Genomic DNA, 46764 nt, shown 5'->3' on the forward strand with positions numbered 1-46764 from the left:
CGTGCGTGGACGACGGCGTAGGCGAAGGAGGCGACTGAGCGGACCAGGCCGCGGGTGCTGCCGCCCTCCCCGAGGAGCCGGGTGCCGACGGCGTCGCGGACGCGGTCGGCGGCGCGCCGCGACGGGGCGAGGAAGAGGGCGGGGCTGCTCAGCGGGTGGCTGCCCAGCGCGGCGGAGGACCCGGCGCGGGCGAGGAAGGTCTCCACCGCCGTCGTCGTCTTCCCGCTGCCGGGGGCGCCGACGACGAGGAGGTGCCCGGCACCGGCCGGCCGCGTGACGACGCGCATCTGGTCGGCATCCAGGTCCACTGCGGCGCGCGCCGCCGGGACGCTGAGCCGGACCGCCATCTGTGTCACGCGTCGATGGAACCACGGGCCACCGACATCGGCGGTCACGCCGTCGGCGAACCCGGTCGGCCGGCCCGGTCCGGCGCGCCTACGATGGGTCGACATCCTGTCAGCCGCGGCCCCGGCCGCCCCAGCAAGGAGCGGAACACCTTGGAGATCACCATCGGCGTGCGTGACGTCGCCCGCGAGATCACGATCGATTCCCCGCTGTCCGCGGAGGAGCTGCGAGGGGTCGTCAAGGCGGCGCTGGACGCGGGCACCACCCTCGAGCTCACCGACGAGAACGGTGCCCAGGTGCTCGTCCCCGGTGGCGCGCTCGGCTACGTCCGCTTCGGCTCGGAGACCCCCCGCCGCGTCGGCTTCGGGGTCTGACCTACGCGGCCAGGCCCAGCCGCTCCATGCGGCGGGCGTGGCCCGCGGAGATCGTCCCCACCGCGGGGGCGGCCAGGGCGCCGAGGTCCGCCGCTCCCGCCGACTCGACGACGTCGAGCACCGGCTGGACGGCGCCCAGCGCCTCCCCCGCCACCCGGCGGCCCCACAGCGCGAGACGGGCCGCGAGCGCCGGGTCGCCGGCGGTCGCCTGCGCGACCTCGGCCGCCACGAGGTCGGTGAGGCCCTGCCCGGCGAGCGCGTCGGCGACGACGCCGCGGACGGGCTCGGGCAGGTGCTCGCCCACCGTCCGGGCCAGGTCCCGCACCATGCCGCCGGCGACGACGGTGCGCACCACCCGCTCCCGCCAGTCGTCCGAGCGCGTGCGCTGCCCGATCCCGTCGAGCAGCGCCAGGTAGGGCGCGGCGGCGGCGGTGAGGTCCCCGCCGTGCTCCTGCGCGCTGCGGGAGAGCGCGTCGTAGGCACCGAGCTGGCCGGACGCGAGCCGCGCGACCGCCACCCGCGCCCGCGTGCGCGGGGCGTGCAGAGCGTCGGCCGCCAGCCAGTCGAAGGCGCTGAGCCGGCTCGCGGCCACGAGCCCGAGCACCGTCACCACCTGCTCGGGACGGTCGAGGGCGGGCGCGGACGGCTCTGGGCTCGGCATGCGCCCAGCCTAGTTCCGGCACCGCCCCCGCCCCGCCGCGCCTGTGCGTCCGCCCACCATCGGGCGGACGCGGGGCCCCTGGCGCTACACTGGCACGGTTCATACGGTTGACCGGTCGTCACGTATATCAGAGCCCTGCCGCTCACGCGGCGCGAATGCCCACGATCGGCTGCCACGACCAGGCGCTGCTGCCGGCGACATCGCCGCCCCGCCACAACCGGATAGGTACCACTCGTGACTGACACCTCCTCGGGCGTGATCACGCCCTCGGCCGACGACGGCCGCATCGACGTCTCCACCGCTGTCGACACCGCCGCCCTCGGCGCGGCCGGCATCGACACGATCGACGCCGACATCACCGACGCGAGCAACGAGGCGCTCGCCCCGGAGCGCACCTTCGCGGACTTCGGCGTCGACCAGGCGATCGTCGACGCGCTCGCCGACGACGGCATCCTCCACCCCTTCCCGATCCAGGCACTCACCCTGCCCGTCGCGCTGAGCCGCCACGACATCATCGGCCAGGCCAAGACCGGCACGGGCAAGACCCTCGGCTTCGGCATCCCGGCGCTGCAGAACGTCGTCGCCCCCGGCGAGGAGGGCTGGGACACCCTGCCCGACCCCGGCAAGCCGCAGGCGCTCGTCATCGTCCCCACCCGTGAGCTGGCCGTCCAGGTCGCCGGGGACCTCGTCGTCGCCTCCCGCCGCCGCCCGTCGCTGCGCGTCGCCCAGGTCTACGGCGGACGCGCCTACGAGCCGCAGATCGAGGCGCTCCAGAAGGGCGTCGAGGTCGTCGTCGGCACCCCCGGCCGGATGATCGACCTGTACAAGCAGCGCCTCCTCGACCTCTCGCGGGTGCGCACCGTCGTCCTCGACGAGGCCGACGAGATGCTCGACCTCGGCTTCCTGCCCGACGTCGAGACCCTCCTCGCCGGCACCCCGGCCACCCGCCACACCATGCTCTTCTCGGCGACCATGCCCGGCGCCGTCGTCGCCCTGGCCCGCCGGTACATGACGCGCCCCACGCACATCCGCGCGCAGGACCCGGGCGACGACGGCCACACCGTCAAGTCGACGCGGCAGATCGTCTACCGCGCCCACGCCCTCAACAAGGTCGAGATGCTCTCGCGCATCCTCCAGGCCGAGGGCCGCGGCCTCACCATCGTCTTCACCCGCACCAAGCGCACCGCCGCGAAGGTCGCCGACGAGCTCGCCGAGCGCGGCTTCGCCTCCGCGGCCATCCACGGCGACCTCGGCCAGGGCGCCCGCGAGCAGGCGCTGCGCGCCTTCCGCTCCGGCAAGGTCGACGTCCTCGTCGCCACCGACGTCGCCGCCCGTGGCATCGACGTCGACAACGTCACGCACGTCGTCAACTACCAGTGCCCCGAGGACGAGAAGACCTACCTCCACCGCATCGGTCGCACCGGCCGCGCCGGGCTCTCCGGCACCGCCGTGACCTTCGTCGACTGGGACGACATGCCGCGCTGGGGGCTCATCAACAAGACCCTCGGCCTGGGCCTGGAGGAGCCGCCGGAGACGTACCACACCTCCCCGCACCTCTACTCCGACCTCAGCATCCCCACCGGGATCACCGGCCGGCTGCCGCGCAGCGCCCGCACCCGCGCGGGTCTCGACGCGGAGACGCTCGAGGACCTCGGGGAGACCGGCAAGTCCGCCGGCCGCGGCACCCGCGCCCCGCACAGCGGTGGTCAGGGCGGCCAGGGCCGCGGCGGGCGCAGCGGCGGCGGACGCACGGACGCCGGCCGCAGCAGCGGCACCGGCAGCCAGGGCGCCGAGGCGCCGCGCGAGGGCCAGGAGCGCCGTCGCCGCCGTCGCACCCGCAAGCCGAGCGGTGCCAGCGAGGGCTGACCCGCCACGCACTGAACGCCCCCGTCCGGACACCCGGGCGGGGGCGTTGTCGTCTCCGCCCTCACTTCCGGTGGACGGTGTGTGGCTTTTGTCACGCAGGTTCGCTAACGTGCCCGGATGCGGTCAACGGGGGCAGCACACGCGGCTCGGGCACTGTCGTCCGCCGCGCTCGTCGTCCTGCTCTCCCTCGCCTTCCACCTCCTCGCCGGCGGCGCCGCGCCCCAGGTCTCGACCCTCGCCGCGCTGACCGCGGTGTGCGCGGCGGTCGCGCTGCCCCTCACCCGCCGCCCGCTGAGACCCGCTCGCCTGCTCGCCCTGCTCGCCGTCGCCCAGGCGGTCCTCCACCTCACCTTCCAGTCCGGCGCGCACCACGCCGCCCACGGCCACGGTCCCCCGCTGCCGATGGTGGCGACCCACGTCCTCGCCACGGTCCTCACCGCCCTCGTCCTGCGGTACGGGCAGGCGCTGCTGCGCGCGGGCCTCGCCCGCGTCGTCCGCATCCGCCGGCTCGCCCCGCGGCCTGTCCCCGTCCCGCCCCGCACGGCCGTCGCCGTCTCACGCCCGGTGCCGCCGGTGGCCCCCGCCACCGGCGCGGCCACCGGACGCGCCCCTCCGCTCCCGGTTCGCAGCTGAGCCCTGGTCGCCTCACCGGCGACCTCCCCGGGCGTGCGTCCGCACGTCCGGGACCGAACCGGAAAGGCACCTCATGAAGCGTTCCCGCACGGCTGCCGCGACCACCGTCGCCGCCGCCGCACTCGTCCTCCTCGGCGCCACCGGCGCCTCCGCGCACGTCACCGTCACCGCCGACACCACCGAGGCCGGCTCCTACGCCGTCCTCACCGTCTCGGTGCCCCACGGCTGCGGCGACTCGGCGACCACCGCGGTCGCGATCGCGGTCCCGGAGTCGATCCCCGCCGTCACGCCCACCGTCAACCCCGGCTGGGAGATCGAGAAGGTCATGGAGACCCTCGACCCGCCCGTCGACGACGGTCACGGCGGGCAGCTCACCGAGCGCGTCGCCCAGGTGGTCTACACCGCGCGCTCGCCCCTGCCGGCCGACCACCGCGACGCCATGGAGCTGTCGGTGCGCCTGCCCGACACCGCCGGGGAGACGCTCGCGTTCCCGGTCGTCCAGACCTGTGAGGAGGGCGAGGCCCCGTGGGTCCAGCTCGCCGCCGACGGCCAGGACCCCGACGAGCTCGAGTACCCGGCGTCGGTCCTCACCCTCACCGCGGCGGCGCAGGACGAGCCGGCCACCGCGGTGGAGACCGCAGACAGCCCGACAGCCGCCGACGCGACGGGCGACGACGGCGCCGCGGAGGCCGCGAGCCCACCGGCGGCCGTGTCGTGGGCCGCGCTCGCCCTCGGGTCTGCCGGCCTCGCCCTCGGTGGCGTGGCCCTCGCTCGCACGCGCCGCACGCGCTGACCGTCCCATGACGGTCCCGCTCCTGCGCCGGACCGTGCTGGCACTCGTCGCCACGGTGGCCGGGGTGCTGCTGACGCTCGCGTCAGCCGCCCCGGCCACCGGCCACGCGATGCTGCTCGGCACGGACCCCGGCGACGGTGACGTGCTCGCCGCACCGCCCGCCGTCGTCACCCTCACCTTCAACGAGCCCGTCCAGGCCGACGACGACGGCGTCCGCCTGCTCGACGCCGCCGGCGACCCGCTCCCCGCCCCGGTGCGTCCCGTCGACGACACCGTCGAGCTCACCGTGCCGGCGGACCTGCCCGCGGGCAGCTACATCGTCGACTGGTCGGTCGTCTCGGCCGACGGCCACCCCGTCGGCGGGGCGTTCACCTTCTCCGTCGGGCAGCCCTCCACCGAGGTCCGAGACGTCGCGCCGTCCACCGGCCCCTCCCTCGTCGACCTCCTCCACCAGGGCGCGCAGGTGTTCGTCTACCTGGGGATCCTCGGCACGAGCGGTCTGGTCCTCTTCCGCACCGTGCTCCTCGACCCCGGGGCGCGCCTCGTCGACGTGCCCGTCCAGCGGCTCACCACTCTCTTCGCGGCGGCCGCGCTCGGCGGCCTCCTCCTCTACCTCGCCGCCGACGGCGCGTGGCGGACCGGTGCGGGCGTCTCCGGGCTCGTCGACCCCGGCACCCTGTGGGACACGCTCACCGGCACGCCGGTGGGCCTGGCGACGGTCGTCGCCCTCGTGGGGCTCGTCCTCGCGCTCGGCACCGGGGCCGCCCCGGCGGGCCGGGCCCTCACATGCGCCGGAGCCGTCCTCGCCCTGCTCTCGCTGCCGCTCGCGGGCCACAGCCGCTCCTTCGGTCCCGCCTGGCTCGTCCTCGGCAGCGACGCGGTCCACGTGCTGGCAGGTGCCGTGTGGTTCGGCGGCGTCCTTGGCCTGGTCATCACCCTGCGCAGCTCCGCTCCCGCCGGCGCCGCCGCGCGGACCGTGGGCCGCTTCTCCACCGCGGCCCTGTGGGTGGTGCTCGCGCTCGGCGGGACCGGCACGGTGCTCGCCTGGCGGATCCTGCCCGGTCTGGACGCCCTCACCGGCACCGGCTACGGCCTCACCCTCCTGGCGAAGGTCGCCGTCGTCGGCCTCGTCGTCCTCATCGCCGGGTGGAACCGCTACCGGCTCGTCCCGCGCGTCGGGGACGACGACGGCGCCCGCGCCCGCCTGCGCCGCACCGTGGGCACCGAGGCGTGGCTCCTCCTCCTCGCGGTGGCGCTCACGGGTGTTCTCGTCTCCCAGAGCCCCACGGAGGGGCACACCGCTCCCGCACCCGCGCCCGCGCCCGCACAGCCCGTGGCGGAGCACGTGGCACTCGGGGACGGCATGGCCGACGTCCGGGTCTCCCCTGCCCGGGTGGGCACCAACACCGTCGAGCTCGCCCTCCACGACGCGGACGGCGCACCCCTCGAGCCGAAGGACGTCCCGCAGGTGCGTCTCTCGCTCCCGGAGCGGGAGCTGGGGCCGCTGACGCCCACGGTGACGCGGACCGGAACCGGCCGCTACGACGTCGCCGTCGACCTGCCGCTGCCCGGTGAGTGGGAGCTCGAGCTCAGCGTGCGCACCTCGACCTTCGACAACCCGGTCGTCGTCGTGCCCGTGAAGGTGGCGCCGTGAGCCGGCTCAGGCGTGGGCGTCGATGAAGGAGAAGACGGCGTCGGCCATGAGCTGCACGGCGATCGCCGCGAGGAGGAGGCCGGCGAGCCGGGTGACGAGGGTCGTGCCGCCGTCGCCGAGGACGCGGTGGATGACGAGCGAGAAGCGCATGGCCAGCCACAGGCAGAGGTGGACGCCGATGATCGCCAGCGCGATGGCGAGCCAGCCGGTGGGGCCGTCGGCGTCCTGCACCGCGAGCATGGCGGCGACGATCGCGCCCGGCCCGGCGAGCAGCGGCGTGCCGAGGGGCACGAGCGCGACGTTGACCTTGCCGCCGCCCGCCGGCTGCGGCTCCTCCGCCTTGCCGGTGAGCAGCTCCATCGCCACGAGGAGGAGCAGCAGGCCGCCGGAGAGCTGCAGTGCGGGGACCGAGATGCCGAGGAAGTCGAGGATGTAGGGCCCGAGCACCGTGAACACGGTGATGACCCCGAGGGCGACGACGGTCGCCTGCCGCGCCGCGCGCTTGCGCTCCTTCGCGGTGCTCGTCGAGGTGAGCGCGAGGAAGATCGGCACGGTCCCGGGCGGGTCCATGATGACGAACAGGGTGAAGAAAGTCGTGGCGAGCAGCCCGACGTCGAGCACCGCGCTCACGGGCGGACCACCGGCAGGTAGCCCTCGCCCTCGATCTGCTCCAGCACGGCGGGGTCGGGGAGGTTCTCACCGAGCCGGTTGGGCTTGCCGGTGCCGTGGTAGTCGCTGGAGCCGGTGACGAACAGGCCGAGGGAGGAGGCGAGGTCACGGAGCTGGGCCTTGGCGCCGTCGTCGTGGTCGCGGTGGTCCACCTCGAGCCCCGCGAGGCCGGCGGCGGCCATCTCCTCGATGACGGCGTCCTCGACGACGCGGCCGCGGGCGCCGGCGCGCGGGTGGGCCACGACGGGCACGCCGCCTGCGCGGCGCACGAGCTCGACCGCCGCGGCGGCGGCCGGCGCGTCGTAGCGCACGTAGTACGGGCCCTCGGCGTGGAGGATCTCGGTGAAGGCGGCCGAGCGGTCGGTGACGTACCCGCGGGCGACGAGCGCGTCGGCGATGTGGGGGCGCCCCACGGTGCCGCCCGGCTCGAGGAGGGCCTCGACCTCCGCCCAGGTGAGCTCGAAGTCCAGGGCCAGGCGCTCGACCATCCGGCGGGCACGGCCCAGGCGGGAGTCGCGGGCACGCGCGACGGCGGTGCCGAGGCCGCGGGCGGCGGGGTCGTGGAGGTAGGACAGGAGGTGGACGCTGATCCCGCCGGCGGACGTGGAGATCTCCGCGCCCCGGACGAGGGCCACCCCCGTGCGCTCGACGGCGGCAGCGGCCTCGTCCCACCCGTCCCACGTGTCGTGGTCGGTGAGGGCGACGACGTCGAGGCCGGCAGCGGCCGCGGCGGCCATGAGGACGGCCGGCCGCTCGGTGCCGTCGGAGAGGCTCGAGTGGGTGTGGAGGTCGACGGCGGGGCGGGCGAGCACGAGGCCCAGGGTACGGCCTGGGCACCCGGCGGCGGGCGCCTCGTGCGTGCGACGATGGGCACATGAGCGACACGGACCGTCAGGACAACCAGCCGTTGAGCGAGCGCGGGTCGAACCGTTCCCAGCGCCCCTCGTCGCCCGCCTTCCGAGCGTTCATCGCCTCGGGCTGGGAGGAGCAGCCGCCGACCCTGCCCGAGGAGAGCCCCGCCGCGCCCTTCGCGGCCGCCCGCCGCGAGCGCCTCGGCGCCCAGTTCCCCGGCGAGCGCCTCGTCCTGCCGGCCGGCACGCTCGTCACCCGCTCCAACGACACCGACTACCGCTTCCGGCCGCACTCGGCCTTCGCCCACCTCACCGGGCTGGGCACCGACGAGGAGCCCGACGCCGTCCTCGTCCTGCACCCCGCCGACGACGACGCCGCCACCCACGAGGCCGTCCTCTACTTCCGTCCCCGGGCGGGCAAGGACACCGAGGAGTTCTTCGCCGACTCCCGCTACGGGGAGCTGTGGGTCGGGCAGCGGCCCAGCCTGGAGGAGGTCGCGGCCCTCACCGGGCTGCGCACCGCCCACATCGACTCCCTCGCCGACGAGCTCGCCAAGGACGCCGGGGCGGGCGGCGTCCAGCTGCGCGTCGTGCGCGGCGTCGACGCCGCCGTCCAGGCGCAGGTCGAGACCGCCCGCACCGGCCAGCAGGAGACGGAGGCGGCCGACGCCGTCCTCGCCGAGGCGCTGTCCGAGCTGCGGCTGCGCAAGGACCCCTTCGAGGTCGAGGAGATGCGCAAGGCCGTCGCCGCCACCGCCGAGGGCTTCGCCGACGTCGTGCGCTCCCTGCCCCGCGTCCTGGCCCACCACCGCGGCGAGCGCGTCATCGAGGGCGTCTTCGGCGCCCGTGCCCGCGAGGACGGCAACGCCGTCGGCTACGACACGATCGCCGCCGCCGGCAACCACGCCAACACGCTGCACTGGATCCGCAACGACGGCGCCGTCCGTCCCGGGGACCTCGTGCTCATCGACGCCGGGGTGGAGGTCGAGTCGCTCTACACCGCCGACGTCACCCGGACGATCCCGGTGGACGGCGTCTTCACCGAGCCGCAGCGCCGCGTCTACCAGGCGGTGCTCGACGCCGCCGACGCCGCCTTCGCGCGCGCGGCCGAGCCGGGCGTCCGCTTCCGCGACCTCCACGCCGCCGCGATGGAGGTGCTCGCCCACCGCCTGGCCGACTGGGGCCTGCTGCCGGGCACCGCGGAGGAGTCCCTCTCCGAGGAGGGCCAGTTCCACCGGCGCTGGATGGTCCACGGCACCAGCCACCACCTCGGCATCGACGTCCACGACTGCGCCCAGGCGCGCCGAGAGATGTACCTGGACGCCGAGCTCGAGCCGGGCATGGTCTTCACGATCGAGCCGGGCCTGTACTTCCGCGCCGACGACCTCACGGTCCCCGAGGAGCTGCGCGGCATCGGCGTGCGGATCGAGGACGACGTGCTCGTCCGCGAGGACGGGACCGTGGAGAACCTCAGCGCCGCCCTCCCCGGACGCCCGACGACGTCGAGTCCTGGATGGCCGCCCTCCTCGACCGGTAGCCCCTCCTCCCCCTCCCCCGAGGTCATGTGAAAATCGCGGCCCGCGCGTTCTGCGGGCCGCGATTTTCCGACTATGCGGGGTGGGGCGGGGTCAGTCGATCTCGCCCTGGCGGAAGGCCGTGCCGATGATGTGCTGGTGGAAGCGCTCGTAGGTCTCGGCCTGGTCGCGGGCCTGCTGGGCGAGCGCCTCGAACATCGGGGCCGGCAGGCCCAGGTCCGGTGAGAGCTCGACGAGCGTCTGCCACAGGCCGAGCTTGCCCATGACGGCGCTGCGCATGAGCTCGGACTCGAGCACCGGGGTCATCGGCGAGCCGCCGGGCCGCTCGTTGACCTTGAGCCGGCCCGCACGCTCGGCCACCCACGCCGCCGCCTGGCGGTGGGGGCGGCGCCTGAGGGACAGGGAGTCCATGAGGTTGACGAGCAGCTCGCGCTCCTCGCGGATCTCCAGCGCCACCCGGGCGAGGTCCTCGCCGAGGTCGGTGTCGGCGTAGTCGGCGGCCATCCGCTCCGAGCGCTCCAGGCCGGCCGTCGCGCCGGTGAGGTGGTCCGACAGGTAGAGGCCGAGGATGTCGCGCTGCAGGTGCGGCGGCACCCGGTGCGCGGCGGAGTCCTCCTCGGCGCCGGCGACGTGGCCATCGGTGGGGACGGAGCCGGGCGGGAGCTGGTCCTGGGGCCAAGTCTCGCGCGGCCGCATCTGGGGGCTCGGGCTGCCCTGGCCCTCGACCATGCCGACGAGGAGCTCGCGCAGCGTCTCCTTCGCCTCGCCCCTCGGCTCCCAGCCCAGCTCGGTGCGGGCCCGGGTCGTGTCCATGAGGGGGACGTTCATCGCCATGTCGAGCCAGCCGGCGTCGGCCGCGAGCGCACGCGCCTGCCAGGCGAGGGAGACGACGGGCCGCAGCGCGGCCGGTGGCACCTCGACGACCCTGCCGTGGTCGAGCACCTCGGCGAGGTCCTTGCCGGTGAGGACCGGCTCGGCGGCGATGTTGAAGGCACCGGTCGCGCCCTGGATGACGATCCGGCGGTAGGCGTCGGCGAGGTCGTCCCCGTGGACCACCTGCAGGCGCAGCCCGGCCGGCAGCGGGAGGAAGGGCAGGCCGCCGGGGCGCAGCAGCGCCGGTGGCACGAGCGCCCCGAGGAACAGCCGCATGATCTCGGCACCGGCGTCCGCGTCGAAGACGAGCGCCGGACGCACCCGTGCGACGGACAGGCCGGCGGCCTCCGCCTCGTCGAGGATGCGCTCCTGGGCGGCCTTGTCGACGGCGTAGTGGGACGTCGTCGCGGTGCCGTGGGCGGGCCACGACTCGTCGCGGCGCTCGTCGTCGTCGACCGGCGAGTAGGCGCCCACCGACGAGGCGACGACGAGGTGCCCGACCCCTGCCCGCAGGCACGCCTCGACGACGCGGCGGGTGCCGTCGACGTTGGCGCGCCGGAGCAGGTCACGCTCGTGGTTGGGCTGGATGAGCCAGGCGAGGTGGACGACGGTGTCGACGCCCTCCAGCGCCTGCGCGAGCTCGTCGACGACGAAGTCCTCGCCGTCGGCCAGTGCCACCGGCGCGGCGATGTCGACCTGCTCCCACCGGGCGGTGTCGTAGGGCGCGGCGGTGGTGTCGGGACGCCGGCGGGCGATGCCGACGACCTCGGTCACCCGCTCCTCCTCGCGCAGGGCGTGGAGGAGCGCGGTGCCGCTGTTGCCGCTCGCGCCGACGACCGCGACCCTCATCGCGCGCCCGTGTGCGTCGGCGGCATCGCGGGGTCGAGGACCACCTTGATCGCGCCGTCGTCCTTGCGCTGGAAAATGTCGTAGCCGTGGGCGGCGTCCTCCAGGGAGATCCGATGGGTGCGCAGGTCGAGCACGCCGAGCGGGTCGGCGGAGTCGCTCACCAGCGGCAGGACGTCGTCGATCCAGCGGTGGACGTTGGCCTGGCCCATCCGCAGGTTCACCTGCTTGTCGAAGAGGTCGAGCATGGGCATCGGGTCCTGCGCGCCGCCGTAGACGCCGGACAGGGAGATCGTGCCGCCGCGGCGGACGATCTCGATCGCGGCGTGCAGGGCGGCCATCCGGTCGATGCCCGCCTTGGTGAACAGCGGCGCCGCGAGCGCGTCGGGCAGCATCCCTGCGCCGGCCTGCACGCCCTTGGCGACGGGCGAGCCGTGCGCCTCCATGCCGACGGCGTCGATGACGGAGTCCGCGCCGCGCCCGTGGGTGAGCTCGCGGACCGCGGCGGCGACGTCGTCCACGCCGCGCAGGTCCATGGTCGAGATGCCGTGGCGGCGGGCCATCTCCAGCCGCTCGGGCACGAGGTCGACGCCGATGACCTGCTCGGCCCCGCGGTGGCGGGCGATGCGGGCGCTCAGCTGCCCGATCGGCCCCAGCCCGAGGACGACAACGGTCCCGCCGGGCGGCACCTGGGCGTACTCCACGGCCTGCCAGGCGGTGGGGACGACGTCGGAGAGGTAGAGGTAGCGCTCGTCCGGCTCGCCGTCGTCGGGCACGACGACGGGGCCGACGTCGGCGAACGGGACCCGCAGGTACTCCGCCTGCCCGCCCGGCACCTGGCCGTAGAGCTTGGTGTAGCCGAAGAGGGAGGCTCCCTTGCCGTGCTCGCGCACCTGCGTGGTCTCGCACTGCGAAAACAGGCCCTGCGAGCACATCCAGCACGAGCCGCAAGCGATGACGAAGGGGACGACGACACGGTCACCGGGCTTGATCCGGGTGACCTGGCTGCCGACCTCCTCGACGACGCCCATGGGCTCGTGCCCGAGGACGTCACCCGCGTCGAGGAACGGCCCGAGCACGCTGTACAGGTGCAGGTCGGAGCCGCAGATCGCGGTGGAGGTGATCTTGATGATGGCGTCGGTCGGGTGCTGGAGCCGAGGGTCCGGGACGGTCTCGACGCTGACCTTCTCGCGGCCCTGCCAGGTGAGTGCGCGCACGGGTGCCTCCGCTCAGCTCTGGGACGTGGGTCGGGCGGAGTCGTCGCCCTCCGCCTGCGAGGGCTGGTCGAAGGGCTCCTCGCGCTCCAGCTGCTCCGGGTCGGCGTCGGGGTCCTTGGCGGGGTCGTAGGGCTTCTCGGACGGGTTGGGTGTGTTCTCGCTCATGCTTCTCACCATTCCACCGGCCCCTGGTGCTCGCACGCCGAATCACGCCGGGTTGCCGAGGTCCGTACCCGGCCGGATCCTGTGGCGATGACGACCGACACCGCGAGCGCGGACACCACGCGCCTGGCCCGGCGGATCACGCCGTGGCTCCTCTTCCTGTTCATCCTCGGCGACGTCCTCGGCGCCGGGATCTACGCGCTCGTGGGTGAGCTCGCCGCCGAGTCCGGCGGCATGATGTGGGCACCGCTCATGGTGGCGCTCCTCATGGCGCTGCTCACCGCCGCGAGCTACGCGGAGCTCGTGACGAAGTACCCCAAGGCCGGCGGGGCGGCGATCTTCGCCCAGCGGGCCTTCAAGCGGCCGATCGTGTCCTTCGTCGTCGGCTTCTCGATGCTGGCCGCGGGCGTGACGAGCGCGGCGGGCCTGTCCATCGCCTTCGCCGGTGACTACCTCGCCACCTTCATCGACGTCCCCACCCGGCTCGCCGCACCGGTCTTCCTCGTCCTCCTCGCCCTGCTCAACGCGCGCGGCATCAAGGAGTCGGTGCGCTCGAACGTCGTCATGACGGTCATCGAGGTGTCCGGCCTCGTCCTCGTCATCGTCGCGGTCGCGATCGCCGTGGGCGGCGGGCAGGGCGACCCGGCCCGCCTCGTGGAGCTCCCGCCGGGGACGGGGGCCGGGACGGCGATCCTCGCCGGTGCCCTCCTCGCCTTCTACTCCTTCGTCGGCTTCGAGGTCTCGGCCAACGTCGCCGAGGAGGTCCAGGACGTCAGCCGCGTGTACCCGCGCGCCCTGTTCGGCGCCCTCGGCGTCGCCGGCGTCGTCTACGCCCTCATCGGCATCGGCTCGGCGCTCATCATGCCGCCGGAGGACCTGTCCGGCTCCTCCAGCCCGCTGCTCGACGTCGTCGAGGCCACGGGCGTGGGCGTCCCCGACTGGCTGTTCTCGGTCATCGCGCTCGTCGCCGTCGCCAACGGCGCGCTGCTCACGATGATCATGTCGAGCCGGCTCGTCTACGGCATGGCCGACGAGGGCCTGCTGCCCTCGGTGCTCACCAAGGTGCTGCCCAACCGCCGCACCCCCTGGCTCGCGATCGTCGTGACGACGGTGGTCGCGGCCGGCCTCACCATCATCGGGGACCTCGCGATGCTCGCCGAGACGGTCGTGCTCCTCCTGCTCGTCGTCTTCGTCAGCACCAACCTCGCGGTGCTCGTCCTGCGCAAGGACACCGTCGAGCACGACCACTTCCGCACGCCCAAGGTGCTGCCGGTCCTCGCCCTCATCACCTGCGCGGTGCTGCTCAGCCAGCAGTCCCTGCAGGTGTGGCTGCTCGGCCTGGGGATGGTGGCGATCGGCGTCGTCCTGTACTTCATCACCCGCGGGGTGCGCGACACCGACCGCGCCGAGGCCGGTCCCGCCGACCGCTCCCGCTGACGCACGACGGCAGCGGCCCGGCCCGGGCGTCCGGGCCGGGGCCGCTGCGTGGCGGGCTAACCGACCGGCTTGAGGGGGTCGTGCCCCAGGGACATGAGGCGGTGACGCCACGCGGCGTCCCCCGCCCTGGTCTCGGCGTCGTCGCCGCGCAGCTCCCGGACCTCCGCGACGACGCCCTCCATGAGGGCGACGTCGTCGGCGGTGAGGTCGGTGCGGCGCTTGGCGAGGATGCCGAGCACCTGGCGTGAGCGGTCGCTGCCGGCCTGGTCGGGCAGGGCGTCGACACCGTCGCCGGACTCGGCGGTGGCGAGCCACTCCTGCAGCTCGCGTGACGTCATGTTGACGACGGTGTGGAAGTCCTCCCACAGCTGGTCGGAGACGAGGTCCTCGGCCATGTTGCACACCTCCGGTGTCGGTCGGATGGGCTCCGACCGTAGGTCGGGCACCGGCCGGCCGCACCCGGAGGTGTCAGGTGAGGCTGGGCAGGTGCTCGCGCGCGAAGGCGAGCGACTCCGCGAGCGCCGTCTCCCGCTCGGCCGGCTTCATCTTGCGGGTGGTCACCTCGACGGCGATCGAGCCGGTGAAGCCGAGCTCGGGCAGGGCGCGCAGCACGTCCTCGCAGGGCTGGCTGCCCCGGCCGGGGGCCAGGTGCTCGTCCCGGTTGGAGCCGGTGGAGTCGGTGAGGTGGAGGTGGGCCAGGCGCCCACCGAGCTGCCGCGCGACCTCGAGGGAGTCCTGCCCGGCCACGCCCGCGTGGGAGAGGTCGAGGGTGACGTGCTCGTAGCCCAGGCCTACGGGATCCCAGTGCGGCAGGTAGGCGTGCCGCTCCTTGGTCCGCGAGCCGTCCTTGGCCCGTGCCTTCCACGGGAACATGTTCTCGACGGCGAGCTTGACGTCCGTCGCCGCCTGGCGGCGGGCGATGCCCTCGACGAAGCCCGCCGCGTAGTCGCGCTGCCAGCGGAAGGGCGGGTGGACGACGACGGCCTCCGCACCCACCGCCTCGGCGAGCTCGACGGAGCGGTCGATCTTGCCCCACGGGTCGGTGCCCCACACGCGCTGGGTGAGCAGCAGGGTGGGCGAGTGGATCGACATGACGGGCACGCCGTAGGTCTCGGCCAGCTCGTTGAGCCGCCGCGCGTCACGCGTCTCGGGCCACTTCCAGACCATGACCTCCACGCCGTCGTAGCCCAGCCGCGCGGCGTCGGCGAAGCAGGACTCCGTGCTGCTGGGGTAGCACGAGGAGGTGGACAGGAGGATCGGGGGGACCCTCACGAAGTGCGCTCCTCGCCGTCCTGCGGCGCCGCGGGCCGCCGCTGCCCGTACCGGGGGTTGCCGTGCTCGTCCTCCAGCGGCGTGAAGCTGCGCGCGGGCGGCTGGGGCGGCGCCTCGGCGGTCGTCGCGCCGACCGGGCCGGGCTGCGGGGCCTGCTGGGCGCCGTAGGGGCCGGCGGCGGGCGGGACGGCGGGCGCCGGCTGCTGCCACGCGGCGTCGGTGCCCACGCGGGTGCGGATGCCGGCCTCCCCGAGCAGGCGCATCGCCTCACCCACGCGGCTCTGCTCGCACAGCAGCGCGTAGCGGCTGGCGACGACCTGGCTGGAGGAGGTGAAGTCGCGCTTGCCGCCGGTGAAGGCGTAGGAGACGAGGGCGAAGAGGATGCCGAAGGCCGCGCCGATGACGAGCGCGGGCAGCAGCATGACGAGCGTGCTGCCCTCGGACAGCAGCCCGAAGAGGAGGCCGACGAAGAGGCCGAACCAGGCGCCGGACATCGCGCCCGCGAGCGCCACCCGCGGGTAGGACAGGCGTCCGGTGATGCGCTCGACCATGCGCAGGTCGGTGCCCACGATCGTCGTGTGCTGGACCTCAAACTCCTTGTCGGAGAGGAGGTCGACGGCACGCTGGGCCTCGAGGTAGGTGTCGAAGGCGGCGATCTGGACGCCGGTGGGGAGGGTGGGCGTCGGGGCCACGCCACCCCTGCTGCTGGAGAAGGCCATGGGCCGATTGTCTCCCCTCCGCCCGCGGTCCGCTACGCGCCCCGGCCGCGGCCCCTGGCGGTGAGGGGCGCGGCGGGCGGGGGCCGTTGCTCTTAGGCTGACGGCGTGAGTACACCCGTGAGCAGGAGCGCGCCCACCCGGGTCTTCGTCGGCAGGCTGGCGGGGACCAACGTCTTCGACCCGCTCGGCGACCCGGTCGGCAAGGTGCACGACGTCGTCGTGCTCATCCGCACGAGCTCGCTGCCCCGGGCGGTCGGCCTGGTCGTCGAGGTGCCCGGCAAGCGGCGGGGGGTCCTCCCGCTGAGCCGGGTCGTGAGCATCAGCACCGGGGCCGTCATCACGACCGGCCTGCTCAACATCCGCCGCTTCTCCCAGCGGGCCAGCGAGACGCTCGTCGTCGGCCAGCTCGTCGACCGGCGGGTGACGATGGCCGACGGCAGCGGCCCCGCCGTCATCACCGACGTCGCCATCGAGCAGCAGCGCAACCGCGACTGGCTCGTCACCCAGCTCTTCGTCGAGCGGAGCGCGGCGAGCCGGGGGCTGCGGCGCCGCCGCGGGGAGCAGCTCATCGTCGACGTCGGTGACGTCGTCGACCTCTCCGGCGACGCCGGACCGCAGCCCGCCACGACCCTTCTGTCCACCATGGAGGACCTCAAGCCCGCCGACGTCGCCGACGTCCTCCACGACCTCCCGCCGGACCGGCAGATCGAGGTCGCCGCCGAGCTGTCCGACGACCGCCTCGCCGACGTCCTCGAGGAGCTGAGCGAGGACGACCGCGTGGCGATCGTCTCGGGGCTGGACGCCAACCGCGCCGCCGACGTCCTCGACGTCATGCAGCCCGACGACGCCGCCGACCTCGTCAACGAGCTCCCGCCCGACGTCGCCCGCTCCCTGCTCGACCTCATGGAGCCCGAGGAGGCCGAGGACGTGCGCCGCCTCATCGCCTACGAGGAGCGCGCCGCCGGTGGTCTCATGACGACCGAGCCGATCATCCTGCCCCCGGAGGCGACCGTCGCCGCCGCGCTCGCCAGCGCCCGGCGCCTGGACGTCACCCCGGCACTGGCGACGATGGTCTTCGTCGTGCGCCCGCCGCTGGAGACGCCGTCGGGGCGGCTGCTCGGCGTCGTCCACATCCAGCGCGCGCTCCGCGAGCCGCCCAGCGCCCAGCTCGGCTCGATGCTCGACAGCGACATCGAGACCGTCGGGCCGCACGCGGGCATCGGCAAGATCACCCGGCTGCTGGCGACGTACAACCTCACCGCGCTCCCCGTCGTCGACGAGGAGCGCCGCCTGCTGGGCGCGGTGAGCGTCGACGACGTCCTGGACCACCTGCTGCCCGACGACTGGCGCGACGCCGACACCGAGGCGACCGACACCGCGATGACGAGGAGTGCCCATGGCTGAGCGGCTCGACACGCCACTGCCCACCCGCCGACGCTGGCTGCGCCGGCCCCGGGTCGACTCCGACGCCGTCGGCAGCACCGCCGAGGCCATCGCCCGCTTCACCGGCACGCCGCGCTTCCTCGTCTACCTCTCGGGCTTCGTCATCGTGTGGCTCGCGTGGAACACGTGGGGGCCCGAGCCGCTGCGCTTCGACTCCGCGGCGCTCGGCTTCACCGCGCTCACCCTCATGCTCTCGCTCCAGGCGTCCTACGCGGCCCCGCTCATCCTGCTGGCCCAGAACCGGCAGGACGACCGCGACCGGGTGACCGCCGAGCAGGACCGGCAGCGCGCGGAGCGCAACCTCGCCGACACCGAGTACCTGGCCCGTGAGCTCGCCGCCCTGCGCCTCGCGCTCGGTGACGTCGCCACCCGCGACTTCGTGCGCTCCGAGCTGCGCAGCGTGCTCGAGGAGCTCCGGGAGGAGGACGAGGAGCGCGACCGCGCCCGCTGAGGCGTCACGTGGCGGAAACGCGGGAAACGTCCGCGTCACAGGTAGGTCAATAGCGTCCCAAGGGTTGTCCCCCGAACCAGGAGGTACCCCTGATGCACGGACCTGTCCGAGCGGGGCGCGGCTGCGCCGCAGCCCTGCTCGCCACCGCCCTCGTCCTCACCACGGCCTCGGCCGGGCAGGCGGCCCCCGACGCCCCGGTCGTCGTCGACGGCGACGGCTGGAGCGTCGAGCAGGCGCCGGGCGGCTACGTCGTCGCCCTCGAGCTCGACGAGCCGCTGCCCGTCCGCGCGGCCGTCCCCCAGCTCGAGGCCGACGGCGAGCCGCTCGGCCTGGCCCGCGAGGCCCTCGACGGCCTCTCGCTCAGCGCCGTGACGACCGACGACGCCGTGCTCGACGCCGAGGAGATCACCCTCTCGTGGGGTGACGAGGACGCCTCCGCCACTGGGCGACGGTCCGCCGGGCCGCACGCCGCAGCACCGGACGACGCGGCCGACCGGGTCGTCCTCGACGTCGACCCCGCCGCGGACGGCAGCTACACCGTGGGCCGCGCCGACTACGACCTCGGCACCCAGGCTGTCGACCTCGTCGAGATCGGCGGGATCAAGGGCGAGATGCGCGCGGCCGTGTACTACCCGGTCGAGGCGCAGGGCGAGCGCCCCGTCGTCGTCTTCCAGCACGGGCGCCACGGCTCCTGCTCGCAGGGCACCCCGAACCCGAACCGCTACCCGTGCGGCCCGGACCAGGTCGAGATCCCCAGCTACCGCGGCTACGACGCCCCCGCCGAGACCCTCGCCTCCCGCGGCTACGTCGTCGTCTCGGTCTCGGCCAACGCGATCAACTCCAACGACAACCAGCTCGCCATCGACTACGGCGCGACCGCGCGCGGCGGCCTGGTCCTGTCCCACCTCGACCTCCTCGCCGAGGCCAACGCCGGACGCGCCCCCGGGCTCGACCCGGTGCTCCGCGGCCGGCTCGACCTCGACCGCGTCGGCCTCATGGGCCACTCGCGCGGCGGCGACGGCGTCGTCCGGGCCGCCCTCATGAACGCCGAGCGGGAGGAGCCCTACGGCATCGAGTCCGTCCTGCCGCTCGCGCCGGTCGACTTCGGCCGCCTCAGCCTGCCCGGCGTGCCGACCTACACCGTGCTCCCCTACTGCGACGGCGACGTCGTCAACCTCCAGGGCCAGCACTTCTTCGAGGACTCGCGGTACGCCGTCGACGACGACGTCCTGCGCGCCACCGCCCTCGTCATGGGCGCCAACCACAACTTCTTCAACACCGTCTGGACGCCGGGCCTGTACCCCTACTCCGTCTCCGACGACTGGGCGGCCCAGGACCGTCAGCAGACCAACCCGGTCTGCGGCGCCTCCGCCGAGTCGCGCCTCTCCGCCGCCGAGCAGTACGCGCTCGGTGACGCCTACATCTCCGGCTGGTTCCGCCTCACCATGGGCGGGGAGGAGGAGCTGCTGCCCCTCTTCGACGGCTCCGGCGCCCTGCCCCCGTCGGTCGGCCGCGCCGAGGTCTTCACCGTCGCCCAGCAGCCCGGCTCCTCCCGGACGGACGTCGCCCCCCTCGCGGCCGACAGCCCCCGCGTCCGGGCCGCCGGCGGCGCCCGCCTCACCTACTGCGCCTCGCTCAGCGAGCGCCCCTACCCGCAGCAGGTCCGGCCGTGCGCGGACATCACCGAGGTGACGAGCTCCCAGGCACCGCACTGGACGCCCATGCGCTTCGCACCGTCCGCGCCGTCGGGCCAGATGGCGATCCTCCAGTGGACGACGGCGGGTGCCGGCCTGCGGGCCGACGTCCCCTCCTCCGCCCGCGACGTCAGCGAGCACGAGAAGCTCACCTTCCGCGCGGCCCCCACGCTCGCCGGCGCCGAGGACCTCACGGTCAGCCTTGTCGACGGCGCCGGCCGCTCGGCGAGCGCGCTGGCCTCCGAGGTGAGCGAGGCGCTCTCCCCGCTGCCCGGTGACGCGAGCCCGCTGCGCAAGGTGTACCTCCGCGCGGTCGAGATCCCGCTCACCGCCTTCGCGGGTGTGGACCTCACCGACGTGCGCCAGGTGCGCGTGGCCGGTGTCGGTGACGCCGGCGCCGCCTACCTGTCGGACCTCGCGTTCTCCTCCCCTGCCGTCGGCACCCCGGGCACCGGGGACCTGCCGAGCCTCACCGTCGCCGACGCGACCGTCAACGAGGGCACCGGCCCGGGGACCGCGGCCGTCGCGCTGCGGCTCAGCGCGCCGGCGGCGACGGCGGTGCGGACCTACGTCGAGGCGAACGGCGGGGAGACCGGCGCGCAGCGCCTGGCCGCACCCGTCGTGATCCCGCCGGGCGAGACCTGCGTGGTCTTCGACATGCCCCTCGAGGGCGACCGCCGCACCGCCACCGTCCCCACGACGAGCGTCACCGTGACGGCGGCGTCCGTCGTCGGGGCGTCCAGCGCCGACACCTTCGGCCGGCTCACCGTCCGGGAGGACGACGCCGTCGTCGACCGCGACGGCATCGTCCACGACATGGCACCGGACCCGGGCCCGCAGGGCGACGTGTGCGCCCCCGCGCCGGAGGAGCCCACGGAGCCGACGGAGCCAGGCACCCCGACCCAGCCGGGCACCCCGCCCCAGCCCGGCACCCCGGCCCTCACGTCCGGCTTCTTCCTCAACGACGGCTGGGGCCCCTGGGCCACCTACGCCTTCCGCTACGGCCGGGCCACCGACGAGGTCCTCGTCGGGGACTGGGACGGGGACGGCAACGACACCGTCACGCTGCGCCGGGGCCGGGAGTTCCACGTCTCCGACGCCCAGCGCGGCGGCGACGCGGCCCGCACCTTCAGCTACGGCCGCGCCGGGGACGTCGTCCTCGTCGGGGACTGGGACGGCGACGGCGTCGACACCCTCGCGGTGCGCCGCGGCAACGAGTACCACCTGAAGAACTCGGTGACCGGCGGGGCGGCCGACGTCGTCGTCCGGTACGGCCGGGCCGCGGACGAGGTCGTCGTCGGCGACTGGGACGGGGACGGCCGCGACACCCTGGCCGTGCGCCGGGGCCGCGAGTACCACGTCCGCAACAGCCTCACGGCCGGCCCCGCGCAGCAGGTCCTCACCTACGGGCGGGCCGGCGACGTCGTCCTCGCCGGCGACTGGGACGCCGACGGCGCGGACACCTTCGCGGTGCGCCGCGGCAACGTCTACCACGTGCGGAACTCGGTCTCCGGGGGCCCGGCGGACCGGGTCCAGTCCTACGGCCGCGCCGGCGACGAGGTCTTCGTCGGTGACTGGAACGGCGACGGCCGCGACACCCTGGGGGTGCGCCGCTCCTGACCGCGCGTGAGGCCCCGCACCGCTCCCGGTGCGGGGCCTCGCCGTGCCGGCGGTCACAGGGACCTCGGGCCGCTGGACCCCGCCCTGCGGCGACCTACCATGGGGGTATGTCTGCCCCCACCGTCGAAGCGATCCGCACCGAGCTGGAGAAGGTCCTCGACCCCGAGATCCGCCGCCCCATCACCGAGCTCGGCATGGTGCGGTCCGTGGAGGTCGACGGCGGCGACGTCGTCGTCGGCATCGACCTCACCACCGCGGGCTGCCCGCTCCGCTCGACGATCACCAAGGACGTCACCGCCGCCGCCCAGCGGGTCGACGGCGTCGCCGACGTCCGCGTCGACATGGGCGTCATGAGCGAGGAGCAGCGCAAGTCGCTGCGCTCCCAGCTGCGCGGCGGCGTCGCCGAGCCCACCATCCCCTTCTCCGAGCCGGGTAACCTCACCCGGGTCTACGCCGTCACCTCCGGCAAGGGCGGGGTGGGCAAGTCCTCCGTCACGGCCAACCTCGCCGCCGCGATGGCCGCCGAGGGCCTCAAGGTGGGCGTCGTGGACGCCGACATCTACGGCTTCTCCATCCCGCGCATGCTCGGCGTCGAGCACTCGCCGACCAAGGTCGACGACATGATCCTGCCGCCGGTCGCCGGTGACGTGAAGGTCATCTCGATCGGCATGTTCGCCCCTCCCGGCCGTCCGATCGTGTGGCGCGGGCCCATGCTCCACCGCGCGCTGCAGCAGTTCCTCGCCGACGTCTTCTGGGGGGACCTCGACGTCCTCCTCCTCGACCTGCCGCCCGGCACCGGTGACATCGCGATCTCCGTGGGCCAGCTGCTGCCCAACGCCGAGCTCCTCGTCGTCACCACCCCGCAGTCCGCGGCCGCCGAGGTCGCCGAGCGCGCCGGGTCCCTGGCCGGGCAGACGAACCAGCACGTCGTCGGCGTCATCGAGAACATGTCGTGGCTCGAGCAGCCCGACGGCCAGCGCGTGGAGCTCTTCGGCTCGGGCGGCGGCCAGCAGGTGGCCGACAACCTCTCGGCCGGCCTCGGCTACGACGTCCCCCTGCTCGCCCAGGTGCCGCTGGAGATCAAGCTCCGCGAGGGCGGGGACTCCGGGAAGCCCTTCGTCCAGGACGACGACTCCCCCGCCGCCGACGCCCTGCGCGGCGTGGCCAAGCGGCTGAGCCAGCGGGCCCGCGGCCTGGCCGGGCGCTCGCTGGGCATCAGCCCGCTCTGACGCCGGTCGGTCGCCCCTCCCGCTCCCTCAGTGGCGGGCACAGGGGCGACCGCTGACCGGGACGGGCGACGCAGACCCCGCAGAGCGGCAGCTTCGACGTGCCGGGCCTACGTCGCCTCGTCATCGAAGGGGGCCCGGCCCCCGGGCGCCCGCGGTGGCCGCGCCGGGCGCTCGTCGTCCTCGCGCAGGGCGTCGCGGACGATCCGCCGCGGGTCGTACTGCCGCGGGTCGAGCGAGCGCAGGTCGAGGTCGCCGAGCTCGGGGCCCAGCTCCGCGCGCACGCGGTCGGTCGTGTCCGTCGTCAGGCGGCGCAGGTTCTTCACCAGCCGCGCGAGCTGCTGCGCGTACTCCGGCAGCCGCTCAGGACCGATGAGGACGACCGCGAGGAGCGCGATGACCGCTAGCTCGGACCCGTTGATCGGCACGCTCCCAGGATAGGCCGCTCGCTACTCGCTCCCGGCCTCGTCGAGGACGACCTCGACCTCGCGCTCCTCCCCGCCGTCGCTCTGCACGGTGAGGACCACCGTGTCGCCCGGCGCGCGGGAGCGGACCGCGACGATGAGCTCGGAGGGCGTCGTCACCGGCTGCCCGTCGAAGTGGGTGATGACGTCGCCCGGCTCGATGCCGGCCTCGTCCCCCGGCCCGCCGGGCGTGACAGCGGGCGTCGAGGCGCCGGCGCCGTCCTCGAGCACCTGCACGCCCTCACCCTGGTAGCGGGTGTCGAGCGCGACCCCGATGACGGGGTAGGTCGCCCGGCCGGTCTCGATGATCTGCTCGGCGGTCCGGCGCACCTGGTTGGAGGGGATGGAGAAGCCCAGGCCGATGCTGCCGGTCTGCTGGCCGCCCGCCTGGGCGATCGCCGTGTTGATGCCGATGACCTCACCGGCCGTGTTGATGAGCGGCCCGCCCGAGTTGCCCGGGTTGATGGCGGCATCGGTCTGGATCGCGTTGATGAACGAGGCGCTGTCCCCCGAGCCGCCGGCCTGGACCGGGCGGTTGAGGGCTGAGATGATCCCGCTCGTCACCGTGCCCTCGAGACCGAGCGGGGCGCCGACGGCGACGACCGGGTCACCGACGACGACGGCGTCGGAGTCCGCGAGCGGCAGCGGCGTCAGCCCGTCCTGGTCGACCTTGAGGACGGCGAGGTCGTAGTCGGCGGTGCGGCCCACGATCTCGGCGGGCAGCTGGGTGCCGTCGGCAAGGGTGACGACGACGGTGCCGCCGTCGTCCGTCGCGGCGTCGATGACGTGGTTGTTCGTCACGAGGTAGCCGTCCTCGCGCAGCACCATCCCGCTGCCGCTGGAGGCGGTGTCCCCGCCGAAGACCTCGATGAACACGGTGCTCTCCAGCGCGGCGGCCGCGATGCCCGCGATGGAGTCGGGCGCCCGGCTCGTCGAGACGGTGCTGCCCGAGGCGGGCAGCGCCGAGCCGGAGGACGTCGCGGGCCACAGCCACCGCGCACCGAGCGCCCCGAGGACGAGCCCCGCGAGCAGGGCGACGAGGACGAGGAGGACGACGACGCCGGCCCCCACGCCCCGTCGGCGCCGCCCGCGCGGCTGGCGGCCGGCGGCGGCCTCGGGGGGCGCGCCACCCGACCAGGAGCCGGGCGCGGGCCACGCGTAGGGCTGGGTCGGGGAGGCACCGCCGGTGGGCGCGGACGCCGGTACGTAGCCCGCCGGCGCAGCCTCCTGGTCGGTGGCGGACGCGTAGTACCCCGGGGCGCCCGCCTGGTCCGTGGGCGCGGACGCCGGCGCGTAGCCGGTCGTCGCGGGACCCGGGTGCGAGGCCGGCGCGTAGCCGGCCGTCGCGGCGCCGGGGTGCGAGGCCGGCGCAGACGCCGGCGCGTAGCTCTGCCCGCGGGTGAGCGGCCACGCGCGGTCGGGCGAGGACCACGGCAGCCGCTGGCCGTCCTGGCCGGTGTCGTCGGGGGACGGCTCCTCCTGGCGCTCGTCGCCGGGCTGCTCGCCCGGCTCGGCGGGGTCTTCCGGCGGACCGGCGAGGGGCTGCGGCGCGGGGGCGCCGTCGTCGGCCACCTCGTCCACGCTGTACGGCTCGGGCCGGGGCGCGGGCGAGGGCGGGTAGCCGTGCTCGTGCTCGTCGGGTCGCTCGCTCATGGGCACAGTCTCCTCCCAGATCGGGGCGCGGGCCGCCTCAGCCCAGCGCCCACTCCGTCACGGTGTCCCAGCCGCGCGAGAACCGGGCACCGACCGAGGTGTCGTAGTCGCCCTCGGGCAGGGCGGCGAGGACGGCATCGCTGGCGGAGGCGTCGTCGGGAGCGGCGAGCACGACGACGACGCAGCCCTCGCTCTGCAGCGCGAGGTCGTGGACCCCGCTGGGCAGGAGGAGCGCGTCGCGCTGGCCGACGAGGCCGGTCTGCAGCTGCTCGGCGCTCTCGCCCGTCAGCACCCCGCGCTGCTGGAGGATCCGCACGTGCGCCATGGCCCCGGCGATCTCGACCTCGAGCACCTCCCCGTCCGCGGTCTCGTGGACGGCGACGTCCACCACCCGCATGCCGCTGGGCAGCGACTCGGGCGCGCTCCATCCGTGCTCGGTCATCCACGCGACGACGTCGCCGCTCACCTCGCCACCCCCGTCGACCAGGCCCTCGGGACGCTCACCGACGTTGCCGGAGACGACGTCGAGGATGGCGTGCGGGTCCGCCTGCGGCTCCGACATGCCCCCGACGACGACGAGCCCGGCGGCGCACGCCGCGGCCAGCCCGCCGGCGCCCACGGCCGCGAGCAGGACGCGCCGCCCGCGCGGGGCACGCTCCTCCGGGCCGGGCGCCAGGGCGAGGAGGCGGGCGGTGAGCTCGGGGCCGGGCTCGACGTCCCACGCCTGGCTGAGCATCGTCCGCGAGGCGCGCTCCTGGCCGAGCAGCCAGTGGCAGCGCGCACAGACCGCGGCGTGGGCGAGGAGCTCCTCCGCCTCCGCGGCGGGCAGCTGGCCGTCGACGAGCGGGGCGACCCTGGACCCGAGGTGGCTCACGCGAGCACCTCGCTGTCCACGGTGCCGGGGCGCAGGTGGCCGAGGCGGTCGCGGAGCATGGCGCGGCCGCGGTGGATCCGCGAGCGCACGGTGCCCATCTTGATCCCGAGGGTCGCGGCGATCTCCTCGTACGACAGGCCCTCGACGTCGCACAGGACGACGGCCACCCGGTACTTCGGCGGCAGCGCGTCCAGGGCCTCCTGGATGTCCGGGTCGACGTGCCCATGCTCGTAGCGGCGGTGCAGGTCGTGCTGCTCGTGCGAGGCGGGCACCTCCTCGGCGTGCTCGCCGAGGTGGGTGAGCCGGACGCGGGAACGCTTGCGGGCGCCGTCGAGGAAGAGGTTGGTCGTGATGCGGTGGATCCAGCCCTCGAAGGAGCCGGGCTGGTAGGAGTGCAGCGAGCGGAACACCCGGATGAAGGTCTCCTGGGTGAGGTCCTCGGCGTCGGCCTTGTTGCCGGTCAGCCGGTAGGCGAGGCGGTAGACCCGTGCGGAGTGGTCACGCACGATCTCCTCCCACGACGGCACGGTCCACGTGGTCTCGTCCTGAGCGGTCATGCGGTGGCCTCTTCCGTGCGGTCTGGCGACCAGGATACGGAGCGAACCTGGGGAGCACCTGGGAGCGGGACCGCGGGCGCTACGATCAGGGCGACCCTCGTCCGTGCACACCCAGGAGGCACCACCATCGCTGCCGAGAAGGCCCTCAGCTGGGCCTACACCGAGGAGTTCGTCCCGGAGGACGACGCCACCGCCGCCGCCCGCCGTCGTGCCGAGGAGCTCGGCGCCACGGCCGTGAGCGCGGGGACCGGTGCGGCGCTGCGACTGCTGGCCGCCGCCGTCGGCGCCCGCGCCGTCGTCGAGATCGGGACGGGCACGGGCGTGAGCGGCCTGTGGCTGCTCGGCGGGATGAGCTCGGACGGCGTCCTCACGACCATCGACGTCGACACCGACCACCAGCGCGCCGCCCGGGAGGCCTTCACCGCGGCGGGCGTGAAGTCGGCCCGCACCCGCCTCATCTCGGGGCGCGCCATGGACGTCCTGCCCCGGATGGCGGACAACGCCTACGACCTCGTGCTCGTCGACGCCGACCCCGCCGAGGCCGCCGACTACGTCGAGCAGGCGACGCGGATGCTGCGCGTGGGCGGCGTGCTCGCCGTGACGAACACCCTGTGGCACGACCGCGTGGCCGACCCCGCCCGCCGGGACGAGTCGACGGTCGCGATGCGCGAGCTGGGCAAGGCGGTGCGCGCCGACGAGCGTCTCACCGCGGCCCTGCTCCCTTCAGGCACCGGCCTCCTAGCCGCCGTCCGCCGCCGCTGACCCCTCCAAACCCCCACCCCGCATATGCGGGATTCCTGCGGCCGGGCGTGCGCTCGGACCGCAGAAATCCCGCATATGCGGCTGGTGTGGGTCAGGCTTCTTCGAAGCCGGCGAGGACGGAGGCCGAGCCGGACAGGCCCAGGCGGGTCGCGCCGGCCTCGATCATCGCGGCCGCGGCGGCGGCGTCGCGGATGCCGCCGGAGGCCTTGACCCCGAGGCGGCCGTCCACGGTGCGCGCCATGAGCTCGACGGCGTGGACGCTGGCGCCCCCAGTGGGGTGGAAGCCGGTGGACGTCTTGACGAAGTCCGCGCCGGCCGACTCCGAGGCCCGGCAGGCGGCGATGATCTGCTCGTCGTCCAGGGCGGCGGACTCGATGATGACCTTGAGGACGGCGGGGGCGGGGACCGCGGCACGCACCGCGGCGATGTCCGCCTCGACGGCGGCCCAGTTCCCGGCGAGCGCCTCGCCGAGGTTGATGACCATGTCGACCTCGTCGGCGCCGTCGGCGACCGCGCGGGCGGCCTCGGCGGCCTTGACCTCGCTGTGGTGGGCGCCGGAGGGGAAGCCGCAGACGGTGGCGACGACGAGCCCCTCGGCGTCCTCCAGCGGCAGCTGGGACGGCGAGACGCACACGGCGAGGACGCCGAGCGCGCGGGCGTCGGCGACGAGCGCCGCGACCTGCTCGCGGGTGGCCTCGGGCTTGAGCAGCGTGTGGTCGATCATCTGGGCGACGGCGTGACGGGTGGTCATGTGCTTCCTCCTGGACTCGGTGGACCGAGCCTATCGGGCTACGCCTCCTCGCCCTCGGCGGGGTCGTCGTCGTCGACGGGGACCTCGATGACCTGCTCGAGCTGGTCGGCCTCGGCGGCCTCGCGGTCGGGGTCGACGACCTCGGGCGGGCCGTAGTCCTCACCGGTCTCGGGGTCGAGGGCGGCCACGGCCTCCTCGGGGTCGGGCAGGTCCTCGGCGGGGGGCGGGCTCACGGGGTTGCTCATCGTCTCCCTCTCTCGGGTCGCTGACGGGGCCTGTCCAGTGTGGCCCGTCGGCGGGCGACGTGCAGGGCGGGCGGCTCAGGCCGGGACGGGCAGCAGCGCGGCGACGACGTGCGTCCAGCCGCCGAGCGCGGGCAGCGCCTCCGTGCGGCCGAGCAGGTCCGCGGACCGCACGGTGAAGACCGACCCGCGCGACGGCTCGTAGACGCGCAGCGTGCCGGGGACCGCCGCCCCGGGCGGCGGCGGGACGGCGAGGACGACGTGGCGCGGGACGGCGTGGGCGAGCCCGCCGCGCACGTCCCCGCCCGTGTACAGCGGCACGGGGTGCCCGCGCCGGTTGGCGGCCTCGACCAGCCCGAGCACCGTGGCGCCGTCCTCGGTGGTGTCGTCGACCGGACGCACCCGGTAGCGCACCCCCGGGAAGCGGGCCTCGCGCGCCGCGGTCCACGGCGGCGTGCCGAGACCGGTGGGCCAGGGCAGCGGGCCGAGGGCGCGCCGGCCCGTCGCGGCCTTCACCCGCTGCTGGGCGGCGGCGAAGCGCTCCTCCGCGCCGCCGGCGACGTCCTCCTCGGGCACCTCCGGCGGGCGCGGGCCGGCAGGCAGCCCGCCCGTCTCCAGCCACTGCGCGAGGGCCGGGTCACCGGTGGCGGCGAGCATGACGAGCACGGCCGAGCCGCACGTCGTCGCGTCGACCTGCCGGGCGCGGGCACCGCCGAGGAGGACGGGCAGCCCGTCCGCGGGCTCGGTGACCCCCGTCCCCGCGGCGGCCGCCGGCCCCGTGGTCACGTGCGGCACGCGGGAGGGCGTGCGCACGGGCCGGCTCAGCGCCGCCAGCGGTGCCGTCAGCTGCCACCTGTGCCACGACGACGGCGCCACGTCAGCCCGCGATCTTCTCGAGGACGACGTCCCCCTTGGCCACGCCGTCGCCCGCACCGATCTCGATCCCGCCCTCGAGGGCCTGCCGGGCGCGGTCGAAGCGCTCGGGGGTGTCGGTGTGCATGGTGAGCAGCGGCTGGCCCGCGCGGACGGTGTCGCCCGGCTTGACGTGCAGCTCGACGCCGGCGCCGGCCTGGACGGCGTCGCCCTGGCGGGCACGGCCCGCGCCCAGGCGCCACGCGCAGACGCCGACGGCGTAGGCGTCCAGGCGCCCCACGACGCCGTCGGCCTCGGCGGTGAGCGTCTCGGTCTCCCGGGCCGTGGGCAGCGCCGCGTCCGGGTCCCCGCCCTGGGCGCTGATCATCCGGCGCCACACGTCCATGGCGCGCCCGTCCTCGAGCGCCGCGCGGGGGTCGGCGTCGGTGCGGCCGGCGGCGTCGAGCATCTCGCGGGCCAGCGCGACGGTGAGCTCGACGACGTCGGAGGGGCCGCCACCGGCGAGCACCTCGACGGACTCGCGGACCTCGAGGGCGTTGCCCGCGGTGAGGCCGAGCGGGGTGGACATGTCGGTGAGGAGCGCCGTCGTGCGCACGCCGGCGTCGCTGCCCAGGGCCACCATCGTGCGGGCGAGCTCGCGGGCGGCGTCGATGTCCTTCATGAAGGCGCCGGAGCCCACCTTGACGTCGAGGACGAGCGAGTCGGTGCCCTCGGCGATCTTCTTGCTCATGATCGAGGAGGCGATGAGCGGGATGGCCTCGACGGTGCCGGTGGTGTCGCGCAGCGCGTAGAGCTTCTTGTCCGCCGGGGCCAGGCCGGTGCCGGCCGCGCAGATGACCGCACCGACGTCCTCGAGCTGGCGCAGGATCGCGTCGTTGTCGAGGTCGGCGCGCCAGCCGGGGATGGCCTCGAGCTTGTCGAGGGTGCCGCCGGTGTGGCCCAGGCCGCGGCCCGAGAGCTGGGGTACGGCGACGTCGAAGACGGCGACGAGCGGGGCGAGCGGGAGGGTGATCTTGTCCCCCACGCCGCCGGTGGAGTGCTTGTCGGAGGTGGGGCGGGACAGCCCGGAGAAGTCCATCCGGCTGCCGGAGGCGATCATCGCGGTGGTCCAGCGGGAGATCTCGTCGCGGTCCATGCCGCGCAGGAAGATCGCCATCGCCAGCGCCGACATCTGCTCGTCGGCGACGATGCCGCGGGTGTAGGCGTCGATCACCCAGTCGATCTCGGCGGGCGCAAGGGCGCCGCCGTCGCGCTTGGTCCGGATGAGGTCGACGACATCGAAGGCTTCGGTCATGGTGACACCCTAGGACGAGGCGCCCGGGGGCGCCGACAGCGGGGCGGGACGCGCCCCCGGGACGGGCCGCGCTCCGCCGTCGCCAAGGGACCCCCTACCGGGCCGTCCACTCGTCGAGGTGGCCGGGGCCGAAGGCCTCGGGGAGGAGCTCGGTCATCGGGTGGACGCCGGTGGGCGTCTCGACGAGGAGCTCGGGCCCACCGTGCTCCCACAGCAGCTGGCGGCAGCGGCCGCAGGGGACGATGACGCGCCCCTCGCCGTCCACGCAGGTGAAGGCGACGAGCCGGCCGCCGCCGGAGGCGTGCAGCGCGGAGACGAGCCCGCACTCGGCGCACAGGCCGATGCCGTAGGAGGCGTTCTCGACGTTGCAGCCGGTGACGGTGCGGCCGTCATCGACGAGCGCGGCCGCGCCCACGGGGTAGGTGGAGTAGGGGACGTAGGCGCGGGCAACCATGCCCCGTGCCAGCTCGCGCAGGCGCTCCCAGGTGGCGTCGTCGGTCATCTCGGGCTTCCTCCTGGTGGGTGCACTGCGCGAGCGGGCGGGCTACTTGACGTAAGGGATGTTCTCCGCGGCGGGTGCGCGCACCCGGCCGACGAAGCCGGCGACGGCGAAGATCGTCACGACGTAGGGCAGCATGAGGAGGAACTCCCCCGGGATGCCGCTGCCGCCCATCGCGCTGAGCATGTTCGCGAGGTTGCGCGAGAACCCGAAGAGCAGGGCCGCGGCGAGCGCGCCCAGCGGGTTCCACCGGCCGAGGATCATCGCGGCCAGCGCGATGAAGCCGTTGCCGGCGGACATGTCCCGCCCGAACGCGAGGCCCGAGCCCACCGTGAAGAAGGCGCCACCCAGCCCGGCGAGCGCGCCACCGAGGATCGGGGTGACCCAGCGCGTGCGGATGACGTCGATGCCGACGGTGTCCGCGGCCTTGGGGTGCTCGCCCACCGCACGCACCCGCAGGCCCCACCGGCTGCGGAAGAGGAAGAACTGCAGCGCGATGACGGCGGCGTACATGAGGTAGACGAGGATGTTCTGGTTGAACAGCACCGGGCCGATGACCGGGATGTCCGAGAGCAGCGGCACCGGCAGGGAGGGCAGCCGCTGGCGCTGGTTGAGGTCGGGGTTCTCGCTGAGCACGGTGGAGAAGAAGAAGCTCGTGACACCGAGGACGAGCACGTTGAGCACGACGCCGACGATGATCTGGTCCACCCAGTACTTCACGCTGAAGAAGACGAGCAGGACGCCGACGAGCGCGCCGGCGATCGGCGCGGCGACGACGCCGAGGTAGGGGCTCGTCGTGATCGAGGCGACGATCGCCGCGAGGAAGGCGCCGCCGAGCAGCTGGCCCTCGATCGCGATGTTGATGACGCCCGAGCGCTCGCACATCACGCCGGACAGCGCGCCGAAGACGAGCGGCACGGACAGCGCGAGCGCACCGGTGAGCAGGGAGGTCACCGGGATGGTGCCCCCGATGCCCTGCCAGGTGAGGAACGCGAGGACGAAGGCGGCGCCGAACAGCGCTGGCGGCCACCAGCCCAGCGGCTGGCGACGCGTGGCGCGGTACGCCGAGTAGCCCGTGACGGCGGCCATGACGAGGGTGAGCACCCACAGCGCCGGGACGGTCGGGACCTCGGTGTTGGGGATCTCGGCGAGCTCCCCGCCCGTGGCGGTGCGGAAGGTCGTCGTGCCCGACGCGGTGAACAGCGTGAAGCCGAGCAGCGAGACGAGGGTGAAGACGGCCATGAAGCCGGGGCCGCGCCACTTGACGGGCGGCAGCACGACGGAGTCGCGGGCGTCGGGGCGGGTGAGCGTGGACTGGCTCATGCCGAGGCCTCCTTGGCGGCGAGCACGGTGGACTTCCCGCGCGAACGGTCCGGTGCCGGCAGGCGGAAGATCGCCCGGACGAGGGGCGGGGCCGCGATGAGCAGCACGATGACCGACTGGACGACGAGGATGATGTCGATCGGGGTCTGGGTGGTGGACTGCATGAGGAAGCCACCGGCCTTGAGCGCCCCGAACAGCAGGCCCGCGGCGAAGGTGCCCCACGGGGTGGCGCGCCCGAGCAGCGCGACGGTGATCGCGTCGAAGCCGTAGCTCGCCGCGACACCGGCGGTGAGGATCTGCTCGGTGCCGAGCACCTGCGCCGACCCGCCCAGGCCGCTGAGGCCACCGGCGATGACGAGGGCCACGATCGTCACCTTGGCGACGGAGACACCCGCGGTGCGGGCGGCCTCGGCGTTGGCGCCGACGGCCCGCAGCTCGAAGCCGAAGGTCGAGCGCTCGACCAGCCACCACACGGCGGCCGTGACGAGGATGACGAGGATGAAGCCGAAGTGGAGGCGGAAGCCCTCCCCCAGCAGCAGCGGGTAGAGCGCGGTGTCGCGCACGTTGGGCGAGCGCGGCAGCGCGGAACCGCTCTGCTGGAACGCCGGCTGGGTGAGGACCCAGCCGATGAGGTACACCGCGATGTTGTTGAGCATGATCGTGACGATCACCTCGTTGGCCCCGGTCCGGGCCTTGAGGACACCGGCGATGCCCGCCCAGATCGCGCCACCGAGCACCGCGCCGAGGACGGCGAGGACGACGTGGAGGACGACGGGCAGCTCGAGGGAGAAGCCGATCCAGCCACCGAGGATCGCGCCCACGATGATCTGGCCCTGGCCGCCGATGTTGAACATCCCGGCGCGGAAGGCGATGGCGATGCCCAGACCGGTGAAGATCAGCGGCACGGAGAAGACGAGCGTCTCCGTCAGCGGCCGGATCGCGCGGGTGAAGGTCTCCGCCTGGTAGTCGAAGATCGAGCCGCGGAACAGGGCCGCGTAGGCCTGGGAGACGGCGTCCCACACGGCACCGACGAAGTCCATCGGGCGCGCGAAGAGGTAGCCGGCGGTGTCCTGGACACGGGTGTCGGCGGCGGCGATGAGGATGCCGCTGAGCACGAGCGCGACGACGATCGCCAGGACGGTGACGAGCCAGCCGCCCGAGAGGATGTCGCGCACGAACTGGGCGGTGCGGGTGCGAGGCTCCTCGTCCGGCACCTGCTTGGCCGACGACGGGGACTCCTCCGCCTGCGCGATGACGTCGCCGGGGTGCTCGGCGGGACGCCGGGTCTCGTCCTCGCTCACGGCGCGGTCTCCTCACTCATGTCGTCCGCCGCGGACATCGCGGTGCGGTGCTGCGCGGCCTGGGACAGCGCCTCCTCGTAGGGGACGCCGGCCATCATGAGGCCGAGGACGTCGCGGTCGGTGTCACCGGGGACGACGCCGACGACGCGCCCGCGGTACATGACGGCGATGCGGTCGGCCAGGGCCATGACCTCGTCGAGCTCGGTCGAGACGATGAGCACCGGGGTGCCCTTGTCCCGCTCGGCGACGATCTCCTTGTGGATGAACTCGATCGACCCGACGTCCACGCCGCGGGTGGGCTGGGAGGCGACGAGCAGGCGCAGCGGGCGGGACATCTCCCGCGCGATGACGACCTTCTGCTGGTTGCCGCCGGACAGCGTGGAGATGGGGTCGTGGACCGAGGTGAGGCGCACGTCGAACTGCTCGGCGCGCTTGTGAGCGTTGTCCTCGACGACACCGGGCCGGAGGCTGCCGAGGGCGGCGAAGGGCTCGGTGTCGTACAGGTCGAGGATGAAGTTCTCGGCCACGGTGAAGCCGGCGATGACCCCGCCCGTGGAGCGGTCCTCGGGGACGAAGCCGATGCCGGCGCGCAGCCGCTGCTTGACGGAGGTGCCGACGAGCTCCTCGCCGTCCAGGACGATCGAGCCGGAGACCGGCTCGACGAGCCCGAGGATCGTCTCAGTGAGCTCGGTCTGGCCGTTGCCCTGGACACCGGCGACGACGACGATCTCCCGGTGCCGCACGGTGAGGTCGAGGCGGTCGACGGCGACCTGCCCCTTCCCGTCGAGCACCGACAGGTCGGTGACGACGAAGGACTCCTCGCCCGGTGCGGCGTGGTCCTTGTCGACGGCCATGCTCACCGAGCGCCCGACCATGAGGGAGGCGAGCTCGGTCTCCGAGCTCGCGGGGCTCGCCTCGCCGACGACCGTGCCGCGGCGGATGACGGTGATGGAGTCGGCGATCGCGCGGACCTCGCGCAGCTTGTGCGTGATGAAGACGATCGAGGTGCCCTCGGCCTTGAGCTGGCGCATGATCGCGATGAGCTCGTCGGTCTCCTGGGGCGTGAGCACCGCCGTCGGCTCGTCGAGGATGAGCACCTTGGCGTCGCGAGACAGGGCCTTGATGATCTCCACGCGCTGCTGCACACCGACGGGCAGGTCCTCGATGACGGCGTCGGGGTCGACGTCGAAGCCGAAGCGGTCGGAGATCTCCTTGACACGCTTGCGCGCCTCGCGCCGGCTGATGACGCCGAGCGGCCCGGTCGGCTCGTAGCCGAGGGCCACCGACTCGGCGACGGTGAAGACGGGGACGAGCATGAAGTGCTGGTGGACCATGCCGATGCCGGCGGCGACGGCGTCGCCGGGACCGGAGAAGGTGACGGCCTCGTCGTCGAGGAGGATCTGCCCCTCGTCCGGGTCGTACAGGCCGTAGAGCACGTTCATCAGCGTGCTCTTGCCGGCCCCGTTCTCACCGAGCAGCGCGTGGATCTCCCCGGGCTCCACGACGAGGTCGATGTGGTCGTTGGCGACCAGGGGGCCGAAGCGCTTGGTGATGCCGCGAAGCTCGAGCTTCACATCCGCTCCATCGGTAGCGGGCCGCGGCGACGCGGCCGGAGGGGGGACGCCGCGGCGTCCGTGGCGGGCAGACGGTGACGGCCCGGCCGCGGGTGGGCCGGGCCGTCACTGTAGGGGGTGGATCAGGGAGCGTTGACGGTCTCGACGGCGAGCTCGCCCGAGATGATCTGCTCCTGGAGGGCCTCGACCTGGTCGAGGAGCTCCTGCGGGATGTCCGCGCTGCCGGTGGCGAGGCTGACACCGCCGTTGGCGAGGTCACCGATGTAGGGCTCGCCGGTGAAGCTGCCCTCGAGGCCGGCCTTGATGGTCTCGAAGACGCCCGCGCCGATCTCCTTGACGACGGAGGCGAGGACGATGTCGGCGTAGTCCGTGGACGCGGTCCAGTCGGAGTCGACACCGACGACCCACACGTTGCCGGCGCTCTCGGCGGCGGCGGCCGCACCCAGGCCGACGGGGCCGGCGGCCGGCATGATGACGTCGGCGCCCTGGGCGATGAACTGCTCGGTCAGCGCCTGGCCCTGGCCCTGGTCCTCGAAGCCGCCGGAGAACGTGCCGTCCTGCGCCTCCTTGTCCCAGCCGAGGACCTGGACGTCGCCGTCGTTGTCCTCGTTGAACTTCGCGACGCCGTCGACGAAGCCGTCCATGAAGATGTTGACGGACGGGATCGGCAGGCCACCGAAGGTCGCGACCGTGCCGGTCTCGCTCATGCCCGCGGCGACGTAGCCCGCGAGGTAGGCGGCCTCGGCCGTGTTGAAGATGATGGGTGCGGCGTTGGGCAGCTCGACCGGCACCGGGGCGGCGTCGGCGCCCTCACCCGGGTTGGAGAACGTCGCGTCGACGAGGCCGAAGTTGACGTCCGTGTTGCCCTCGGCGGCCGCCTGGATCGGGTCCTCGAGGAGGAAGCCGACACCGATGGTCATGTCGCAGCCCTGCTGCACCATGGAGTCGACGTTCGGGCCGAAGTCGGCGTCCGACTGCGACTCGGCGTCGTTGAGCTGGATCCCGAGCTCCTCCTGGGCGCGCATGCCGCCCTCCATGGCCGACTGGTTGAAGGACTGGTCCTCCCAGCCGCCCTGGTCGGAGATGAGGCAGGCGAGGTAGTCGACCTCCTCGGCGGACCCGGTGGTCGCCTCGGTGGTGGCCTCGCCGGCGGGCTCGGTGCTGTCGTCCTCCGGCGCGTCACCGCACGCCGCGAGTGCCAGCGTGGCGACGGCCGCGAGAGCGGTCGCGTAGATCGTCTTCTTCACGCTTGTCTCCTGGGGATGGTTGAGGCCGGTGGTCGGCGGGACGATGGAGGCGTCCCACCGTGACCTATCGGCTGCGTACGGCCGACTGTAAGCCTCCGCGGCCGCGAGATTGGCCGCATGGTGAGATGTGTCTATGTTCTGTTACACAAACGTTGCTATCGCGCGCGCACGGCGGCCGGCCCGCGGCCGGACAGGACGGGCGCTCCACCCCGGGAGCCGGGCCGGGGCTGCGCCGCGACGCGCGGCTCGTAGCCGGCGCGCTGCGCGGTGCGGGCCAGCACCCGGGCCCCGATGCTGATCGCGCGCTCGTCCACGACGAGGTCGCCCTGGTGGAGGTCGTGCGCCGCCCCGCCGGGCGCGCGGGTGCCCAGCCGGACCATCGCCCCGGGCACGCGCGAGAGGTACCAGGCGAAGTCCTCCCCGCCCAGGGACTGCTCGGTGAGCACGACGGCGTCGTCGGCGACGACCTCCCGGGTGGCGCCGTCGAGCAGCCGCACGCACTGCTCGTCGTTGACGACGGGCGGCATGCCGCGCTGGTGCTTGAGCTCCACCTCGACGCCGAGCGGCGCCAGGAGGTCCGCGACGACGTCGTCGACGAGCGTGCCGGCCCGCTCCCAGGTCTCGACGTCCAGCGAGCGCAGCGTCCCGGTGACGCTGCCGACCGAGGGGATGGTGTTCGGCGCGCGGCCGGCGTTGACCGCACCCCACGTGAGGTTGGCCCCCGAGCGGGGGTCCAGGCGCCGGTCGAGCACGGCGGGCAGCTGGGTGATGATGTGGCCCAGGGCGTAGACGACGTCGCCGGTGAGGTGCGGGCGCGAGGTGTGCCCGCCGGCGGACCGGACGGTGACCGTGACGTTGTCCGAGGCAGCGGTGATCGGGCCGATGCGCGAGCCGATCTTGCCGCACGCGATCTTCGGCGCGCAGTGCAGGGCGTAGATCTGCTCGACGCCGTCGAGGACGCCCTGGCCGAGGAGCTCCTTGGCGCCGCTGGGCTGGACCTCCTCGGCGGGCTGGAGGATGAGCCGCACCCCGACGGGCAGCTGCCCCTCCTCCTCGAGGCGCGCGAGGATGAGACCGGCCCCGAGGACGGCACTGGCGTGGACGTCGTGGCCGCAGGCGTGCGAGACGCCCTGGCGGCGGGAGCGGAAGGGCAGCCCGGTGGTCTCGGGCACGGGCAGCGCGTCGATGTCCCCGCGCAGGGCGATCCGCCGTCGTCCCCGCTCGCGCGGGTCGGGGCCGATGTCGCAGACCAGCCCGCTGCCCTTGGTGCGGCGCGGGGACAGGCCTGCGGCGGTGAGCCGGTCGAACAGGAGGGTGGTCGTTTCCTGCTCCATCCAGCCCAGCTCGGGGTTGGCGTGGATCTGGCGCCGGATCGCGACCAGCTCCTCCTCCAGCTCGGCAGCGAGCTCGACGATGCGGTCAGCCTGGGGGACGTCCTTCACCCCAGCGACCCTAGCGCGCCTCAGCGGAGCGCGTCGGGCAGGACGTCGACGACCTCCTTGAGCCGCTGGGCGTGGTCGGTCGTCGTCACGAGCAGCGCGTCGGGCGTGTCGACGACGACGGCGCCCGGCACTCCCAGCACCGCGACCAGCCGGCCGGTGGCCGGGACGAGGACGGCGCCGGTGCTGTCGGCGGCGAGGACGGGGCCCTCGCCCAGCGTCCGCACGCCGTCGGGGCCGGCGGGGAGCAGCGTCGCGAGCGAGCGCCAGTCCCCGACGTCGTCCCAGCCGAGCTCCGCGGGGACGACCGCCACCCCGCCGTCGGCGGCGACGGGCTCGGCGACGGCGTGGTCGATGGCGATGCGGGTGAGGCGCGGCCACTCGCGGGCGAGGACCTCCTCCCGGTCCGGCCCGTCCCAGGCGCGGGCGATGGCGAGGAGGCCGTCGTGCAGCGGGGGCTGGAGCCGGCGCAGGTGATCGAGCAGCACCTCGGCACGGACGACGAACATGCCCGCGTTCCACCGGTACCGGCCGGTGGCGAGGTACGCGGCGGCCGTCTCGGCGTCGGGCTTCTCGGCGAAGGAGGCGACGTGGAGCGTGGAGGGGGCGCCCTCGACCCGGAGGGGCGCGCCGGACTCGACGTAGCCGAAGGCGGTCGAGGGGTGGTCGGCCTCCACCCCGATCGTCACCACGTACCCGGCGCGCGCCGCCGCGACCGCCTCGCGGACGGCGGCGGCGAAGGCCTCGGGCCGGCGCACGACGTGGTCGGCGGCGAAGGAGCCGACGACGACGTCGCCGTGCCGCTCGCGCAGGAGCGCCGCCGCGAGCCCGATCGCAGCCATCGAGTCCCGGCCCGAGGGCTCGGTGAGGAGGGCGTGCCCGGCGAGCTCCGGCAGCTGCTCGCGCACCGCGGCCGCGTGCGCCTCGCCCGTGACGACCGTGACGCCGTCGGCCAGGGGCGCGAGCCGGTCCCAGGTGCCCTGGAGGAGCGTGCGCCCGCTGCCCGTGAGGTCGAGGAGGAACTTGGGGTGCGCGCGGCGTGAGAGCGGCCACAGCCGGGTGCCGGCGCCGCCGGCGGGCACGACGGCGTGGAAGCCGGGGATCGGGTCGGAACTCATGGCGGCAGCCTAGACAGCGGGGCCGTCCTCACTGTTGGACACGTGTGCCCGTGTCCCGGGCCCATGGTCCCGAGAATGTCCACGACGTGGATACCATGCTCGTGTGTCCACCACTCATACTGCAGCGCGGCAGGTCAAGGGCCGCCGCACGTCGGTCGCCCTCAAGCTCGTCATGGCCGTCACCGGCGTCATCTTCCTGCTCTTCGTGCTGGCCCACATGTACGGCAACCTCAAGGCGCTGTCCGGCCAGCAGGCCTTCGACGACTACGCCCACCACCTGCGGGTGCTCGGCGAGCCGATGCTGCCGGAGTCCGGCTTCCTGTGGGTCATGCGCCTGGGCCTCGTCGTCAGCCTCGTGCTCCACGTGTGGTCCGCGATCGTGCTCGCGCGGCGCAACCGCGGGGCCCGCACGCAGAAGTACGTGATGAAGAAGTCGGTGTCCTCGAGCCTGTCCTCGCGGACGATGATGTGGGGCGGCCTGGCCCTGCTCCTGTTCATCGTCTTCCACATCCTGCAGTTCACGACCCTGACGATCGAGGTCGGCGGCTCCTTCGACAGCCCCTACGACCGCCTCGTCGCCGCGTTCGAGACGTGGTGGCTCGTCGCGATCTACGTCGTCGCGATGGTGGCCCTGGGCATGCACCTGCGCCACGGCATCTGGAGCGCCACGCAGACCCTCGGCTGGTCCAACCGCACGCGCCAGCCGATGATCAAGGCAGTAGCCCTGGCCGTCGCGATCCTCGTCGTCGTCGGCTTCCTCGTCCCGCCGCTCGCCATCGCCTTCGGGCTCGTCTAGACCCGCGGAGTAGTGCATCCCATGACCGACCAGCTCATCGACGGCCTCTACCGCGAGGGCGCCCCGATCGCCGACACCAAGGCGCCGACCGCCGTCCCGGTCGAGCGCCGCTGGCGTGAGCGCCAGTTCGGTGCCCGCCTCGTCAACCCCGCGAACCGGCGCAAGATCAGTGCGATCATCGTCGGCACCGGTCTGGCCGGCGCCTCCGCCGGCGCCACGCTGGGCGAGGCCGGCTACCAGGTGAAGTCCTTCTGCTACCAGGACTCCCCGCGCCGGGCGCACTCGATCGCCGCTCAGGGGGGCATCAACGCGGCGAAGAACTACCGCAACGACAACGACTCGACCTTCCGGCTCTTCTACGACACGGTCAAGGGCGGCGACTTCCGCTCCCGGGAGTCCAACGTCTACCGCCTCGCCGAGGTCAGCGCGAACATCATCGACCAGTGCGTCGCCCAGGGCGTGCCCTTCGCCCGCGAGTACGGCGGCCTGCTCGACAACCGCTCCTTCGGCGGCGTCCAGGTCTCCCGCACCTTCTACGCCCGCGGCCAGACCGGCCAGCAGCTCCTCATCGGCGCCTACCAGGCCCTCGAGCGCCAGATCGCCGCCGGCACGGTCCAGATGTACACGCGCCACGAGATGCTCGAGCTGGTCGTCATCGACGGCCGCGCCCGCGGCGTCATCGTCCGCGACATGGTGACCGGTGAGATCGAGACGCACCTGGCCGACGTCGTCGTCCTCGCCACCGGCGGCTACGGCAACGTCTTCTACCTGTCGACGAACGCCATGGGCTCCAACACGACGGCGATCTGGCGCGCGCACCGCAAGGGCGCCCTGTTCGGCAACCCCTGCTACACGCAGATCCACCCGACCTGCATCCCGGTCTCCGGGGACTACCAGTCCAAGCTCACGCTGATGAGCGAGTCACTGCGCAACGACGGACGCATCTGGGTGCCCAAGCGCGCCGAGGACTGCGACAAGGACCCGCGGGACATCCCCGAGGAGGACCGCGACTACTACCTCGAGCGCACCTACCCGGCGTTCGGCAACCTCGTCCCCCGCGACATCGCCTCTCGCCAGGCGAAGAACGTGTGCGACGACGGCCGTGGCGTGGGCCCGGCGGTCGACGGCGTGCGCCGCGGTGTCTACCTCGACTTCGCCGAGGCGATCGAGCGGATGGGCCGCAAGGCGGTCGAGTCGAAGTACGGCAACCTCTTCGACATGTACCAGCGCATCACCGGGGAGAACCCCTACGAGGTGCCGATGCGCATCTACCCGGCCGTGCACTACACGATGGGCGGGCTGTGGGTCGACTACGACCTCCAGTCCAACATCCCCGGCCTCTTCGTCACCGGTGAGGCGAACTTCTCCGACCACGGCGCGAACCGCCTGGGTGCCTCCGCGCTCATGCAGGGCCTGGCCGACGGGTACTTCGTCCTGCCCAACACGATCAACGACTACCTCGCCGACGGGCCCTTCGAAAAGGTCGCCGAGAACCACCCCGCGGTGCTCGAGGCGCGCGCGTCCGTCGAGGACCGCATCTCCCGCCTCATGAACGCCGGCGGCACCCGCTCGGTCGACTCCTTCCACAAGGAGCTCGGGCACATCATGTGGGAGTACTGCGGGATGGAGCGCACGGCCGAGGGCCTGCAGACCGCCATCGAGAAGATCCGGGCGCTGCGCGAGGAGTACTGGCGCGACGTGCGGGTCCTGGGTGCGGCCGACGACTTCAACCAGTCCCTGGAGAAGGCCAGCCGCGTCGCCGACTTCATCGAGCTCGGTGAGCTCATGTGCATCGACGCGCTGCACCGCCGCGAGTCCTGCGGTGGGCACTTCCGCGCGGAGAGCCAGACGGAGGACGGCGAGGCACTGCGCCACGACGACGAGTTCGCCTACGTCGCGGCATGGGAGTGGACCGGGACGGGTGAGCCGCCCGTGCTCCACAAGGAGGACCTCGTGTACGAGCACGTCGAGATGAAGCAGCGGAGCTACAAGTGAGAATCACCCTCAAGGTCTGGCGTCAGGCCAACGCCGCCACCCGCGGCCGGATGGTCGACTACACGCTCGACGACGTCTCCGAGGACATGTCCTTCCTCGAGATGCTCGACGTCCTCAACGAGCAGCTCATCGGTCAGGGCGAGGAGCCGGTGGCCTTCGACCACGACTGCCGCGAGGGCATCTGCGGCATGTGCGGCCTCATGATCGACGGCGTCGCGCACGGGCCGGAGGTCACCACGGTCTGCCAGCTCCACATGCGCTCCTTCAAGGACGGCGACACGATCACCGTCGAGCCGTGGCGCGCGGACCCCTTCCCCGTCATCAAGGACCTCGTCGTCGACCGCTCGGCCTTCGACCGGATCATCCAGGCCGGCGGCTTCATCTCCGCCAACACCGGCGCGGCCCCGGACGCCCACGCCACCCCGGTGCCCAAGGCCGACGCCGACGCCGCCTTCGAGGCCGCTGCCTGCATCAGCTGCGGCGCCTGCGTCGCGGCCTGCCCCAACGGCTCCTCGATGCTCTTCACCGCCGCCAAGGTCACCCACCTCGGCAAGCTGCCCCAGGGCCAGCCGGAGCGGCTCGGACGCGTCGTGTCGATGGTCGCCCAGCAGGACGCCGAGGGCTTCGGCGGCTGCACGAACATCGGTGAGTGCGCGTCCGTGTGCCCCAAGGGCATCCCGCTCGACACGATCAACCAGCTGAACTTCGACCTGCGGACGGCGCTGCGCAACGGCGTCTGAGCCCCGCCGCACCTCTCCCAGCCGAGTACGCACAGACGGTCACCAGCGGCGCCGTGCGGCGCCGTCTGCGTGACCGTTCGTGCGTACTCGGCGCTCAGGGCTCGCGGTGGCGGGTCTCGCCGCGCGCCTTGCGGCGTCGCGCGGAGCGGCCGGCGTAGGCGTCCTTGGTCTCGTGGCGCCGGCCCAGGCGGCGGCGGTTCCACTCGCGCACCCGCCCCACGAGGCCACCCCAGTACGCCTCCCGAGCGCGGGCCTCCACGGCCATCCGCTCGTTCCACTCGTCCTGCTCGTCCTCCGCGTGGCGCAGCGCGAGCACCTCCTCGCCCTCCTCCCCCAGCTGCTCGAGGTCGGCGACGAGCGTCTCCTCCCGGAGCTTCTCGGGCGCCTGCACCGTCCCCGTCGTCGCCTCGTAGTCCCAGGTGAGCGTGCGCGGCACGGAGAGGGTCACGTAGTTGGGGTGCTCGTCGAAGTTCGTCGCGCCCGGCTCGTCCGGCTTGGGCGGGGCCGGCGGGTTGGCGGTCCACGCGGCGATCATCAGCGTGACGCGCGCGAGGAGGTTGACCCACAGGAGCAGGGTGATGAGGGCCGCAGCCGTGGCGAGCAGCGGGTTGTCGGCGCCGCCGACGAGGGTGGTCCCGAAGAGCCGGAGCACCGTGGAGGCCACCGCCCCGAGCAGGGCCCCCACGAGGAGGTCGCGGCGCGGCACGTGCACCCCGGCGAGCACCCGGAAGAGCAGGACGTACACCGCGCCGTCGACGAGGAGGGCGACGAGGTAGCCGAGGACGCGCAGCGCGACGGAGGCGAAGGTGCCCTCGATCCCCACGGTGTCGAGCAGCCACTGCCCGGCCGCGCCCGCGGCGATGCCCAGCGCCGCCGTCGTGACGACCGCCAGGGCGAGGATGAGGAAGCCGCCGAGGTCGCGGACCCGGGTGAGGACCGGGCTCTCCTTGGGGGAGACGATGCCGAACATCATCCGGATGGAGCGCTTGAGGGCGCCCATGACGGAGATCGCCGTCCACAGCAGCACCCCGACAGCGGCGATGCTCGCGGGGTTGAGCGCCGTGTTGAGCACGAGGTCGTCGGGGTTGATGAGGCCCCCGTTGGTGCCCGTGTTGATGATGCCGGGCAGTGCGTCGTCCACGCTCTGCAGCACGGTCTCGCGCAGCTCGGCGTTGTTGCCGAGCACGGTCATGAAGATCGTGTAGCCGATGGTGAGCGCCGCGAAGATCGAGAAGAGCGCGGAGTAGGTGATGCCACCGGCGAGCAGGCCGCCGTTCGCCTTCGCGTACCGGGCCAGCCCGCGGCCGGGCCGGGAGTGCTCCCAGCGCGACATGAGCGCGGTGACGCGCTCCCCCAGCGACGGGCGGCCCTCGGCAGCGGTGCTCATGGCCGGCAAGCCTAGGGACGAAGCCACGAGCCAGCATCACCAGAGCCGCTCCCCCTCCCGCCGACAGCCGGATTCCTCGACACGCTGACCTCCCCGGTCGTCCTCCGACCTCCTCCCTCCGCGCACGTCCGGCCGAGGTGGACCGGGTAGGTCACCCACCGGCACGCTGCTCGAACAGAACCGTCCGCACGCCGACGGGCGGAATCCTCCGACCGGAAGATCCCGCCGTCAGCGTGCGAGGCACCGTGAATGATCGGTCATGTTCGGTTATGGGGCGTTTTCTGGCACACTGGGGGCATGGACATCGAGCGTCCCGAGGCGCCACCCCTGCTCGCCCGGCAGCGGCAGCAGCAGATCCTGGCCGCGGTCAACCAGCACGGAGGCGTGCGCGTGGCCGAGATGGTCGACCAGCTCGGCGTCTCGGAGATGACGATCCGCCGGGACATCACCAGTCTCGTCCGCCGCGGGCTCGTCGCCCGGGTCCACGGCGGCGCCGTCGCCCCCAGCCGCTCCGCCCAGGAGCCGGCCTTCGCCCTCAAGGCCGGGCAGCACACGGGCGAGAAGGCCCGCATCGGCACGCTCGCCGCCTCGCGGGTCGAGGCGGGGGACGCCGTCGCGCTCTCGGCGGGCACCACCACCCTCGCCGTCGCCCGCGCCCTCACGGCGCTGCCGCACTTCGCCACGCTCACCGTCATCACCAACTCCCTGCCCGCCGCCGACGTCCTCCACCAGGCCGCCATGCAGGCGCGCGAGGCGGGCCGCCCGGCGCCCACCGTCGTCCTCACCGGCGGGGAGCGCACGCCCTCGGACGCCCTCGTCGGGCCGGCCACCGTCGACTACCTGCGCGACGTCCGCGTCGACTGGGTCTTCCTCGGTGCGCACGGCTTCGACCCCGCCATCGGCCTCATGACGCCGAACCTCCAGGAGGCGTCGACGAACTCGGCACTCCTCGCGACCGGCCGCAGTGCCGTCGCCGTCCTGGACTCGAGCAAGTGGGGCGTGCGCGGACTGCGCACCTTCTGCCGGGCGGAGGACCTCGCCGCCCTCGTCACCGACGCCCAGCCCGACGAGGAGACCCTCGCCGCAGCCGCCACGCACGACTTCTCCCTGGAGATCGCTTCCGATGACTGACACCGTCCGCAAGACCCGAGACACGCTCGCCGACGGCCGCGAGATCCTCTACTTCGACGACTCCGAGCCCTACGTGTCCGGCGGCGCGACCCGGCGCCTGGACGACCCTCGCCCGCTGCCGGACCGGTTCGGCCCCGTGGCCGGTGCCGACGGCGAGCCGCAGCCCTTCACCGGCCCGCAGATGCGCTACGACGTCCTCACCGGTGAGTGGGTCCCGATGGCCACCCACCGGATGAACCGCACCCACCTGCCCCCGGCGGACGCGAACCCGCTCGCCCCCGCGAAGCCCGGCGCGGCGTACTCGGACGGCGAGGTGCCGGCCGACGACTACGACGTCGTCGTCTTCGAGAACCGCTTCCCCTCCCTCGTCCAGGTGCCGGGCGAGGAGGACGTCGTCACCCACCTCGACGGCGAGCCGCTGTGGCCCGTGCGCCCCGCGGCGGGCCGCTGCGAGGTCATCTGCTTCTCCCCCGACGCCGAGGCCTCCCTCGCCACGCTCGACGAGCGCCGCATGCGCACCGTCATCGAGGCCTGGGGCGACCGCACCACCGAGCTCGGCGCGCTGCCGGGGATCGAGCAGGTCTTCTGCTTCGAGAACCGCGGCCGCGAGATCGGCGTGACGCTCCACCACCCACACGGCCAGATCTACGCCTACCCCTACCTCACGCCGCGTACCGCGACGATGCTGCGCCAGGCGCGCGAGCACCGGGCCGCCACCGGCCGCAACCTCCTGCGCGACGTCCTCGAGGCCGAGCTGCGCTCCGGACGCCGTGTCGTCGCCGAGTCCGAGCACTGGGTGGCCTACGTCCCGGCCGCCGCGCGCTGGCCCGTCGAGATGCACCTGGCCCCGCGCCGGGACGTCCCCGACCTGCCCGCGCTCACCGACGCCGAGCGCACCGACCTCGCGGCGATCTACCTGCGCCTGCTCCGGGCCGGGGACCAGTTCTTCGTCGAGGAGGGCGCCGACGGCGAGCAGCGCGCCATCCCGCTGCCCTACATCTCCGCGTGGCACCAGGCCCCGGTCAACGAGGGCCGCGAGGACCTGCGCCTGCACCTGCAGCTCTTCTCCGTCCTCCGCGCGCCCGGCAAGCTCAAGTACCTCGCCGGCTCCGAGTCCGGCATGGGTGCGTGGGTCTCCGACACCACCCCCGAGCGCATCGCCGACCGGCTGCGGGAGGTCATGGCGTGAGCGTCCTCGCCCCCGCCTGGACCGCCGACGACGGCGCGCGCCGGGCCCGTCACCTCCTCGCCTCCGCCCTCGGCCCCGAGCCCGCCGACGGCGTGTGGGCCGCTCCCGGGCGCGTCAACCTCATCGGGGAGCACACCGACTACAACGGCGGCCTGTGCCTGCCGATCGCCCTGCCCCACCGCACCTACGTCGCAGTGCGCCGCCGGGACGACCGGACCGTGCGGCTCACCTCCGGCCAGGAGCCGGGCGTGCGCACGGTCGACCTCGATGGCGTCGGCCCGGCGGGCTCGCCGGGCGCCGTCGAGGGCTGGCCGGCGTACGTCGTCGGCGTCGCCTGGGCGCTGGTCGCCGAGGGCCTCGTCCCCGCCGAGCGGGTGACCGGCTTCGACGTCGCCGTGGACAGCTGCGTCCCCTACGGCGCGGGGCTGTCCTCCTCGGCGGCGCTCGAGTGCGCCGTCGCCATCGCCCTCGACGAGCTGTGGGGGCTGGGCCTGGCGGCAGACGACGCCGGACGGGCCCGTCTCGCGGCCGCCTGCGTGCGGGCGGAGAACGAGGTCGCCGGGGCACCGACCGGCGGGATGGACCAGTCCGCCTCGCTGCGCGCCGAGGAGGCCAGGGCCCTGCTCCTCGACTGCCGCGACGGCTCCACCCGGCAGGTGCCCTTCGCGCTCGAGGCGGCGGGGCTGGAGCTCCTCGTCATCGACACCCGCGCCCCGCACGCGCTCGTCGACGGCCAGTACGCCGAGCGCCGCGACAGCTGCGAGCGCGCCGCCCGGCATCTCGGCGTGACGACGCTGCGCGAGGTCGAGGACCTCGACGCCGCCCTGGCCGCGCTGACCGACCCCGTGGTCCAGCGGCGGGTGCGCCACGTCGTCACCGAGATCGAGCGGGTCGCCCGCTTCGCCGAGGAGCTCGACGCCGGGCCGCTCGACACCGACCGCGCGGCGGCGCTCGGCGCGCTCATGGCCGGTTCGCACACGTCGATGCGCGACGACTACGAGATCTCCTGCGCCGAGCTGGACCTCGCCGTCGAGACCGCGACGGCGGCCGGCGCCCACGGCGCCCGGATGACCGGCGGCGGCTTCGGCGGCTCCGCGATCGCGCTGCTGCCGGCGGGGCAAGCCGAGCGGGTGGGCGGGGAGGGGAGGGCGGGTGGGGCTTAGAAAAAACTGGCGCTGGCGCGGGGGCCCTTCGGGGGGGATGATGGTGTGTGG

Annotated in this window: 43 protein-coding genes and 1 pseudogene (1 of these 44 cut by a window edge); 18 read left to right on the top strand and 26 right to left on the bottom strand. The window is 74.0% G+C overall.

The window, feature by feature from the left end; genetic code table 11:
- On the bottom strand, positions 1–347 hold the beginning of the coding sequence (locus tag ACWPXV_RS04360; protein ID WP_454084111.1) for an ATP-dependent helicase. Its footprint begins 2896 nt before the window's first position; 347 of the gene's 3243 nt are visible here — the first part of the coding sequence; its start codon is at positions 345–347; its stop codon lies beyond the left edge, outside the window.
- A 150-nt stretch (positions 348–497) separates the two neighbouring features.
- On the opposite strand from ACWPXV_RS04360, the gene ACWPXV_RS04365 reads away from it, so the two are divergent.
- Positions 498–719, top strand: coding sequence for a DUF3107 domain-containing protein (locus ACWPXV_RS04365; protein ID WP_251303889.1), 222 nt, complete (start codon positions 498–500; stop codon positions 717–719).
- 1 nt (position 720) lies between these two features.
- Here ACWPXV_RS04365 and ACWPXV_RS04370 read toward each other — a convergent pair whose 3' ends face one another.
- Positions 721–1380 (bottom strand): ferritin-like fold-containing protein, encoded by a 660-nt coding sequence (locus ACWPXV_RS04370; protein ID WP_454084068.1) that lies wholly within the window; start codon positions 1378–1380, stop codon positions 721–723.
- Between the two features lie 234 nt (positions 1381–1614).
- Between ACWPXV_RS04370 and ACWPXV_RS04375 the strand changes: the two genes are divergently transcribed.
- The 4 genes from ACWPXV_RS04375 to ACWPXV_RS04390 all read left to right on the top strand — a co-directional run bounded on the left by ACWPXV_RS04375 (position 1615) and on the right by ACWPXV_RS04390 (position 6326).
- Positions 1615–3246: a DEAD/DEAH box helicase gene (locus ACWPXV_RS04375; protein ID WP_454084069.1), complete on the top strand. Its 1632-nt coding sequence runs from the start codon at positions 1615–1617 to the stop codon at positions 3244–3246.
- A gap of 117 nt (positions 3247–3363) precedes the next feature.
- The gene (locus tag ACWPXV_RS04380) at positions 3364–3879 is read left to right on the top strand and encodes a hypothetical protein (protein ID WP_454084070.1); all 516 of its coding nucleotides are present in this window, start codon (positions 3364–3366) and stop codon (positions 3877–3879) included.
- Between the two features lie 73 nt (positions 3880–3952).
- Positions 3953–4672: a YcnI family copper-binding membrane protein gene (locus tag ACWPXV_RS04385; RefSeq protein ID WP_454084071.1), complete on the top strand. Its 720-nt coding sequence runs from the start codon at positions 3953–3955 to the stop codon at positions 4670–4672.
- A 7-nt stretch (positions 4673–4679) separates the two neighbouring features.
- Positions 4680–6326, top strand: a complete 1647-nt coding sequence (locus ACWPXV_RS04390) for a copper resistance CopC/CopD family protein (RefSeq protein WP_454084072.1) — start codon at positions 4680–4682, stop codon at positions 6324–6326.
- Between the two features lie 6 nt (positions 6327–6332).
- Here the strand turns inward: ACWPXV_RS04390 and ACWPXV_RS04395 are convergent, their stop codons facing one another.
- Both ACWPXV_RS04395 and ACWPXV_RS04400 read right to left on the bottom strand, forming a co-directional pair.
- Entirely contained in the window at positions 6333–6956 is a 624-nt protein-coding gene (locus ACWPXV_RS04395) for a MarC family protein (RefSeq protein ID WP_454084073.1), read from the bottom strand.
- Positions 6953–7816 (bottom strand): PHP domain-containing protein, encoded by an 864-nt coding sequence (locus ACWPXV_RS04400; RefSeq protein ID WP_454084112.1) that lies wholly within the window; start codon positions 7814–7816, stop codon positions 6953–6955. The genes ACWPXV_RS04395 and ACWPXV_RS04400 overlap by 4 nt, the downstream gene beginning before the upstream one ends.
- Positions 7817–7869: 53 nt before the next feature.
- On the opposite strand from ACWPXV_RS04400, the pseudogene ACWPXV_RS04405 reads away from it, so the two are divergent.
- Positions 7870–9383: pseudogene (locus ACWPXV_RS04405) on the top strand (aminopeptidase P family protein).
- A 91-nt stretch (positions 9384–9474) separates the two neighbouring features.
- On the opposite strand, the gene ACWPXV_RS04410 reads toward ACWPXV_RS04405, so the two are convergent.
- From ACWPXV_RS04410 to ACWPXV_RS04420, 3 genes are read right to left on the bottom strand one after another with little or no spacing between them, the layout of a single operon-like run.
- Positions 9475–11103, bottom strand: a complete 1629-nt coding sequence (locus tag ACWPXV_RS04410) for an NAD-dependent epimerase/dehydratase family protein (RefSeq protein WP_454084074.1) — start codon at positions 11101–11103, stop codon at positions 9475–9477.
- Positions 11100–12317: a zinc-dependent alcohol dehydrogenase gene (locus tag ACWPXV_RS04415; RefSeq protein WP_454084075.1), complete on the bottom strand. Its 1218-nt coding sequence runs from the start codon at positions 12315–12317 to the stop codon at positions 11100–11102. Before ACWPXV_RS04415 ends, ACWPXV_RS04410 begins: the two co-directional genes overlap by 4 nt.
- Positions 12318–12329: 12 nt before the next feature.
- A complete protein-coding gene (locus ACWPXV_RS04420; protein WP_454084076.1) occupies positions 12330–12482 on the bottom strand; it encodes a hypothetical protein in 153 nt (50 codons plus the stop codon).
- An 87-nt stretch (positions 12483–12569) separates the two neighbouring features.
- On the opposite strand from ACWPXV_RS04420, the gene ACWPXV_RS04425 reads away from it, so the two are divergent.
- The gene (locus ACWPXV_RS04425; RefSeq protein WP_454084077.1) at positions 12570–13916 is read left to right on the top strand and encodes an APC family permease; all 1347 of its coding nucleotides are present in this window, start codon (positions 12570–12572) and stop codon (positions 13914–13916) included.
- Between the two features lie 56 nt (positions 13917–13972).
- Here ACWPXV_RS04425 and ACWPXV_RS04430 read toward each other — a convergent pair whose 3' ends face one another.
- The 3 genes from ACWPXV_RS04430 to ACWPXV_RS04440 form a co-directional block, all read right to left on the bottom strand.
- Entirely contained in the window at positions 13973–14311 is a 339-nt protein-coding gene (locus ACWPXV_RS04430; protein ID WP_454084078.1) for a DUF3140 domain-containing protein, read from the bottom strand.
- A 73-nt stretch (positions 14312–14384) separates the two neighbouring features.
- Positions 14385–15188: a sugar phosphate isomerase/epimerase family protein gene (locus ACWPXV_RS04435; protein ID WP_454084079.1), complete on the bottom strand. Its 804-nt coding sequence runs from the start codon at positions 15186–15188 to the stop codon at positions 14385–14387.
- A complete protein-coding gene (locus tag ACWPXV_RS04440) occupies positions 15185–15907 on the bottom strand; it encodes a general stress protein (RefSeq protein WP_454084080.1) in 723 nt (240 codons plus the stop codon). Before ACWPXV_RS04440 ends, ACWPXV_RS04435 begins: the two co-directional genes overlap by 4 nt.
- Positions 15908–16012: 105 nt before the next feature.
- On the opposite strand from ACWPXV_RS04440, the gene ACWPXV_RS04445 reads away from it, so the two are divergent.
- From ACWPXV_RS04445 to ACWPXV_RS04460, 4 genes are all read left to right on the top strand, one after another.
- Complete coding sequence (locus ACWPXV_RS04445) at positions 16013–17311, top strand: magnesium transporter MgtE N-terminal domain-containing protein (RefSeq protein ID WP_454084081.1); 1299 nt, start codon at positions 16013–16015, stop codon at positions 17309–17311.
- Positions 17304–17801, top strand: coding sequence for a DUF1003 domain-containing protein (locus ACWPXV_RS04450; RefSeq protein WP_251838586.1), 498 nt, complete (start codon positions 17304–17306; stop codon positions 17799–17801). The genes ACWPXV_RS04445 and ACWPXV_RS04450 overlap by 8 nt, the downstream gene beginning before the upstream one ends.
- A gap of 92 nt (positions 17802–17893) precedes the next feature.
- On the top strand, positions 17894–21115 hold the full coding sequence (locus tag ACWPXV_RS04455) for a Calx-beta domain-containing protein (protein ID WP_454084082.1): 3222 nt from the start codon (positions 17894–17896) through the stop codon (positions 21113–21115).
- 107 nt (positions 21116–21222) lie between these two features.
- The gene (locus tag ACWPXV_RS04460; RefSeq protein WP_454084083.1) at positions 21223–22344 is read left to right on the top strand and encodes an Mrp/NBP35 family ATP-binding protein; all 1122 of its coding nucleotides are present in this window, start codon (positions 21223–21225) and stop codon (positions 22342–22344) included.
- A 107-nt stretch (positions 22345–22451) separates the two neighbouring features.
- Here ACWPXV_RS04460 and ACWPXV_RS04465 read toward each other — a convergent pair whose 3' ends face one another.
- From ACWPXV_RS04465 to sigE, 4 genes are read right to left on the bottom strand one after another with little or no spacing between them, the layout of a single operon-like run.
- Positions 22452–22769: a twin-arginine translocase TatA/TatE family subunit gene (locus ACWPXV_RS04465; protein WP_454084084.1), complete on the bottom strand. Its 318-nt coding sequence runs from the start codon at positions 22767–22769 to the stop codon at positions 22452–22454.
- Between the two features lie 21 nt (positions 22770–22790).
- Positions 22791–24458 (bottom strand): trypsin-like peptidase domain-containing protein, encoded by a 1668-nt coding sequence (locus ACWPXV_RS04470; RefSeq protein WP_454084085.1) that lies wholly within the window; start codon positions 24456–24458, stop codon positions 22791–22793.
- Between the two features lie 37 nt (positions 24459–24495).
- Positions 24496–25332, bottom strand: coding sequence for a hypothetical protein (locus ACWPXV_RS04475; protein ID WP_454084086.1), 837 nt, complete (start codon positions 25330–25332; stop codon positions 24496–24498).
- On the bottom strand, positions 25329–25889 hold the full coding sequence (gene sigE, locus ACWPXV_RS04480) for an RNA polymerase sigma factor SigE (protein ID WP_454084087.1): 561 nt from the start codon (positions 25887–25889) through the stop codon (positions 25329–25331). The genes ACWPXV_RS04475 and sigE overlap by 4 nt, the downstream gene beginning before the upstream one ends.
- Before the next feature lie 126 nt (positions 25890–26015).
- On the opposite strand from sigE, the gene ACWPXV_RS04485 reads away from it, so the two are divergent.
- Positions 26016–26651: an O-methyltransferase gene (locus ACWPXV_RS04485; RefSeq protein WP_454084113.1), complete on the top strand. Its 636-nt coding sequence runs from the start codon at positions 26016–26018 to the stop codon at positions 26649–26651.
- Positions 26652–26742: 91 nt separating this feature from the next.
- Here ACWPXV_RS04485 and deoC read toward each other — a convergent pair whose 3' ends face one another.
- The 11 genes from deoC to ACWPXV_RS04540 all read right to left on the bottom strand — a co-directional run bounded on the left by deoC (position 26743) and on the right by ACWPXV_RS04540 (position 38312).
- Complete coding sequence (deoC, locus tag ACWPXV_RS04490) at positions 26743–27402, bottom strand: deoxyribose-phosphate aldolase (RefSeq protein ID WP_454084088.1); 660 nt, start codon at positions 27400–27402, stop codon at positions 26743–26745.
- A 38-nt stretch (positions 27403–27440) separates the two neighbouring features.
- Entirely contained in the window at positions 27441–27647 is a 207-nt protein-coding gene (locus ACWPXV_RS04495; RefSeq protein ID WP_454084089.1) for a hypothetical protein, read from the bottom strand.
- A gap of 75 nt (positions 27648–27722) precedes the next feature.
- Entirely contained in the window at positions 27723–28457 is a 735-nt protein-coding gene (locus ACWPXV_RS04500) for a hypothetical protein (protein ID WP_454084090.1), read from the bottom strand.
- A 64-nt stretch (positions 28458–28521) separates the two neighbouring features.
- The gene (locus tag ACWPXV_RS04505) at positions 28522–29811 is read right to left on the bottom strand and encodes a thymidine phosphorylase (protein WP_454084091.1); all 1290 of its coding nucleotides are present in this window, start codon (positions 29809–29811) and stop codon (positions 28522–28524) included.
- 94 nt (positions 29812–29905) lie between these two features.
- Positions 29906–30313, bottom strand: a complete 408-nt coding sequence (locus ACWPXV_RS04510; protein ID WP_454084092.1) for a cytidine deaminase — start codon at positions 30311–30313, stop codon at positions 29906–29908.
- A gap of 42 nt (positions 30314–30355) precedes the next feature.
- Positions 30356–31633: an ABC transporter permease gene (locus tag ACWPXV_RS04515; RefSeq protein WP_454084093.1), complete on the bottom strand. Its 1278-nt coding sequence runs from the start codon at positions 31631–31633 to the stop codon at positions 30356–30358.
- The gene (locus ACWPXV_RS04520) at positions 31630–32934 is read right to left on the bottom strand and encodes an ABC transporter permease (protein WP_454084094.1); all 1305 of its coding nucleotides are present in this window, start codon (positions 32932–32934) and stop codon (positions 31630–31632) included. The genes ACWPXV_RS04515 and ACWPXV_RS04520 overlap by 4 nt, the downstream gene beginning before the upstream one ends.
- A complete protein-coding gene (locus tag ACWPXV_RS04525) occupies positions 32931–34508 on the bottom strand; it encodes an ABC transporter ATP-binding protein (RefSeq protein WP_454084095.1) in 1578 nt (525 codons plus the stop codon). Before ACWPXV_RS04525 ends, ACWPXV_RS04520 begins: the two co-directional genes overlap by 4 nt.
- A gap of 122 nt (positions 34509–34630) precedes the next feature.
- On the bottom strand, positions 34631–35755 hold the full coding sequence (locus ACWPXV_RS04530; RefSeq protein WP_454084096.1) for a BMP family lipoprotein: 1125 nt from the start codon (positions 35753–35755) through the stop codon (positions 34631–34633).
- A 155-nt stretch (positions 35756–35910) separates the two neighbouring features.
- Positions 35911–37197: an amidohydrolase gene (locus ACWPXV_RS04535; RefSeq protein WP_454084097.1), complete on the bottom strand. Its 1287-nt coding sequence runs from the start codon at positions 37195–37197 to the stop codon at positions 35911–35913.
- Positions 37198–37217: 20 nt separating this feature from the next.
- On the bottom strand, positions 37218–38312 hold the full coding sequence (locus ACWPXV_RS04540; protein WP_454084098.1) for a mannose-1-phosphate guanylyltransferase: 1095 nt from the start codon (positions 38310–38312) through the stop codon (positions 37218–37220).
- A 103-nt stretch (positions 38313–38415) separates the two neighbouring features.
- On the opposite strand from ACWPXV_RS04540, the gene ACWPXV_RS04545 reads away from it, so the two are divergent.
- The 3 genes from ACWPXV_RS04545 to ACWPXV_RS04555 are packed head-to-tail and all read left to right on the top strand — an operon-like array spanning position 38416 to position 41843.
- On the top strand, positions 38416–39108 hold the full coding sequence (locus ACWPXV_RS04545) for a succinate dehydrogenase cytochrome b subunit (RefSeq protein WP_454084099.1): 693 nt from the start codon (positions 38416–38418) through the stop codon (positions 39106–39108).
- Positions 39109–39129: 21 nt separating this feature from the next.
- Complete coding sequence (locus ACWPXV_RS04550) at positions 39130–41103, top strand: fumarate reductase/succinate dehydrogenase flavoprotein subunit (protein WP_454084100.1); 1974 nt, start codon at positions 39130–39132, stop codon at positions 41101–41103.
- Positions 41100–41843: a succinate dehydrogenase/fumarate reductase iron-sulfur subunit gene (locus ACWPXV_RS04555; protein ID WP_454084101.1), complete on the top strand. Its 744-nt coding sequence runs from the start codon at positions 41100–41102 to the stop codon at positions 41841–41843. Before ACWPXV_RS04550 ends, ACWPXV_RS04555 begins: the two co-directional genes overlap by 4 nt.
- 94 nt (positions 41844–41937) lie before the next feature.
- Here the strand turns inward: ACWPXV_RS04555 and ACWPXV_RS04560 are convergent, their stop codons facing one another.
- A complete protein-coding gene (locus ACWPXV_RS04560) occupies positions 41938–43230 on the bottom strand; it encodes a YihY/virulence factor BrkB family protein (protein WP_454084102.1) in 1293 nt (430 codons plus the stop codon).
- Between the two features lie 327 nt (positions 43231–43557).
- Between ACWPXV_RS04560 and ACWPXV_RS04565 the strand changes: the two genes are divergently transcribed.
- From ACWPXV_RS04565 to galK, 3 genes are read left to right on the top strand one after another with little or no spacing between them, the layout of a single operon-like run.
- A complete protein-coding gene (locus tag ACWPXV_RS04565; RefSeq protein WP_454084114.1) occupies positions 43558–44361 on the top strand; it encodes a DeoR/GlpR family DNA-binding transcription regulator in 804 nt (267 codons plus the stop codon).
- A complete protein-coding gene (gene galT, locus ACWPXV_RS04570; RefSeq protein ID WP_454084103.1) occupies positions 44354–45550 on the top strand; it encodes a galactose-1-phosphate uridylyltransferase in 1197 nt (398 codons plus the stop codon). Before ACWPXV_RS04565 ends, galT begins: the two co-directional genes overlap by 8 nt.
- Positions 45547–46713 carry a galactokinase gene (gene galK, locus ACWPXV_RS04575; RefSeq protein ID WP_454084104.1) on the top strand — a complete coding sequence of 389 codons (1167 nt, stop codon included), beginning with the start codon at positions 45547–45549 and terminating at the stop codon, positions 46711–46713. The genes galT and galK overlap by 4 nt, the downstream gene beginning before the upstream one ends.
- Positions 46714–46764: the final 51 nt, after the last annotated feature.

It is taken from the genome of Georgenia sp. Marseille-Q6866, assembly GCF_965111665.1.

Bases quoted from the DNA above. Each gene is read 5' to 3' on its own strand.
- ACWPXV_RS04425 (WP_454084077.1), top strand. From the start codon at position 12,570: ATGACGACCGACACCGCGAGCGCGGACACCACGCGCCTGGCCCGGCGG.
- ACWPXV_RS04450 (WP_251838586.1), top strand. From the start codon at position 17,304: ATGGCTGAGCGGCTCGACACGCCACTGCCCACCCGCCGACGCTGGCTG.
- ACWPXV_RS04455 (WP_454084082.1), top strand. From the start codon at position 17,894: ATGCACGGACCTGTCCGAGCGGGGCGCGGCTGCGCCGCAGCCCTGCTC.
- ACWPXV_RS04370 (WP_454084068.1), bottom strand. From the start codon at position 1,380: ATGCCGAGCCCAGAGCCGTCCGCGCCCGCCCTCGACCGTCCCGAGCAG.
- sigE (WP_454084087.1), bottom strand. From the start codon at position 25,889: ATGACCGCTCAGGACGAGACCACGTGGACCGTGCCGTCGTGGGAGGAG.
- ACWPXV_RS04460 (WP_454084083.1), top strand. From the start codon at position 21,223: ATGTCTGCCCCCACCGTCGAAGCGATCCGCACCGAGCTGGAGAAGGTC.
- ACWPXV_RS04380 (WP_454084070.1), top strand. From the start codon at position 3,364: ATGCGGTCAACGGGGGCAGCACACGCGGCTCGGGCACTGTCGTCCGCC.
- ACWPXV_RS04470 (WP_454084085.1), bottom strand. From the start codon at position 24,458: ATGAGCGAGCGACCCGACGAGCACGAGCACGGCTACCCGCCCTCGCCC.
- ACWPXV_RS04540 (WP_454084098.1), bottom strand. From the start codon at position 38,312: ATGAGTTCCGACCCGATCCCCGGCTTCCACGCCGTCGTGCCCGCCGGC.
- ACWPXV_RS04505 (WP_454084091.1), bottom strand. From the start codon at position 29,811: ATGACCGAAGCCTTCGATGTCGTCGACCTCATCCGGACCAAGCGCGAC.
- ACWPXV_RS04510 (WP_454084092.1), bottom strand. From the start codon at position 30,313: ATGACCGACGACGCCACCTGGGAGCGCCTGCGCGAGCTGGCACGGGGC.
- ACWPXV_RS04495 (WP_454084089.1), bottom strand. From the start codon at position 27,647: ATGAGCAACCCCGTGAGCCCGCCCCCCGCCGAGGACCTGCCCGACCCC.
- ACWPXV_RS04390 (WP_454084072.1), top strand. From the start codon at position 4,680: ATGACGGTCCCGCTCCTGCGCCGGACCGTGCTGGCACTCGTCGCCACG.
- ACWPXV_RS04440 (WP_454084080.1), bottom strand. From the start codon at position 15,907: ATGGCCTTCTCCAGCAGCAGGGGTGGCGTGGCCCCGACGCCCACCCTC.
- deoC (WP_454084088.1), bottom strand. From the start codon at position 27,402: ATGACCACCCGTCACGCCGTCGCCCAGATGATCGACCACACGCTGCTC.
- ACWPXV_RS04550 (WP_454084100.1), top strand. From the start codon at position 39,130: ATGACCGACCAGCTCATCGACGGCCTCTACCGCGAGGGCGCCCCGATC.
- ACWPXV_RS04385 (WP_454084071.1), top strand. From the start codon at position 3,953: ATGAAGCGTTCCCGCACGGCTGCCGCGACCACCGTCGCCGCCGCCGCA.
- ACWPXV_RS04515 (WP_454084093.1), bottom strand. From the start codon at position 31,633: ATGAGCCAGTCCACGCTCACCCGCCCCGACGCCCGCGACTCCGTCGTG.
- ACWPXV_RS04560 (WP_454084102.1), bottom strand. From the start codon at position 43,230: ATGAGCACCGCTGCCGAGGGCCGCCCGTCGCTGGGGGAGCGCGTCACC.
- ACWPXV_RS04410 (WP_454084074.1), bottom strand. From the start codon at position 11,103: ATGAGGGTCGCGGTCGTCGGCGCGAGCGGCAACAGCGGCACCGCGCTC.
- ACWPXV_RS04420 (WP_454084076.1), bottom strand. From the start codon at position 12,482: ATGAGCGAGAACACACCCAACCCGTCCGAGAAGCCCTACGACCCCGCC.
- galT (WP_454084103.1), top strand. From the start codon at position 44,354: ATGACTGACACCGTCCGCAAGACCCGAGACACGCTCGCCGACGGCCGC.
- ACWPXV_RS04430 (WP_454084078.1), bottom strand. From the start codon at position 14,311: ATGGCCGAGGACCTCGTCTCCGACCAGCTGTGGGAGGACTTCCACACC.